This is a genomic window from Pontibacter toksunensis, from assembly GCF_042686245.1.
GTDB lineage: Bacteria > Bacteroidota > Bacteroidia > Cytophagales > Hymenobacteraceae > Pontibacter > Pontibacter toksunensis.
This window is the reverse complement of record NZ_JBHUOX010000008.1, coordinates 57,484-115,154: the sequence shown is the minus strand read 5'-3', so window position 1 is coordinate 115,154 and position 57,671 is coordinate 57,484. Positions and strand designations below refer to the sequence as shown.

General features: G+C 47.6%; 41 protein-coding genes (2 of these 41 only partly in view). 19 read left to right on the top strand and 22 right to left on the bottom strand.

Going from position 1 to position 57,671, the window contains the following annotated elements:
* From ACFS7Z_RS12405 to hpf, 4 genes are all read left to right on the top strand, one after another.
* A protein-coding gene (locus ACFS7Z_RS12405; RefSeq protein ID WP_377484952.1) for an acyl-CoA dehydrogenase crosses the window boundary here: on the top strand, window positions 1-398 show its 3' end. It extends 742 nt beyond the left edge of the window; the window shows 398 of its 1,140 coding nt (coding positions 743-1,140); its start codon lies beyond the left edge, outside the window; it ends in the stop codon at window positions 396-398.
* Between the two features lie 146 nt (window positions 399-544).
* On the top strand, window positions 545-739 hold the full coding sequence (rpsU, locus tag ACFS7Z_RS12400; protein ID WP_115565249.1) for a 30S ribosomal protein S21: 195 nt from the start codon (window positions 545-547) through the stop codon (window positions 737-739).
* A 71-nt stretch (window positions 740-810) separates the two neighbouring features.
* The gene (locus ACFS7Z_RS12395; RefSeq protein WP_377484950.1) at window positions 811-1,689 is read left to right on the top strand and encodes a tyrosine-type recombinase/integrase; all 879 of its coding nucleotides are present in this window, start codon (window positions 811-813) and stop codon (window positions 1,687-1,689) included.
* Between the two features lie 24 nt (window positions 1,690-1,713).
* Window positions 1,714-2,016 carry a ribosome hibernation-promoting factor, HPF/YfiA family gene (hpf, locus tag ACFS7Z_RS12390; protein ID WP_377484948.1) on the top strand — a complete coding sequence of 101 codons (303 nt, stop codon included), beginning with the start codon at window positions 1,714-1,716 and terminating at the stop codon, window positions 2,014-2,016.
* A gap of 125 nt (window positions 2,017-2,141) precedes the next feature.
* Here hpf and metK read toward each other — a convergent pair whose 3' ends face one another.
* A complete protein-coding gene (metK, locus tag ACFS7Z_RS12385; RefSeq protein WP_377484946.1) occupies window positions 2,142-3,446 on the bottom strand; it encodes a methionine adenosyltransferase in 1,305 nt (434 codons plus the stop codon).
* Between the two features lie 266 nt (window positions 3,447-3,712).
* Between metK and ACFS7Z_RS12380 the strand changes: the two genes are divergently transcribed.
* Together ACFS7Z_RS12380 and ACFS7Z_RS12375 are read left to right on the top strand one after the other, a co-directional pair.
* Entirely contained in the window at window positions 3,713-4,516 is an 804-nt protein-coding gene (locus tag ACFS7Z_RS12380) for a phosphatase PAP2 family protein (protein ID WP_377484944.1), read from the top strand.
* Between the two features lie 9 nt (window positions 4,517-4,525).
* Window positions 4,526-5,329: a phosphatase PAP2 family protein gene (locus ACFS7Z_RS12375; RefSeq protein ID WP_377484942.1), complete on the top strand. Its 804-nt coding sequence runs from the start codon at window positions 4,526-4,528 to the stop codon at window positions 5,327-5,329.
* A 293-nt stretch (window positions 5,330-5,622) separates the two neighbouring features.
* On the opposite strand, the gene ACFS7Z_RS12370 is transcribed toward ACFS7Z_RS12375, so the two are convergent.
* The 9 genes from ACFS7Z_RS12370 to ACFS7Z_RS12330 form a co-directional block, all read right to left on the bottom strand.
* Window positions 5,623-8,040: a prolyl oligopeptidase family serine peptidase gene (locus tag ACFS7Z_RS12370; protein ID WP_377484940.1), complete on the bottom strand. Its 2,418-nt coding sequence runs from the start codon at window positions 8,038-8,040 to the stop codon at window positions 5,623-5,625.
* A 107-nt stretch (window positions 8,041-8,147) separates the two neighbouring features.
* Complete coding sequence (locus ACFS7Z_RS12365) at window positions 8,148-9,827, bottom strand: amidase (protein WP_377484938.1); 1,680 nt, start codon at window positions 9,825-9,827, stop codon at window positions 8,148-8,150.
* An 85-nt stretch (window positions 9,828-9,912) separates the two neighbouring features.
* Entirely contained in the window at window positions 9,913-11,382 is a 1,470-nt protein-coding gene (locus tag ACFS7Z_RS12360) for a RagB/SusD family nutrient uptake outer membrane protein (protein ID WP_377484936.1), read from the bottom strand.
* 21 nt (window positions 11,383-11,403) lie between these two features.
* A complete protein-coding gene (locus tag ACFS7Z_RS12355) occupies window positions 11,404-14,397 on the bottom strand; it encodes a SusC/RagA family TonB-linked outer membrane protein (RefSeq protein WP_377484934.1) in 2,994 nt (997 codons plus the stop codon).
* A gap of 972 nt (window positions 14,398-15,369) precedes the next feature.
* Window positions 15,370-16,845 (bottom strand): RagB/SusD family nutrient uptake outer membrane protein, encoded by a 1,476-nt coding sequence (locus tag ACFS7Z_RS12350; RefSeq protein ID WP_377484932.1) that lies wholly within the window; start codon window positions 16,843-16,845, stop codon window positions 15,370-15,372.
* 20 nt (window positions 16,846-16,865) lie between these two features.
* Window positions 16,866-20,027 carry a SusC/RagA family TonB-linked outer membrane protein gene (locus ACFS7Z_RS12345; protein ID WP_377484930.1) on the bottom strand — a complete coding sequence of 1,054 codons (3,162 nt, stop codon included), beginning with the start codon at window positions 20,025-20,027 and terminating at the stop codon, window positions 16,866-16,868.
* A gap of 1,609 nt (window positions 20,028-21,636) precedes the next feature.
* A complete protein-coding gene (locus tag ACFS7Z_RS12340; protein WP_377484928.1) occupies window positions 21,637-23,037 on the bottom strand; it encodes a RagB/SusD family nutrient uptake outer membrane protein in 1,401 nt (466 codons plus the stop codon).
* A 30-nt stretch (window positions 23,038-23,067) separates the two neighbouring features.
* Window positions 23,068-26,085, bottom strand: a complete 3,018-nt coding sequence (locus ACFS7Z_RS12335; protein WP_377484926.1) for a SusC/RagA family TonB-linked outer membrane protein — start codon at window positions 26,083-26,085, stop codon at window positions 23,068-23,070.
* A gap of 814 nt (window positions 26,086-26,899) precedes the next feature.
* Complete coding sequence (locus ACFS7Z_RS12330; RefSeq protein WP_377484924.1) at window positions 26,900-27,721, bottom strand: MOSC domain-containing protein; 822 nt, start codon at window positions 27,719-27,721, stop codon at window positions 26,900-26,902.
* Between the two features lie 188 nt (window positions 27,722-27,909).
* On the opposite strand from ACFS7Z_RS12330, the gene ACFS7Z_RS12325 reads away from it, so the two are divergent.
* The gene (locus ACFS7Z_RS12325) at window positions 27,910-29,868 is read left to right on the top strand and encodes a M1 family aminopeptidase (RefSeq protein WP_377484922.1); all 1,959 of its coding nucleotides are present in this window, start codon (window positions 27,910-27,912) and stop codon (window positions 29,866-29,868) included.
* 175 nt (window positions 29,869-30,043) lie between these two features.
* Here ACFS7Z_RS12325 and ACFS7Z_RS12320 read toward each other — a convergent pair whose 3' ends face one another.
* Window positions 30,044-30,394: a TM2 domain-containing protein gene (locus ACFS7Z_RS12320; RefSeq protein ID WP_377484920.1), complete on the bottom strand. Its 351-nt coding sequence runs from the start codon at window positions 30,392-30,394 to the stop codon at window positions 30,044-30,046.
* A 4-nt stretch (window positions 30,395-30,398) separates the two neighbouring features.
* Window positions 30,399-30,698 (bottom strand): DUF2752 domain-containing protein, encoded by a 300-nt coding sequence (locus ACFS7Z_RS12315; RefSeq protein ID WP_377484918.1) that lies wholly within the window; start codon window positions 30,696-30,698, stop codon window positions 30,399-30,401.
* 108 nt (window positions 30,699-30,806) lie between these two features.
* On the opposite strand from ACFS7Z_RS12315, the gene ACFS7Z_RS12310 reads away from it, so the two are divergent.
* The 3 genes from ACFS7Z_RS12310 (at window position 30,807) to ACFS7Z_RS12300 (ending at window position 33,391) form a co-directional block, all read left to right on the top strand.
* Window positions 30,807-32,261: a PQQ-dependent sugar dehydrogenase gene (locus ACFS7Z_RS12310; protein WP_377484916.1), complete on the top strand. Its 1,455-nt coding sequence runs from the start codon at window positions 30,807-30,809 to the stop codon at window positions 32,259-32,261.
* A gap of 8 nt (window positions 32,262-32,269) precedes the next feature.
* Entirely contained in the window at window positions 32,270-32,629 is a 360-nt protein-coding gene (locus ACFS7Z_RS12305) for a c-type cytochrome (RefSeq protein WP_377484914.1), read from the top strand.
* Window positions 32,630-32,860: 231 nt separating this feature from the next.
* On the top strand, window positions 32,861-33,391 hold the full coding sequence (locus tag ACFS7Z_RS12300; RefSeq protein WP_377484912.1) for a dihydrofolate reductase family protein: 531 nt from the start codon (window positions 32,861-32,863) through the stop codon (window positions 33,389-33,391).
* Between the two features lie 176 nt (window positions 33,392-33,567).
* On the opposite strand, the gene ACFS7Z_RS12295 is transcribed toward ACFS7Z_RS12300, so the two are convergent.
* The 5 genes from ACFS7Z_RS12295 to ACFS7Z_RS12275 all read right to left on the bottom strand — a co-directional run bounded on the left by ACFS7Z_RS12295 (window position 33,568) and on the right by ACFS7Z_RS12275 (window position 38,692).
* A complete protein-coding gene (locus tag ACFS7Z_RS12295; RefSeq protein ID WP_377484910.1) occupies window positions 33,568-34,392 on the bottom strand; it encodes a hypothetical protein in 825 nt (274 codons plus the stop codon).
* 250 nt (window positions 34,393-34,642) lie between these two features.
* A complete protein-coding gene (locus ACFS7Z_RS12290) occupies window positions 34,643-35,515 on the bottom strand; it encodes an SMP-30/gluconolactonase/LRE family protein (RefSeq protein WP_377484908.1) in 873 nt (290 codons plus the stop codon).
* A 468-nt stretch (window positions 35,516-35,983) separates the two neighbouring features.
* On the bottom strand, window positions 35,984-36,217 hold the full coding sequence (locus ACFS7Z_RS12285) for a hypothetical protein (protein ID WP_377484906.1): 234 nt from the start codon (window positions 36,215-36,217) through the stop codon (window positions 35,984-35,986).
* Window positions 36,218-36,514: 297 nt separating this feature from the next.
* Window positions 36,515-37,780 carry a DEAD/DEAH box helicase gene (locus ACFS7Z_RS12280; protein WP_377484904.1) on the bottom strand — a complete coding sequence of 422 codons (1,266 nt, stop codon included), beginning with the start codon at window positions 37,778-37,780 and terminating at the stop codon, window positions 36,515-36,517.
* A 168-nt stretch (window positions 37,781-37,948) separates the two neighbouring features.
* Window positions 37,949-38,692 (bottom strand): hypothetical protein, encoded by a 744-nt coding sequence (locus ACFS7Z_RS12275; RefSeq protein WP_377484902.1) that lies wholly within the window; start codon window positions 38,690-38,692, stop codon window positions 37,949-37,951.
* Between the two features lie 305 nt (window positions 38,693-38,997).
* Between ACFS7Z_RS12275 and ACFS7Z_RS12270 the strand changes: the two genes are divergently transcribed.
* From ACFS7Z_RS12270 to ACFS7Z_RS12255, 4 genes are read left to right on the top strand one after another with little or no spacing between them, the layout of a single operon-like run.
* Window positions 38,998-39,696 (top strand): TetR/AcrR family transcriptional regulator, encoded by a 699-nt coding sequence (locus ACFS7Z_RS12270; protein ID WP_377484900.1) that lies wholly within the window; start codon window positions 38,998-39,000, stop codon window positions 39,694-39,696.
* 4 nt (window positions 39,697-39,700) lie between these two features.
* Window positions 39,701-41,440 (top strand): peptidase domain-containing ABC transporter, encoded by a 1,740-nt coding sequence (locus ACFS7Z_RS12265; RefSeq protein WP_377484898.1) that lies wholly within the window; start codon window positions 39,701-39,703, stop codon window positions 41,438-41,440.
* 6 nt (window positions 41,441-41,446) lie between these two features.
* Window positions 41,447-42,814, top strand: a complete 1,368-nt coding sequence (locus ACFS7Z_RS12260; protein ID WP_377484896.1) for an HlyD family secretion protein — start codon at window positions 41,447-41,449, stop codon at window positions 42,812-42,814.
* 8 nt (window positions 42,815-42,822) lie between these two features.
* Entirely contained in the window at window positions 42,823-44,286 is a 1,464-nt protein-coding gene (locus tag ACFS7Z_RS12255) for a TolC family protein (RefSeq protein ID WP_377484894.1), read from the top strand.
* A 98-nt stretch (window positions 44,287-44,384) separates the two neighbouring features.
* On the opposite strand, the gene ACFS7Z_RS12250 is transcribed toward ACFS7Z_RS12255, so the two are convergent.
* Window positions 44,385-45,200 (bottom strand): sulfite exporter TauE/SafE family protein, encoded by an 816-nt coding sequence (locus tag ACFS7Z_RS12250; protein ID WP_377484892.1) that lies wholly within the window; start codon window positions 45,198-45,200, stop codon window positions 44,385-44,387.
* 227 nt (window positions 45,201-45,427) lie between these two features.
* Here ACFS7Z_RS12250 and ACFS7Z_RS12245 point away from each other — a divergent pair, with 227 nt between their 5' ends.
* The 3 genes from ACFS7Z_RS12245 (at window position 45,428) to ACFS7Z_RS12235 (ending at window position 49,373) form a co-directional block, all read left to right on the top strand.
* Complete coding sequence (locus tag ACFS7Z_RS12245) at window positions 45,428-46,633, top strand: alpha/beta fold hydrolase (protein WP_377484890.1); 1,206 nt, start codon at window positions 45,428-45,430, stop codon at window positions 46,631-46,633.
* A 264-nt stretch (window positions 46,634-46,897) separates the two neighbouring features.
* Window positions 46,898-47,653: a hypothetical protein gene (locus ACFS7Z_RS12240; protein WP_377484888.1), complete on the top strand. Its 756-nt coding sequence runs from the start codon at window positions 46,898-46,900 to the stop codon at window positions 47,651-47,653.
* A gap of 22 nt (window positions 47,654-47,675) precedes the next feature.
* Window positions 47,676-49,373, top strand: a complete 1,698-nt coding sequence (locus tag ACFS7Z_RS12235) for an IPT/TIG domain-containing protein (RefSeq protein WP_377484886.1) — start codon at window positions 47,676-47,678, stop codon at window positions 49,371-49,373.
* A gap of 158 nt (window positions 49,374-49,531) precedes the next feature.
* On the opposite strand, the gene ACFS7Z_RS12230 is transcribed toward ACFS7Z_RS12235, so the two are convergent.
* Window positions 49,532-52,126: a lamin tail domain-containing protein gene (locus ACFS7Z_RS12230; protein ID WP_377484884.1), complete on the bottom strand. Its 2,595-nt coding sequence runs from the start codon at window positions 52,124-52,126 to the stop codon at window positions 49,532-49,534.
* Between the two features lie 63 nt (window positions 52,127-52,189).
* Complete coding sequence (locus tag ACFS7Z_RS12225) at window positions 52,190-53,296, bottom strand: polysaccharide deacetylase family protein (RefSeq protein ID WP_377484882.1); 1,107 nt, start codon at window positions 53,294-53,296, stop codon at window positions 52,190-52,192.
* Window positions 53,297-53,844: 548 nt separating this feature from the next.
* On the opposite strand from ACFS7Z_RS12225, the gene ACFS7Z_RS12220 reads away from it, so the two are divergent.
* Together ACFS7Z_RS12220 and ACFS7Z_RS12215 are read left to right on the top strand one after the other, a co-directional pair.
* Window positions 53,845-54,834 carry an aspartate-semialdehyde dehydrogenase gene (locus tag ACFS7Z_RS12220; RefSeq protein ID WP_377484880.1) on the top strand — a complete coding sequence of 330 codons (990 nt, stop codon included), beginning with the start codon at window positions 53,845-53,847 and terminating at the stop codon, window positions 54,832-54,834.
* Between the two features lie 318 nt (window positions 54,835-55,152).
* Window positions 55,153-55,536 carry a hypothetical protein gene (locus tag ACFS7Z_RS12215; protein ID WP_377484878.1) on the top strand — a complete coding sequence of 128 codons (384 nt, stop codon included), beginning with the start codon at window positions 55,153-55,155 and terminating at the stop codon, window positions 55,534-55,536.
* A gap of 120 nt (window positions 55,537-55,656) precedes the next feature.
* Here ACFS7Z_RS12215 and chrA read toward each other — a convergent pair whose 3' ends face one another.
* A complete protein-coding gene (gene chrA, locus ACFS7Z_RS12210) occupies window positions 55,657-57,003 on the bottom strand; it encodes a chromate efflux transporter (protein WP_377484876.1) in 1,347 nt (448 codons plus the stop codon).
* 230 nt (window positions 57,004-57,233) lie between these two features.
* Window positions 57,234-57,671, bottom strand: partial view of a hypothetical protein gene (locus ACFS7Z_RS12205; protein ID WP_377484874.1) — the 3' portion only. It continues 78 nt past the right edge of the window; the window shows 438 of its 516 coding nt (coding positions 79-516); its start codon lies off the right edge, out of view; its stop codon occupies window positions 57,234-57,236.

The window sequence follows — 57,671 nt, the reverse complement described above, 5'->3', positions numbered from 1 at the left end:
CTCTCTCCCTGGGAATAGCACAGGGTGCCTTTGATGCGGCACTGGCATATTCGCAGGAGCGCAACCAGTTCAACAAGCCGATTTCCAGCTTCCAGGGCATTGCTTTTAAACTGGCTGATATGGCCACTGAGATCGAGGCCGCCTCTCTGCTGACGTACCAGGCGGCAGATATGAAAAACCGTGGCCTGAACGTGAACAAGGAATCTGCCATGGCCAAGCTGTTTGCCTCGGAGGTTTCGGTGCGGGTGGCAAACGAAGCCGTTCAGATTTTTGGCGGATATGGCTTCACAAAGGACTATCCTGCCGAGAAGTATTACCGGGATGCGAAACTTTGCACCATAGGTGAGGGAACAAGTGAGATACAAAAGCTTGTTATATCCAGAGCGGTACTTAAATAACAGCGGTAAAGGCATTTATCCGGCCTTTTTTGGGTATTTAAAATAAAAATACAGGCTGAAGTGAAATATATTTAGCCAATCTGTTGATTTTTAGGTACAAGCTTAGTTAAATTTGCAACCCTAATTTAAAGAGAAAAGAAAGAAATATGATTATTATCAACGTAAAAGATAACGAGTCTGTAGACCGCGCATTAAAGAGGTTTAAGAAGAAATTCGAAAGAACTGGTGTTTTGAAAGAACTAAGATCAAGAGCTTATTTCGAGAAGCCATCAGTAGCCAGAAGAAAGCAGAAAGAAAGAGCGGTATACAAGCAGCAGCTTTTCGCCAACGATAACTACTAGTCTTTCTACCAAGATACATTATTTTTCCATACATTAGTATATCTGATTCACAACATCAGATATACTAATGTATGGATTTATTTTTCAAGTACCTCCAGTACGAGAAGAGGTACAGCTCGCATACCCTTACCTCCTACCACACCGATTTAGGTCAGTTCGCACAGTACCTCCGGCAGGTGTACGATATAGCAGATGCTGCCGAGGCTGACCATACCATCATCCGGTCCTGGATACTGACGCTGGTACAGAACAACATAAAGCCACGCTCCATTAACCGGAAAATTGCCTGCCTGCGTTCTTATTTCCGGTTTCTGCTCGCTCAACAGCGCATAGCTATTAACCCGATGCTGCGCATAAAAGCACCCAAGGCATCTAAAAAACTCCCTGCTTTTGTACTCGAAGAGCCTTTTAACACCCTGCTCGACTCCTTTACTTTTGAAGATAATTTCGAAGGCCAGCGCGAGCGTTTGATTCTGGAGTTCCTGTATGGCACCGGCATACGGCTGGCAGAGCTTCTTGGCGTGGAGCACGCTGATATAGACCACCGTAGCAAAGTGGTGCGTGTGCTGGGGAAGGGCAACAAAGAACGTATAGTACCCCTCAACGATTCTCTTCTGAACAGCATTGCTGCTTATGAAACGCAGAAGAAGCGGTATTTTGCTGATAACAATTCCGTAAAATTGCTCGTTACTAATAAAGCTCGTCCCCTTTATCCCAAATTCGTTTATCGCGTTGTTAAAAAATACATCAGCTTGATTACCACCTCCGAACATAACAGCCCGCACGTGTTGCGCCACTCTTTTGCGACGCACCTGCTGAACAAAGGAGCAGACCTCAATGCTATAAAAGATCTACTGGGGCATGCCAGCCTTGCGGCAACGCAGGTTTATACCCATAACTCAATTGAGAAGCTAAAATCGGTCTTCGAGAAAGCCCATCCAAAAGCGTAAGTTTAACTATTAATTAAAATGACTATGAAGCTACAAATGCATTCCATCAACTTCGATGCTAGTGAGCAGCTGAATTCTTTTATTCAGCAGAGGGTGAACAAACTGGAAACATTCTACGACAGAATAATAGACGGAGAGGTGTTTATGAAGGACAATGGCAGCCAGGGGGGCACAAATAACAAAGAGGTGGAAATCAGACTATTTGTGCCGGGAAGCACGCTCTTCTCACAGGAAAATGCGGCATCGTTTGAGGCCGCCGCTGATGCCGCCGTTGATGCGATGCGCCGCCAACTGAAGAGGCATAAAGAGAAGCAAGCGACACACTAACGAAAGCTTTACTTCCGAATGACGAATTATTAATTCCGGATTAGGAAATAACATAAAACCAGAACGGCCTGCTATACTTAGCAGGCCGTTCTGGTTTTATGAGTTTCTATCTGTTCTCTACAGATTTATAGACCGAATTCAGTTTTGATTTTATCTACGTGGTCCAGTTTCTCCCATGTAAAGGTTTCGAACTCTCTTGTTTCCTTATGCCCGTTCCTGCCTACTTCCACCTGCTTTATAGATGGCGTTCTGCCCATGTGGCCGTATGCCGCAGTTTCCGAGAAAATAGGGTTCTGCAGTCCAAAGCGCTGCACAATGGCATAAGGACGCATGTCGAACAGTCTGTTCACTTTCTCCGCAATTTCGCCGTCGCTCATCGTGTTGCCACTCGCGTCTTTTACATTGGTAGAGCCATAGGTGGTTACGTATAAGCCAACCGGCTTTGCCACACCAATAGCATAAGCTACCTGCACCAGCGCCTGATCGGCCACACCGGCCGCTACCAGGTTCTTCGCGATATGGCGTGCTGCATACGCCGCAGAACGGTCTACTTTAGATGAGTCTTTGCCTGAGAAAGCTCCACCACCGTGTGCGCCCTTGCCGCCATAAGTATCCACAATGATTTTACGGCCTGTTAGACCAGTGTCGCCGTGCGGGCCACCGATCACGAACTTCCCTGTTGGGTTAATGTGGTAGGTGATGTTGCTGTTGAACAACTCCTGAATACGCTCCGGCAACTGCTTCAGCACGCGTGGCATCAGGATATTCTCTACATCCTCTTTAATTCGCTGCACCATCTGCACCTCTGCCTCGTTCTTCGCATCGTTGCTCTCACCTGCAGCTTCCACGAACTCATCGTGCTGTGTAGAGATAACGATGGTATCAATTTTCTCCGGCACGTGGTTGTCGCTGTAGCGAATTGTAACTTGCGATTTGGCATCCGGGCGCAGGTACGTCATTTCACTACCTTCTTTGCGTATAGCAGCAAGCTCCTGAAGCAACAGGTGCGAAACGCTCAGCGCCAGGGGCATATAGTTATCTGTCTCGTTCGTGGCATAGCCAAACATCATTCCCTGGTCACCTGCCCCCTGATCTTCCGGGTTCGAACGCTCCACGCCCTGGTTGATGTCGGCTGACTGCTCATGAATCGCTGAAATCACACCGCAGGCTTCAGAATCAAATTTATACTCAGACTTGGTGTAACCAATGCGTTTGATCACCTCGCGGGCCACCTTCTGCACATCTACATAGGCTTCTGTTTTCACCTCACCGCTTAGCACAACCAGGCCAGTGGTTACCAATGTTTCGCAGGCCACTTTAGACTGTGGGTCCTGCTTCAGGAATTCATCTAATAACGCATCTGAAATCTGATCCGCCACTTTGTCCGGGTGGCCTTCTGACACGGATTCAGAAGTAAATAAATAAGGCATTTTATATGGGTTTAGGTACAAAGTATAAACCAGCTGCCTTTTCCGGCAGCGGCTACAAAGCTAAAACAATTCTGCAACAGTTAAAATATATAGGTAAAAGAGAAGAACGGGATAAGGTATAATAATAGCTGTTAAACTTTTACTTTAGAAAATCCTATACTCCATCAAATTATACCTACCCTGCCCCTAAAAGTAGCCACACCTGCCTCCTGAGGCCATAACTTTATCAAATATGCCCCGTTTGAAGAGCATAAACATATCACTATATGAAACCTGTATTCATTATTCTAACATTATTCACCTTCCTGACAGGAGAGGCCTTTTGCCAGGACAACTCACCCTACAAAACTAGCCTGAAAGTTGATGCTCCCATTATTGCGGCGGGTATGGGGCTCAGTTACTATGGCCTTACCCTGATGCAGGATAAAGAGGGACTCACGCAGGAAGAAATAAACACGCAGACCAAAGAGGATGTCAACAGGTTTGACCGCTTCTCCGCTGGCTGGGACTCAGAAACGGCAAACACGCATAGCGATTATCCTTTTTACGCGTCGTTTGTAGCGCCACTGGCACTATTGCTGAATGAGGACGTAAAGAGCAACGCCGGACAGGTATTCGTGCTGTATGTGGAGACGATGGCAATAACGGGGGCACTTTTTACCATGACGAATGGAAACCTTCCCCGCAACCGCCCGCTTACGTACAGCCCTGATGTATCGGACTCTGAGAAAATGAGAGCCAATTCTCAGAATGCTTTTTATGCCGGCCACACAGCTGCCTCTGCCAGTGCGGCTTTCTTCGCAGCAAAGATATTTCATGATTTCAACCCTGATTCTCCGGCCAGGCCATATGTATGGGCTGCCGCTGCTGCCGTACCGGCCACTGTGGGCTACCTGAGGCTAAGGGCAGGTAAGCACTTTCTGAGCGACAACATCCTGGGTTACACTCTTGGGGCTGCAGCGGGTATTCTGGTGCCACAGCTTCACAAAAAATCAAACAAAAGAGACATAAGCCTTATCCCGGTAACCGGCCGCGAGTACAGCGGAGCGCTCTTGACGTATACTTTCTAAGCACTTGAAATGAAGAGACTCTTGCTGTTGTGGCTGGTTTTGTACAGCCTCGGGGGGCAACTTGCGTGGAGCCAAACCGGCAACTCTCCGTACCACGTCAACTGGCTCCGCGATGGAGCCATAACAGCAGGTGCCGTTGGTGCATCAGTGATAGGCAGCTTGCTCATAACAAACAAAGAAAAGCTTACTGAAGCAGATCTGGCAGGTCTAAGCAACGAGGATGTAAACGGATTTGACCGCTTTGCAGCCGGCAATTACAGCGCCAATGCTGAACATACTAGCGACTACTTCTTCTATGGCTCATTTGCTACGCCGTTCCTCCTGCTACTGAATGATAATGTGCGGCAGGATGCGCCACAGGTGTTCATGCTCTATGGGCAGGCTATGTCTATAGCAGGCGGCATGTACAGCCTTACAGCAGGCCTGATAGACCGGAAGCGGCCAAGTGTATATGCCTCCGATGCGCCGCTGGATGCGCGGCTACATAAGTATGGGGAGAATTCTTTTTATGCCGGACATACCTCCGCCACTGCTGCTGCTACTTTCTTTGTAGCGAAGGTATTCCATGACCTTAACCCAGGCTCCCCGGCCCGCCCTTATATCTGGGCTGCCGCTGCAGCCGTACCAGCCACAGTAGGTTACTTGAGGCTAAGGGCGGGAAAACATTTCCTGAGCGATAACATTCTGGGGTATGCCATTGGGGCCAGCGTCGGCATTTTGGTACCCGAACTGCACAAGCGAGGCTCTAAGGTGTCCCTGTTGCCGGTAAGTTCTGCGGATCAGGATGGTGTAGCTTTAGTGTACACTTTCTAAGAAGCCACTCTGACTTATACCTACTAAGGGGAGTCAGCCTTTTTATTCCTGCCATTCCGCTTATTCGGATTTCATAATCTGTATGACAGCTGAAGAGGCTTTGTGTGCTCATCTTTTCATTTGTTCTATAGCCAGAGCGCTTTGTTGTTGGTGGAAAACACCAACAACAGCGGAACTGCAGACATGAAGTGTCATCAGTGGAATGGTGTGAGCAGTTACCTTGAGTAAAAGTACTTTAGCGAAGAAGGGGAAGCTGTTTGCAGCCTCCCCCTTCTTTTATGATAAATGTTCTTCTAAATCTTATCCCCCTCTTCCTTCTTCAGGTTCTCCTCAAAGAGTTTGTAGATTCGCTTATACTCGTCTGTCCAGCTGGAGGGCTCCACGAAGCCATGGTCCTCTACCGGGTATACTGCAAGCTCCCAGTTGTCCTTACCCAACTCAATCAGGCGCTGTGTCAGGCGCACCACATCCTGAAAATGCACATTGGTGTCTACCATACCGTGGCAAATCAACAACGCCCCTTTCAGGCCTTCGGCATAGTAGATGGGTGAGCTCTTGGCATAAGCGGTGCTATCGGTGTAAGGGGTGTTCAGAATATTGGAGGTATAGCCGTGGTTGTAGTGGGCCCAGTCTGTTACAGAGCGCAGGGCGGCACCGGCAGCAAATACATCAGGTTCGGTGAACATAGCCATCAGCGTGATGAAGCCACCGTAGGAGCCGCCATAGATTCCGATACGGTTTGGGTCCACATTGTACTTCTCCACCAGGTGTTTCGCTCCATCTATATGGTCACTCAGGTCTTTACCACCCATAAAGCGGTAGATGCCTGTGCGTACATCTCGGCCATAGCCAGCGCTGCCCCGGTAGTCGATGTCCAGCACAGTATAGCCCTGGTCAGCCAGGAAGTTATGGAACATATACTCCCGGAAGTAGCTGCTCCACCATTTATGGGCGTTCTGCAGGTAGCCGGCACCATGCACAAATACCACAGCAGGTCCGTTCTTCTCAGGGTTTTCCGGGCGGTACAGGCGGGCATACACATCGGCTCCATCCTCTGCTTTAAACGTGATTACCTCCGGCTCACGCCAATCGTATGATTTGAATTCTTCTGTCAGCGACTCCGTCACCTGCTTTGGCTTCGCGCTTTTTTTATTTTCCATCACATACAACTCCCAGGGCCTGTTGCTGGTAGAGGAGCGTATAGCCAGGTTCTTTTCATCCGGCGACAGCGTTACTTCCTGGGCTCCGGGCATTGAAATCAGCTGCACCATCTCTCCCCCCTGCAACGGCATGCGGTAAAAATGCTTCTCGCCCGGGTGTGCTTTATTCGCTGTGAAGTACCAGTTCTTCTTATCATCTGATATCCGCAGGTCCGACACTTCAAACTTTCCGCTTGTAAGTTCTTTTTTCTTGCCGCTGCTTACGTCAACAGTATATAGGTGCGAGTAGCCGCTTTCCTCCGACTGGAACCAAACCCGCTCGTTGTCTGGCATCCAGCCAATTTCGCCGGGGCCGTAGCCGATGCCGGGTCCGTTGATCCAGGCCTCATCGCGCTGGCGGTCCAGCACTGTTAGCTTACCTGTGGCAGGGTCTAACTTCAGAATCCAACGGTCTTTGTTGTCCTGCGAACGGGCCACCACCACTGCCTGTTTTCCATTATCAGACCAATAAGGACCGTAGATAACTGTTGGGCGTACCTCTGTTTTTTTAGCTTTCGTGTCAGTTGTGTCCTTTGCTGCGCTGGTATTTGTTTCTTTCTCCAGCAAATATGCGGGCTGCTCCGCAATCCCTGCCACATCTTTCATTGAAACTGCAAAAGCAGTATCGCGCTGTGTGTCGTACACAAAGAACTCATAAGTTGCCTGCGCATCGCCTACTTTCGTGCGGGTGTTAATATCTTCCGTATAGCCGGAGGAGGTAACGTAATTCGGAACGATGGCTGTCTTCGCGTTCTTCGGCCGGTTTACCAGCTGATACGTGATAAAGCGTTCGTCCGGGCTCAGGTTGATGCTATTGACAGCCTTATCGTCTATGTAGATCTCTTTCGGGCGGTTTGGAGCATCGCGTTTCTGTTTCTTCTGCTGTGCCTCCTTTTCCTCCTCGCGTTCCCGTACAATCTGCAGCAGCGACAGCTGTTGTTCTTTCAGCCAATCCCGTTGGGCATCTTTCCCCTCTCCTGCTGCCTTTCGTCCCTTTCTGAAATCGGTTAGCTGCACGGTTTGTCCGTTGGCCGCATGCCAGGCAAAAAGGTTATTGTCTTTTATGTAAACCACCTTTTGCTCGTTGTGGCTGAACGAGGGGCTACTCTCCCGCTCCACGGTATTTGTTATCTGCTGCGGCTTACCGGATTTTATATTGTATAAAAAAATATCGCCGTTCTTCTCATACACTTTCTTTGTTTCAGCGCGGTTATACTCGCCATAAGGAGAAGGTAAATTGCGGCGCTCCTGCGGGCTTACCTTTCGGATGTTCTTTCCATCAGCAGACACACTGTACAATGAATCTGATTTATTCCCGTCCGGATTCCAGCTGAAGTAGACTTTTTTACCGTCTTCTGACCAGAAGATGTTGCTCGGAGATGTTCCCATCCATTTCGGGTCGCGCATAATTTTCTCCACGCTGAGCTCCATCTTCCCGTCCTGCGCCTGTAAGGCACTGCCATATAGCATCAGGCAGGTCATCAGGGCTACGGCTTGTTTTCTGAATAACATGAATATGTCGATTTGTTGGTTAGTTTTTTGTGGAATTAAATTTAAGCGCTTTATAGCCTTTATGCAAAACCGCCACCTGATGCTTTAGGTTCAGGTGGCGGTTCTGGCTATGCTTTTGATTTCTTTTTCTTTCCGAAGTTCATGTCCGGATGCTTTTCCTCATAGTTCGTTAAGCCCTGGTATAAGTTTGCCAGGGCGAGCATATCCGCTTCGCCAAAGAGCTTACCCATAAACGTGATGGTGGTGGGCATACCATTTTTCTGGAAGCCGTTAGGCACCACCACACACGGATGCCCTGTCAGGTTCGTCACCACCAGGTTACTGCTGGCAAAGGAAGGGCTCAGGTACACGTCTACGTCCTTCAGTTTCTTCTGCATCTGCTGCACCAGCAACGTTCGCACACGCTGTGCCTGCAGATACTCGACAGCCGGCACAAACCTACCTGCCCTGAATATGTTTGGCCAGGCATTTTTATGCTGGGCCACCAACAGGCTGTCACGGCCACTGCGGGTAAGTTCGTCAAAAGCAGCCGCCCCTTCCACCGAAATAGTCAGGGTCAGCTCCCGTGCCGGCAAGTCTGGCAGTTCTATTGGCACCAGTTCTATTCCTGCCTCCCGAAGCACTGCTAGTGTTGCCTCGTCATTTTCTTTGAAGCCGTAGTTGCGCTCAAAGTCTTTCTTCAGGTACCCCACGCGCAGCTTCTTTGCATCTATTTTTGAGCTGTAGTTGAAAGGCGCATCATACACAGATAAGTCTTTCCCATCCGGCCCGTATATAGCGTTAAATACAATGGCGGCATCTTCTGCAGACCTTGTAATAGGGCCTATCTTATCCATCGACCAGCTTAATGCCATTGCCCCGTTGCGGCTCACGCGGCCGAAGGTAGGACGTAAGCCTGTGGTACCGCATGCAGTAGACGGTGAAACGATGGAACCCAAAGTTTCAGTGCCAATTGCGTAGGGCAGTAAGCCACCGGCCACAGCTGCAGCTGAACCGGCAGACGAGCCGCTGGATCCTTTCGTAATGTCCCAGGGAGAGCGCGTTTTACCGCCGTACCACACGTCACCCATTGCCAGCGCGCCTAAGGTTGTTTTCGCTACCAACACGCCACCAGCATCCTGTAGGCGCTGCACCACAGTAGCATCCTCATCTATTACCTGGTCTTTGTAGGGTGTGGCACCCCAGGTCGTTTTATACTTCTTCGTCGACAGCAGGTCTTTCACCCCAAACGGAATGCCGTGCAGCAGGCCTTTGTATTGGCCAGCTTTTATCTCCTTGTCTGCCTTCAGTGCCTGTTGCAGGGCCAGTTCTTCTGTGAGCGTTGTCACGCACTCCAGCGTTGGGCCATACTTCTTCAGCCGCGCGATATAAAACTTTGTCAGTTCCTCAGAAGTTATTTGCTGTGTACGCACCAGCTCTGCCAGCTGTGGAATAGAGTAGAACGCCAGCTCCTCCCGTTTTTTTGGCAGCTTTACGTTGGCAGGACGCGTCACATCAAACGCTACCTTCTGTTTCTCGAAAGTATACCCTACCGGTATTGGGTTGAACACCAGCGCCGGGGCCACATCGTTGGTTAGCGGCACCTTCCGGATCGCCTCATAACTCTCCTTAAACTCTTCCATCTCCGACAGGGTGGAGTCGAGTTGGGCATTTGTGAAGTGGAGCCCTATCAGCTTCTGTGCATCATGCAGCACATCTACTGTAATCTTATCATCTGCCAGCTTGGTTACGAACGCTCCCGAAATAAAACAGGCGGCACCTAACAAAGCAATTGCGTTCTTCTTCATTGTTGATTTTTATTACTGAGGTACAAAGATAAAGGGGTAGACATAAATGCCCACCCCTTTAGTTATTTAATTCCATTAACCTGTATTAGTATCCAGGATTTGGCACAAGAGATGGATTTATATCCAGTTCTCGCTGCGGGATTGGAAGAATGGTATAGTCTCCACCAAATACTGCTCTGGCAGCTCCTTGGCCAGTTGTAATCAACGGCATCCTGTTTCGTAGCAAGTCCATTCTGCGGAAGCCTTCAAATGCCAGTTCTAGCCTTCTCTCGTACAGTATGGCCGCTATCAGTTCTTCAACAGATGAGAAAGAAGCCACTGTATAAAGTGGCAGACCTGCACGGGTGCGCAGCTCATTTATCAAGTCAATTGCTTCCTGCGCTTCAGCTACTGAAGTAGCCTGACGCGCTATTGCTTCTGCCAAAGTCAGCACTACCTCTGTTACACGAATAACAGGCGCATTATCTGAGTTGTTCACTGCATCAGGGTACTTATTTGTAAAAGGATAAGTAACATCATCAGCAGCTACACCTGTCTCTGTTAAGGCAGTGTATCGTTTGTCTACAATAGCGCCGTCTACAGCCGTTCTTTCAAAAGCTGTTATAAGATCTTCTGAATAAGGTGCATCCCCTCTTCCTCCTTGTGCTGCAGGGCTATAATAAGATGCCAGACCACCACTACCGGTACGCCCGTTATCTATCGCTGAGTTCAAAATAGAGAAGATATTCTCCTCTGTGATTCCTGAAGTGTAGAAGCTATAATCAGTAGCCAAATCATATGCAGGTCCATCTAATACTAACCTGGCATACTCTTCTGCCTGTGCCCAGTTCTCCCTGTACAGGTACAGTCTTGACAGCAATGCCTGTGCGGCTGCAACGGTAGCCCTGCCGCGGCCCTCTCTGTCCTCACCAAACTCTGCAAAAGTGTTGAGGTTAGGAATTGCTTCCTTTAAATCCTCTTCGATCTGAGCATGAACTTCATTCAGAGTAGCTCTTTCTGGAAACGTAACTTCTTCAACAAATGGCTCTAGCACCAAAGGCACAGAAAGGTTGGTTCCCTGTTCTACCTGCCAGGGCTGAGAAAAGAAGTTGGATAATTGGAAGTACAACAGCGCTCTTATAAACTTTGCCTCTGCTATAACCTGTGCTCTCTCTTCTTCGGTAAAAGAAGGATCTTCAACGGTAGGGGTATTTGCAATCAAGCTATTGGCCCTTGTAATTGCCCTATAATGCACCTGCCATAAATCCCTCACTGTAGCATTAGTACCTACTGTAGAAAAACTTTTGATTTCCTGTAGGGTAGGGAAAGAGCCCACAAAGTTTACATTATCCGCCTGGAAATCTCCAATTACCTGAGATAAGCCTCCAAAAACTTCGAAGTTCTGCATAGTGCTGTACACGCCATTAAGCACAGCATACACGTTAGCCTCTGAAGCGTAGACATCTCCTGCTTGTACCTCCTGCTCTGGCCTTAGCTCATTCAGTTTATCCTCACAGGAAAAAGTTCCCAGCGCTAAGGAAAGTCCTAAAACGCTTAATATATGTTTTTTATTCATTTTAGTAAATTTAAACGCTTGTTAGAAAGTAAGATTAACACCAGCAGTTATTGTTCTTGGCTGCGGCAGGGCAAAGAAAGACTCCCCTGCAATTTGGTTATTTCCACCACTCGCAGATACTTCCGGGTCCGGACCTCTGAAGTTGTCAGCCGTTAACGTCCACAAGTTCTGACCTAAAAGGTAAACACGTGCAGTTGAGAAGACCCTTGTTTTGCTTAGCAATTCAGTTGGAACATTGTATCCTACGGAGAATGTCTTCAATCTTAGGTAAGAACCGTCCTGTAACTGGGATGTAGAAAGCCTGTTGAAGAAAGGCGCAGTAGGGCTAGAGAGGGCCGGGAAGAAGGCATCCTTGTTCTCAGGAGTCCAGTAATCTAACAGGTCTGTGCTCTTGTTGAAGGCACCACCTGGGTTTTCAGTAAAGCGCAAGCCATCAATAAGCACTTTGTTACCATAAGAGAAGTTAAAGAACGCATTCAGGTCAAACGCTTTATAACGGAAAGTATTTGTGAAGCCTCCTGTATAATCCGGAATGGCACTTCCTACAATCACAGCGTTAGAAGAAGCATACGTTGTAGTTATTTCACCGTCTTTTGTAAGCCACTGTGCATCTCCCGTCTCAGGGTTTATGCCAGCATATCTTACCAGGTAAAACGTGTTCAGGTCTTCACCAACAATAGCTCGTTGTGCTGTACTTCCGGCCAGAAAGTCTCTGCCTTCAGCATCTTTGTTGGCAGGCAAAGAAAGTATCTCATTGTCCAGGAAGCCCATGTTTAATGTAGTTGTCCACTGAAAATCATCTGTAGCGATGTTTCTGCTGGTAATCATCAGGTCAACGCCACGATTTCTCATTTCACCTATGTTTCTTGTAGCGCTGGCAAAACCTGTTGTATATGGGTATGGCTGATTTGCCAGCAAACTCACTGTCTCCTTGTTATAATAGCTCACTTCCAGGTCAAGGCGCTCGAACACGGTAGCATTCAAAGTCACATCAAACTGTGCTGTTTCCTCCCAACGTAAGTCAGAGTTAGCCACTGTAGTCGGAATCAAGCCTGCCTGTCCGTTATAGTCTGCACCGCCACCGCCAGAGAATAACCCGAGGTATGCGAAATTACCAATCTGGTCGTTACCAGCGGTTCCGTAACTTGATGTCAGTTTCAGGAAGTTCAGGAAGTTTGCGTTTTGCAGAAAGTTCTCTTCTGTCAGCACCCATCCTACGGACGCGGCATAGAAGGTACCGTATTTATAGTCTGCACCAAACCTGGAGGAACCGTCTCTACGAAGTGTTGCCTCAAACAAATACTTGCTGTTATAATCGTAGTTAACACGCCCGAAATAAGACTCCAAAGCCCACGCTGAACCTGAAGCAGATGTAGAGATTGGCGTACTCGCTGATGCAACGTTTGGAAGATCATCACTGGCAAAACCAGAGCCTTCAACAAAAATATCATCAAACCGGGATGTCTCATAGCTGTGCCCTAACAGGACACCAAATGTATGTCCACTTTCAGCAAGAAACTTATTGTAGTGTAGCGTATTAGTTACCAACCATTTGTTATCTGAAACATTAGAGCGATAACCATAACCTCCTGGTGACAGCAGATCCGGATTGCGGTACTTTGAATCTGTTTCAAGTAAGTCTATACCCCAATCCGTTTTAAACTTAAAATCCTTGAGGAAAGTAACCTGCGCATAAGCATTACCAGTGCTCCTCATCAGGTTAAAGTCGTTCTTTGTAAGTGCGTCCTGTGCAATAGAGTTAACAATAAAGCCTGTGTTCTGGAACTGGCCATCTGCGCCATAAGGTGTTACAAATGGGCTTTGTAGATAAGCTCCAGTCAGAGGCGCTGCAGTGCTGTTCTCCAGACCAACACGTCTCATGTCAGAGTTTGAGAGGCTGTAGTTAACACCTACCTCTATATTCTCAGTTACATCGTGCTTCAGGTTTAGTCTTCCGGATAGTTTCTCTAATTCATTACCAATAGTAAAGCCAGACTCATCAGAATAAGTACCGCCGATATAAAAGGTGGTCTTTTCGTTACCGCCTCTGGCCGAAACGTTGTAGGAACTTACTTTGCCTGTCTGAACTACACCCTCTACCCAATCATAGGTGTTGGTTAAGTCGTAGGTAGCAGGCTTGAAAGTTGCACTTTGTGCTGCACCATACGTGTTTCTGAAAGTAGCATATTCTTCCGCACTCATGTACTTCAGCAACTTCGTTGGCTGTGAAATACCTGTGAAATAATCAAAACTAACAACCGTTTTCTGGTTCTTAGATCCTGATTTGGTATTAATAAGCACCACACCATTGGCACCTCTGGAACCATAAATAGCTACGGCTGCAGCGTCCTTCAATACACTCATTGACTCAATATCATTCGGGTTGATGTTGAGCAAGGGGTTCAGACGTGCAGATCCACCTTGTAGTTGGGAATAGCTATCACTATTGTTAAGAGGGACACCATCTATAACATACAAAGGGTCGCCACCAGCTGTTATGGAGGCCGCACCTCTAATACGCACAGACGAAGCAGCACCCAGTACGCCAGATGAGTTTGTCATCTGAACACCGGCAGCCTGCCCCTGCAGCAACTGCTGCGGGCTAGTTAATGGCGTGTTTCTAAAAGATTCCGCATCAACTGTAGCAATAGACTGCGTACTCAACTTTTCAGTTGTAACACCATAACCCACAACCACCAATTCGCTTAGCTGCTTGTCATCTACTGAAAGGCCCACATTGATTGTGCTTGCGTTTCCTATGGCACGTTCAACATTGGCATAACCAATGTATCGGAAAACCAAGGTGTTTGATCCAGCCGGAACACTTACTGTATAAGCTCCGTCAGCACCGGTAGTAGCACCCACTGTGGTGCCTTTAACAACAACAGAAACTCCGGGCAATCCTGCTCCGGTAGCTTGGTCGGTGACTCTTCCCGACACAGTCGTGCTTTGTGCATACACCTGCTGCAGCAGGGCAAACACCAAAGCAAAACTTAAAAGTAGTACTCTTTTCATACTTAGGTTTTAAGGTGAGATAAAAAAATTTTGAGTATTGTTTGTATATTACAAGATAGCTCCAACATAGATAAGAGGAAAAAAATTATTTATTTTCCACAATTTTTATAAATAAACCACAAAATCGTATTATTTTTATCATGAAGGAGTATATGCCTGTATCTGTAATCTTCTTCCTTTCCTTATACTTGAGATCTAAACTAGATTATATCATATAAATCAATTATAAGTCGTAGAACAATAATAGACTCTCCTGTCTTTATTCAAAAACAAGTGGGAAACAGTATTGACTGTTTATTAACAACAGTTTTGACTTTTTGTTTTTTTTCGAACAGTAATAAGGAAACTTCAGGAAGAAAAATACAAAGCGTTTTTATCACTTCTTAAGTGCTCAAATACTGATAATACAAGCTGTTTATATGGAACAGGAGAGGCCGTCCGCCATTAACTTTCATTTTAAGCTTACATAGGAACAGACGCAAATAGTTTTTCATCTGAATACAGTCAATATATAATCAGGCCCAGTTTTCTAGTTTACTAACAGCGCTGTTACATTGGCATGGGCGTATATCATTACCTCTCTTTGGTTCCGAAGGAATATTTACCTGAATCAGAATAAACACTGGTGCCGGAGCAGCATCTCTTGGCATATGACGTATTGATTTTCTATCACGTCCTCCAACTCAAGTTAGCTCAAGCCTTTTTGTAAATATTACGGTTGAACCAATCTGTTCTTGTGCATCCTGCAGCACTTTTTTATCTACTTCGACCTTGTTATACATGTCCATTAAAAGCAGGCGGCACCTAACAAAGCAACGGCATTCTTCTTTATTTCTGATGTTAATTTATCTCAACTAAGGTGCAGGACTTCGCCTAAAGTTCAGACACTGTTATTCCTGAAGTGTCAAAAAATCAAAAAGCCGCCTTCTACATTCGAGAAGGCGGCTTTTTAGTTTATTTAGATAATCTTACTTACTCCGGATTCTGATCAGCAACAGTTAACGCATCATTTGCATCAATTTCAGCCTGTGGTATTCTGAACAAGAACTCAGGAGCATCAATTTCTCTCTGGAATACCTGAGCTAAGGCTGCATCATGGTTTCCTGCTCCTGATGGCCTGTTCAGATCCTGATTCAGGCGCTTCAGGTCTAATAAAGAGAAACCTTCACCCCAAAGCTCAATTCTTCTCTGAAGTAGTATTTCATTTATCAGTTCCTGTCCTGTAGCTGCTACAGGCTCAAAGCCTTCTACAACCCTTGCCTCAAGAAGCTCATTCAGTACTGCCTGCGCCTCTGCATTCTGTCCCAATCTTGCTAACGCTTCAGCTTCGATCAAGTACATCTCTGCTGCACGCATCAAAACATAATCCGCAGCCCAAGAGCCTGCCACTGGCAGATAGAACTTCTTTTGGTTATAGTCAACTGATGCGCCACTTCCGGTTCCAGTACCTGGAGTTACGAAAGTAGTCTTCCGAACATCACCCTCTGGAATCATGTCATACAGCTCTTTTGTAATCTTCTTCTGCAGACCCAGGCTTGCATAGCTTAACCTGGAAGCATCAAAGTGAGAAAAGAAAGAAGCAAAAATGGTAGATTGATCGTTTGGAATCTCCAGGCCCCAAATCCACTCTTCTGTATCAACACCAAAACCAGCCTGGAATTCCTCTGCAGACATAAGGCCAAAACCTTGTCTTGCCTGGTTTGCTTTGGCAGCTGCAGTAGTCCAGTCTTCCATTTGCAGCGCTACTCTTGCTCTTATTCCCTGCACCACATTTGTATTTACATGTGAAGTGTGCAGTCTATCCTGCCCTTCAAGCATAGCTTCAGCAGCATCTAAGTCTGAGATTATCTGAGCATAAACCTCCTGCACAGTTGCTCTTGGCTTACCTTCTGTAGTTGGTTCTGTGTAAATCGGCACACCAGGTGCATTTTCATTTCCAACATAAGTATGCTGCCACAGGTTAATTAAATAGAAGTAAGAGTAAGCTCTCAATGCTAACGCATTTCCTCTGATGTACTCTTTCTCTTCTTCTGTACCGCTTGCTGTCTCAAGACCAGCAATAATTCGGTTCGCGTTATTGATGGTTCTGTAGTAGTACTCCCAGGCTACATCAGATCTCGAGTTGTTCGCAGCTGAAGCCTGTGCTGTAAGATTGTACTCTGTGGTAAACCAACTATAACCTTGAGTGTGTATGACCATATCATTTCCCATCAGGTCCATGGTCAGGTCATAAGACTTTTGACCAAAGTGCCCGTGACTGCCAGCCATACTGGTCCACATTGACCTGATGGTACCATTAAGAGCAACTAACGCACCCTCCGTGGTCTGGAACACCGTTTCGATAGAAACATCAGCTGTTGGCGCAGTCTCCAGGTACTCTTTTTCGCAGCTCGTTAGCATCAATACTGCTAAGGCTAACGGGCTTATCTTCTTTAATATACTTTTCATGTTAGATTTTAATTACTTAATTAAAAGTTGGCATTAAGACCAAAAGTAACAGTACGGAAGATTGGGTAAGTATAATCTGACGTTCCGTCGAAGCTTCTTTGTGGATCCATTCCCTCGTTTTTCGTTAAAATTAAGGCATTATCCATGGCTGTGAAAGCTCTTAGAGAGCTCACTCCAATTTTGTTAGTCAAGGAAGCGGGGATTGTATAGCCGAAGTTGATGTTCTTAACAGTCAGATAAGAAGCGTCAAACAACCATCTGTTAGAAGCACCGTCCTGACCAGCAACACCAGTCTGTAGTCTTGGCACATTTGTGATGTCACCTGGCTGCTGCCATCTGTCAAGGATGTCAACGCTGAAGTGTGTTCCATAAGAACCCCTGTGCATCAGGTTAGCATAGTTTGAGTCGTAGAACTTACCACCAGTCTGGAAAGTAACTAACGCTGACAGGTCAAACCCTTTGTAACGGAGTGAATTAGAAACACCACCAATCAAATCAGGAATAGCTGAGCCATGGTAGTAGTAAGTTGCCTGGTTGATTACGTTGGTTGTTTGAAGCTCACCAGTAGGCTCGCCATCAGCACCCAACACATCCTTGTAATACAAAGCGTCACCAGTAGCTGGATCAACCCCGGCATACTCACGCAACCAGAAATCGTACACACTGTGGCCTACCATTAGCTTCTTGGTACCACGGATGATTTCGTCCTGAGGCAGCTTTGTGATTTTGTTTTCGTAGCTGGTCAGGTTTACATCAATTCTCCAGTCGAAATCAGTTGTTGTAATGGCATTATAGCCCAACTGCAATTCCCAACCGTAGTTCTTCATGGTACCAACGTTCTCCCATCTTGATTCAATACCAGTGGATAATGGCAGTGGAACATCAAACAACAGGTTGTCTGATGTTCTATCAAAGTACTCTACAGTACCATCTAATTTGTTGAATATTCTGAAATCAACACCAACGTTGAATGTTGCGTTTTTCTCCCACAACAGCTCTGGGTTTGGTAAAGTCTGTATCAGGGCACCCGGGCTGTTTACGTTGTTCCATCCAAGGCCATAAAGTCCCTGCCATGCATAATAGTTGGATGTACCATTGGCGTTCTGAACGTCTTCGTTTCCCTGCTCACCATAGCTGGCTCTAAGTTTTAACTCATCAACCCAAGTAACATTGCTCAGGAAGCTTTCCTGGCCAATGCGCCAGCCTGCACCTACTGACCAGAAGTTACCCCAACGTACATCCTCGTAGAATCTGGAAGAACCGTCTCTTCTGAAGCTACCTGAAAGTAGATACTTATCGTTCAGGGCATAGCTTACCTGCGAGAAGAAACCTTCCAGTTTGTGCTCGTTTGTGTAGGAAGTTGATGCGCCGGCTGTGGCTGCCGGTGCCAGTTCAGAAGTTCCCGGGAAAGGAAAACCTGTACGGGTAGCAGACATGAATCTTCTCTCATAAGAGTAGTTTTCATGACCAACTAATGCGTTGATAGTATGAGAACCCAATTCTTTGTTCCAGCTTAATACTTGGTTGAAAGTAAAAGAAACATCACGGGTATCAGATTTAGTAGATCTACCTGTTACGTTAGCGGCATCACCAAACTGTGAGTTTTGGAAACCAGTTCCCAAGGCATTATTGTAGTTACCACCAAGCGTAGTCTTGAATTTGAAATCTTCCAGGAAGTTAAACTCAACGTATGCGTTTGCAATTGCCTCACTTCTTCTTGTAGAGTTTTCGTCAAGGTCTAATGAACCTAACAGGTTTGAATTACCAGCATAAGGGCGGGTTCCCATTTGTGAAGGCACACCCCAATCCAGTACTCTTCCACCAGTGATAGGGTCTACTACAAAACCACCTTCTGCATTTCTCTCCCATACTGGATAGATAGGCCCCATGTATCTTGAGAAATAGAAAGGGTTGGAGGTAGCAGTACCAGTAGCGAAGTTACCGTCATAGTCAGATAGTGTAGCTGAGATATTAAGACCAGCTTTCAACCAGTCACCAGAACCAGTGTTCACGTTCACGCGACCATTGAAACGATCATACTCAGAGAACTTGGCAATACCTTCTTCATTGATGTAACCTAATGAGATATAGTAGTTGCTGGCACCTTCTCCACCAGATAAGTTCATGTTCAAGTCTGTTCTGGTTGCTTTCTGGAACAACTCGTCAGACCAGTTATCTTGATACAAGAGCCTTGCATTAGGGTTCAGCTTGCCTGTTGCAGGATCGATAACCTCATTATCAGCAACGTTATATGGGTTATAAACCAGTCCATTAGGACCTGCAATTGTGTTAGAAGCAGATATAGCAGCTTCTTCTGGTGTGAATTTAACACCAGTAGCCGGGTTTTTAGCAGCAAGACGAGCATTTCGTGTAGCTTCCCACATCAGTTCGTAATACTGATCAGCATTAACCCGCTCATATTCCGGGATACCACGCTCAGAAACACCTTTTCTTAAGTTAACAGCCAATCTTGGCTTGCCACCACTACCTTTTTTAGTAGTTATCATGATAACACCGTTTGCAGCACGGGCACCATATAATGCTGAAGCAGCAGCATCTTTCAGTACAGTAACAGACGCAATATCATCAGTTGAGATAGAAGATATAGTTCCATCAAAAGGAACGCCATCCACTACATATAAAGGAGAGCTGCTTGCATTTACAGAACCAATACCACGGATACGCACATTCGCACTTGATCCTGGCGCACCACCGCCGTTGCTTGTCTGGATACCAGGCGCAAGGCCTTCCAGCACACGCGTAACGGATGTTACCTGCTGTCTCTGGATCTCACGTGTAGTAATGGTAGACTCGGCTCCTGTAAAGGCTGTTTTTGCAACTGATCCGTAAGGAACCTGAACCACAACCTCGGATAGCATTTCGCTATCTACTGACAAACTAACACTGATGGTATTTCTGCCATCTATCGCAATCTCTTGCGCAGAATAGCCAATATACCTAAAGATTAATGTGTTTTTGTTAGCCGGAACGTTAACAGAATAAGCTCCGTCAGCACCAGTAGTAGCACCAACAGTGGTACCTTTCACAATTACAGAAACACCGGGCAGTCCCTCCCCTGTGGCTTCGTCGGTTACTCGCCCCGACACAGTTGTGCTTTGAGCATACACCTGCTGAAGCAGGGCAAACACCAAAGCAAAACTTAGTAGTAGTACTCTTTTCATACTAAAGTTTTAAGGTTAGATAAAAAATTGTTTGTTAGATATTGTTTGTAACACCCAATATAGGTAGAATAACACAAATGGAAAATAAAATAAAATAAATTAGATAGCCTTTTCACTTAGTTCATATTTAAATGCAACATTTTTCCAAAATAGATCTATATGCATAAGATTTTACATCACGCTTTGCATTTACTATTTATAAAGCTAAGGTAGCAACAGAAACCCCCTTACGTCAATAAACAGCTGATTATCAGTTGTAAAAATATCAAATTTGCAATTTTAGCTTGTGATATATAGCATATAAGCAACGATTAGACTCTCTGGCTCAAAGTTTTTTATCGACGAAAATAGTGCTACTCATTATTTAAATAATTAAAGGATACAACTTTATCAAGTATATGTTATTTCTTTTTCACCTACATTAAACTACACTTCTTAAAATCTTTATTAGAACCCTAACAAAGTCAAAGTTTAAACATTTTAATTATATTTTTTTAAGACAGCTGAGAAAATAGAAATCCCGTTTAGCTTATGTTATATTGATGACAGAAGGTTAACTTATTAGCTATCATGTTAAATCTGATGTATACTTTCATCTTTATGAGAGCCTGCTCAAAAATTCAGAAATAGTTTAAGCTCGTCTATTTAGATCGCTTTAGCTATATGTAGATTTTGAACACTTTACTTAGTAGCTACAGCTTTACTACAACACGACTTGTGACATTTGATTTTGTAAGTTGGTTTAGAATTTGAAACTACAGCGAAGCGGTTTTGCTGTGTGTATATAAGAGTCATGGAGGATTTCTAGCCTATGACCATCAGCTAACTTCTTCTTTTACCAGAAGGGTTCTTTTCACCTCTATCACTAAGAAATATGATTGGTGTTGACGCTTACTCCAATAGCACTAGCTTATTGTTATCGAAGTGTGCTATCCGGTTCTTCGAACTCACCTGCGGCAGAGGGAAGAAACAGCTGATAGAAGAAACAGCTGATACTAAATATACCCAACAGGGTATTTAGCAAATGACAGGCTGCTCTATCAGACGTTGTTCGCCTGCTTCAATCTTTCTTGAAGAAAGCTACAGCTCCTCCTTTTTATAGTTGTTCTAGCCTTCTGGCAACACACATGGTTTTGCTGTTGAAGAATTGCGTCTTCAGGCGCTTCCTGTGGATGGCTGTAAGTTGTTTGAAGGTAACAGTTGTGTATGCACTAGTTCTGCTAACTGAGGAACGGAGCAGAACGAGAGATTTCCCGCTTTGTTGATAGCTTCCTATTACTATGCTATATACCAATAGGGCTACTTTGGGCTCTCAAGATGAGAGAACAAACTACATAGGTAGAATGCGCAGAGATCCTGCAACATCTTTTCACTTCATCTTGCGGTTACTTTTATTCTTGCAGTGGAGCCTCATCGAATTTTGTGCTATCGTTTTTTCCCTCCCGTAAAATATGATAGCGATACTCCTGAGAAAATAAGCAGTACTTAACCAGGATGTTGTTCTTTCTCGATACTCTATCAGACTATCTATTCACCTAATTTGAGGTACAGGTAAAAAAAATAAAGGGTAGACACGATGTCTACCCTTTATTTTTTTTATGAGATTAAATTAATAACCGTCATTTTGTACAACGTTCGGATTTGCATCAATCTCCCCTTGTGGGATTGGCTGAATGCGTCGTGGATCGTCAACTGGAATCAACCTGGCAGAAGCCGGCTGCTGATCAGTACGTGCTATAGGCATGTTCAGGCGTGACAGGGTCCAGTAACGGTGTCCTTCGAAAGCTAATTCTTTGCGTCTCTCAACAAGAATGTCCTGGATCAGCTGCTCTCCGGTAGAAGTATATGGCGCAACCCCTCTTTCCACAACCAGCATGTTTAAGATTTCAAGTGCCTTGTCCTCTTCACCTGTTCTTGCATATGCCTCTGCCAATATCAATAGTACTTCAGAGTAACGGATTACTTTGATATCATCCTTATCAGAAGGGTTGGTACGGTTTGAATATTTATTGACGATGTAAGCAGGCTTAACGTTACCACGCTCTCCCACTAATATCACACCTAAGCGCACATCACCTTCTGTATAGGTATTATACAGATCAGTGGTTGCTAAGATGTCACCGTATCCTCCCTGGTCATAGATGTTAGCCAGCGCGTTCGAACCGTTGTTATCAATAGCATCTATTGAAACTTCAAAGATAGTCTCATCCATGTTAGAAACAGGAGTAGGGTTCTTCCAGTAGCTTACATAATTAGCTGCTGTAACAAGCTTGTAACCGCTGTTAGTAACAACATCTAAAGCTGCAGCTTTCGCATTTTCATAGTCTCCCATGAACAGGTAAGTACGTGCCTGCAATGCTCTTGCTGCATATTTGCTCATGTAAGACGCATCTTCAGCAGCTCCCGCTTCCATCAGATCATATGCTTTTGCATAATCCGCGATGATTTGCTCATAAACTTGCTGCACTGAACTACGTGCTGGCTCTGCATTTTGCTCGTACACGGTCACGATGGGTACACCTGGAGCACTTGGGTCCACAGTATATGGTGTTGCAAAGAATTTAACCAACTCATGATAAGCCAATGCTCTTACAGCATACGCCTCCCCTGTTAACTGATTTACTACATCAGCATCAGCATTTGGTAACTCTGCGTTGATAACTGTATTAGCTCTCAGGATTGTCTCATACAGGTTATTCCACATTTCAGTTGGCTCTGCACTGGAGGCAGTAAGGGTAAAGTTGTTCTGGTTGAGATATCGCCCGGAGTTGGTAGGAGCAATAAATGTGTTATCAGCCAGTAAGTCACCCAGTACAGGTATGTTTCTGCCAAAGGTCTCAAACGTACGCAGCGAAGCGTACACACCATTCATGGCCGCCTGCATCTCTTCTGTTGTAGTTATTGCACTACCAATCGGAACTGAGGCATAAGGCTCTTTTTCCAGGAAATCGTCCTCACATGAACTCAATAACATAGTTGCTGAGAGCAAAGACATATATATGAATTTCATTTTCATAATCTACTTAATTAACTCTTATAATTAGAAACTAACATTCAAACCAACAGTAACCGCCTTTGAAATCGGAACGTTCGCATTTTGAATACCATTAACACCTGCTTCCGGATCTATCGGAAGGTCTTCATCATAAACCTTTGTTAACAGGTTTGTACCGCGTACATAAACATTAGCTCTGGATAGTTTAATTTTCTCTACCCACTGAGTTGGCAGGTCATAACCAAGCTGCAGGTTTCTCAGGCGAATAAAGTCTCCACTATACAACAGTCTTGTTGAGAAGCTGCTTGAGCTGTTTGTTAGGTTATATTCATATCTCGGCACATCAGTAATGTCGCCTGGCTCCTGCCATCTGTCTAACACTTTGCTGTATTTGTTTGACAATGGATATGAACCATCAATCAGGTAGTATTCCCATGAATCTCTTACATAGTTACCAAAGTTGTAAACCACCAAGGCGTCTAATGTAAAGCCTTTGAAAGAGAAGGTATTGTTGAAGCCACCAAAGTACTTTGGAGATGCACTCTCATAAGGTACGCGAGCAGCTTGGCCATACACTTTTGTAGTCTCTGTTTTCTCAGCATCTCTCCACCACATCGGATCACCTGTATCAGGGTCAACACCAGCCCACTGGCGCACATAGAAAGTTCTGTAATCTAATCCCTCTCTAAGAATGAAAGAACCATCGATGATGTCTTCACCTTCAGGAAGCTGTGTGATTTCGTTTCTGTTGGAAGCAATGTTGAAGCTGGTTCTCCACTTGAACTCGCCATCAATCGGGTAACCTGTAACTGAAACTTCAAATCCTCTGTTCTTCATCTCTCCGATGTTTTCCAGGATAGTTGTGAAACCAGTAGTTCTGGAAATCGGACGGTTAAAGAGCAGGTCGCTTGTAGTTCTTATATAGTAATCTGCCGTTAATGATAAACGATCGCTCAGGAAGCCAAGGTCTACACCCACGTTGAACGGCTTGTTTAACTCCCACGTCAGCGCAGTATTACCTATGTTTGTGAAAGCACCACCAGGCTGCTGGTTGTAGTTGATGCCGTAGCCATACAATGGTCTCCAAGTATAGTTGCCGAAATTATCTGACAGAGCGGCGTTGCCATTCACACCATAAGAAGATCTAAGTTTCAGGGTCGACACTACATCCACATCCTGAAAGAAGTCTTCCTGATCAACATTCCAGGACGCACCTACTGACCAGAAATTACCGTATCTGTTGTCCGAACCGAATCTGGAAGAACCATCACGACGGAAGCTACCGCTCAACACATATCTGTCAGCGTAGGAAATGTTTGCTCTTGACAGAACAGAGGAGAAGGAGAAATCGTTACCCGTTGCTGCTGCATCCACAGGGCTTGCTGCTACTACTGTACCAGTCAAAGCTGTTGTAGGCGGGAAGTTGTTCGCGCTGCTTGTAATTCTGTACTCACTTGACTCTTGTGCCTCATAACCAACTGTTACATCAGCAGTTAACCTATCAACACCTGGTACTGTAAAGCGGTAGTTTAACAGGTTTGTAGCTGTCCAATTGAAGATACGGGTGTAATAGTCAAAGCCGTAACCACCGTAGTTTCTACCATCACCATGGAAAGGGTTCCAGTACATTCTCTCTTCCAGATTTATAAAGTCAACACCTACTTGAGAACTAAAACGCAGGCCTTTCGCAATGTTCCAGCCTGCTCCTACTGAACCGAGCAATTTAGTGTTCGACAAGTCTCTCTTGTCATTATCCACCAGGTAGAGTGGGTTATAGTTACCGGAGAAACCAAGTTCACCACTACGGTTGATGTTAGAAGTTCCGTCAGCATTGTATGGGTTCTGAGTCGGCAAAAGGAATCCAATAGCACCTACAGGGTTTGCAAAAGCACCACCGTTAGAAGGTGAGTTCTGGTCTATGTTTGAAGCATTAAAGGTCGAGAAGAAGTCAATCTTTTCGTTAACGGTGTGGTTCAGGTTTAAAGTACCTGAAATTCTGCGCAGTTCTGATCCAATCACAGGGGCTTCTTGGTTGAACAAACCGGCAGATACGAAGAATTTGGTTTTCTCATTACCACCAGAAGCCGATAAGTTGTAAGTTGACTGTGTTCCTCTTCTAGTAACCAGGTCTCTCCAATCTGTATCTACTTCAGAACCTGCCCCTAAAGATTCCAGGTAAGGGTCAATATCAGCTGGGCTTTCGCCAGCGTTCACAAGACCTTCTCTTGTAATCTCTAGCCACTGTTCTGCGTTAAGGAACTTACCGGCATCCGGCACCTTCGCAAGGTCTGTATAACCATGTTCAGTAGAGAAGTTGAACTTAGTTTTTCCGGCAACCCCTTTTTTGGTTGTGATCAGGATAACTCCATTCGCACCTCTTGAGCCATAAATAGATGTAGATGCTGCATCCTTTAAAACGGTCACGCTTTCAATGTCGTTAGGGTTCAATCCCGCCAACTGGTTTGAAGTGGTTGATAGTCTTGAAACGTCACCTGTATTGATAATAACCCCATCCACAACATATAATGGATCTGAACCGGCATTTATTGAACCGATACCTCTGATACGAATCTCCTGATTAGCGCCTGGCTGTCCTGAAGCACCAACTGATTGCAGACCAGCCACCTGGCCCTGCAATAACTGGTCAACAGAAACAACCGGACGATCTTCAAGATCTTCTGTACCTACCGTAGCCACAGAACCTGTCAGTTCTTTTGCAACCGTAGAGCCATAACCTGTGATTACCACCTCCTGCAACTGCTTTTGGTCTAATGCAAGAGTTACGTTGATAGTACTTCTGCCATCTATAGCAACCTCTTGGTTAGCGTAACCGATGTACCTGAAAACTAAAGTATTATTATTTGCTGGAACGTTAACTAAGTAACTTCCGTCAGCGGATGTTGTAGCACCAACAGTAGTGCCTTTCACAATTACAGAAACGCCGGGAAGTCCCTCCCCGGAGCTTTGGTCGGTTACCCGCCCCGACACAGTTGTGCTTTGTGCATACACCTGCTGCAGCAAGGCAAACACCAAAGCAAAACTTAGTAGTAGTACTCTTTTCATACTAGTTTTTTGAGTTAAAAATGTTTGTTAGTTGTTGTTTAGACATTCAAAGTTAAGTCTAAAATTTTAATTGTAAAACTAACCTACCTGGATAAGAGCCAATTGCAGGGATTTAAAAGAAGGTATCGAACGTAAATTATAGAAGTTTATCCCGAATATGAAATTATTAATACAGGACACAATCTCTTGCTAATCAACGCATTGAATAATATATTAAAAATGCGATAAATATTAATTTGCTATTTTGCTGTTAAACCACAGATTCATTCAGGATTGAAGGTTTATTAGGTTTCCCGAATTCGACATAAAGCATATTACATTTTACAAATCTGCTCTACTTTTAGCTATAAAAATATAAAGAACTCAGTTAACATACCCCTTGTGTTAAAGTATAGCAAAATAAGTATTGCTTTCTTCAGATAGTTATAGCTTTGTATCTTTCAGCTAGTTCTTTATATAATTTGTTTAGAATCAGGCACCAATAGGACTTGTGAAAAAGTCAGGAAAGGAAGTGCACTCATAAGCTTGGCTACAGGAAGAGAGAAGAGAATAACAAAATGCAGAACTGCAGAAGCCAAATTTGTCTAATGTTGCGGAGAGCAAAGCCAGGTATCCCATGCTCATCACAGTAAACTTGATTCTTGCTCATCTAATGCTACACATTTAGCTCGAAAGCCTTGTATTTTTATCCTTTAGAAAGAGCCAAGCATCTCATTTTCAAATGAACTTCAGTTGCCTTATCGGACCTGTACCTCCAAAAGCAGTAACATACCTACAGGTGGTAGTAGCCAGAATGTTGCCGAACATTTAGCCACTACTTCCGCGAAAGCACTTCCAGTTTATCGCCGACTTTAACAGAACCTGCTGCACTACCGGATAAAAGGTTCTGCCCGAAGATAATCTTGTGGCGGACTTGCCGGTATGTTGCCAGCGTGCGAAGGGGCTCTGCGCTTTTCCCGGCTGTTTCCTGGTTGATAGTAGTCACCACACAACGTGCTACAGGCTTTACAGCCTGAAAAGGAATTTCTCCTATCAGAAAGTCGCTCCAGGTATCCTCTTCAAAAGCTGCTCCACCCCGGAACACGAAGTTAGGCCTGAACTGATTTATAGGCACAGGCTGATCTAACCGGCTGTTGAGGTCATCCAATGAAGCCTGCCCGATAATGATAAAAGGATACCCATCTGAAAAACTTACCACCTCGCCATTCCGGGCGTACTCCGTATCTACGAGGCGCCGGGCCTGCTCCAACATACGCACCAACCGCGCCGGCATTCCGAGTGCTTCTGTGAACCAGGCACTAATCTCAGGACCCACCTCCTGCGCAGCCAGTGTGTCATCCCAAACAGTTACCTGAAGTTCAGGCGCTGCTGCATCTTTTATTCCAAAGGGAATGAACAGCGGCTCCATCTCCCCCTTCTTATGGCTCACCGACAAGCCCTCCTCCAGCAGCGACACCTGCAACAACGCCATCCGGGCATGCTGCCGCTGCGTCAGGAAGTTTCCCTTTTCATCTACCAGCATCCAGCGGCGGTCGTAGCGCAGGCCACGGTCTTCTACTGCTGCTGTGGGTACGCTTATGCCTCCTAAAGATTTGATAGGGTAAATGTAAATTTCAGATAAGTACAGGTCAGTCATTAAATTTAAGAATGAATGTAGCCCCCGACACAACACAATGCGGTGTAGCAGGAGCGCAATTTATGTTTTGCTTACCTACATTCAAAAAATCATTACTAATTACAAAGCACCCATCCAGAAGAAACCGTAACATCTTGTATTGTACTACTTTTAAGAATTCTTTCGTTCCTGCACTACAACCTCATATTATGTTTATCAGAAATCTGCTTCTTATACTCTCTGTCTGTCTCTGCTATCAAAGCGGGTGGGCACAAAGTATGAATTCCTGTGCCGAAAGCCGTCTGCACACCGTGCAGCGGCAGGCGGCAGCCACGCCTGAACACCAACGCCTGATGAACCAGTACGACATGACTTTTTACAGACTGGACCTGCAACTGGAACGAAACAGCACTTACATTGCCGGCAACGTTACCTTGGCTGCTAAGGTACAAGTGGCTCCACTCACAGCCTTCGCTTTCGAGCTTCACCCCAATTTCCAGATTGACTCTGTACTAATAAATAATGTAAGAGAAAGGGTGATAACACGAAACGCCGGTGATGTAGCAGTAGCACTATCCACTCCCATTAATGCAGGGGCCTCCGTTACCGCCATCATTCACTACAGAGGAACTGCTCCCTCTGGCGCCGGCGCTGCTATTGGCAACGGGTTCAGCACAGCCATTGAGCCCACCTGGGGCAACTCCGTTACCTGGAGCCTGAGTCAGCCTTATGCTGCTTACGAGTGGTGGCCAACCAAACAGGTCCTTACCGATAAAGCCGATTCCGTGCATGTGCTTGTTACTACCAGCGCAGAAAATAAGGTTGGTTCAAACGGGCTGCTGACACGCGTAGTAGACTTACCAAACAATAAGAAACGCTTTGAGTGGAACTCGCGTTACCCGATTGACTATTACCTGGTGTCTGTAGCGGTTTCTGACTACCAGGAGTACCAGATAAATGCAAACCCGAAAGGCGCTGCAGCACCTGTTCCTATTCTAAATTATGTATACGGAGGAGAAGCGCTTGCCTTTTATAAAGCAGAGATAGACCAGACTGCCCCCTTACTGGAACACTTCTCCGACCTGTTTACGCTTTACCCTTTCCACAAAGAAAAGTATGGGCACAGCATGGCACCGATGGGTGGCGGCATGGAGCACCAGACAATGACAACGCAAAGCACCTTCTTCTTCACCCTCACGGCTCATGAGCTGGCGCACCAGTGGTTTGGCGACCACGTTACCTGTGCCAGTTGGCAGGATATCTGGCTGAACGAAGGGTTTGCCTCTTATGCGGAATACCTGGCCCTGCAGCGCTTCAGCCCAGCAAATGCCGGCACCTGGATGCAGGATGCACACAACTTTGCCCTGCAGCGCCCTTCCGGGAGCCTTAAAGTCAGAGATACCACCAGCGTCAGCAGAATATTTGACTATCGCCTGACATACAAAAAAGGAGCTGCTGTGGTGCACATGCTGCGCTTTGAGGTAAATGACGATGCCTTGTTCTTTGAGGCCCTGCGGAACTACATGCGGCAATACGGCGGAGGCACAGCTTCTACCGCTGACCTGCAGCGGGTATTCGAGGAAACAACCAACATGGACCTGGATTACTTTTTTGATCAGTGGTACAGCGGTGAAGGATATCCCATCTTTAATATTGAATGGAATCAGGAGGGCAACAGGCTGCTGATAGTAAACCGCCAAAGCACCAGCAGTTCTTCCACCCTTTTCTTCAAAACTGACCTGCAGTACCTTATCCGGACAAGCACCGGCACCACCACCATTCGCGTGACTCAGGACGAGCCACTGGAGCAGCACCTGCTGGAGATACAAGGCACAGTAACAAGCATCGAGGTAGATCCTCAGAACTGGGTATTGAACACGACACTGCCGGCACGACAAAATGTTGTTTTAGAAGTGCCGCTACTGGAAGAAACTGTACTTTATCCTAACCCCACACCGGGCTTCGTACATATCGATAACTTACCCTTTGGGGCTACCTCTGCCATGGTATATAACTCCGTGGGGCAGGTAGTCTTGCGCCAACAACTAAAAGAAACGATGAATGTAAGGCTGAATGTTTCTGAACTGGCTGCAGGATACTACATTCTGCAGTTGAGCAACGGCAGCCAGCGCTACCGTAACCGCTTCATCAAAGTTGGCGGGAGGTAAACATCAGCAAGCCTGACGTGGAGTAACTAAATTGGAGTAGTATAACGTCTGGGATGAACAGCGGCATACTTTTATGATAACGCAGGCGCACCGTACGCCTGCGCTATAAGTTTAGCCACGTCTCCTGCCCCTGTCAATCCTTCAAAACGAACTTTTTCATTTCTTTCCTACTGTATCACGTGTACTGCATCATGTACAACACCCGTTGCGCTTCCTTTACATTGTATTCAAAGGTCAGTCGCTTGTAGTTGATGGCATCGATGATGGTACCTACAAAGCAGAGGCCACCGGTAAAGAAGTAGAGCAGGCCCATTCCAATCTGGCCGAGTAGAAACCGGTGCACACCGGCTACACCCACTAACCCGATGAGGGCTGTAATAAGGGTTAGTTGTGAATCTTTGCGACGGGAACGGTAAATATGCACAAACCGCTGTGCCTCCTGGTCCGACATGTCTTTCACCAGCGTCTGGATGTAGTTCATTTCCTCCGGGTCGAGCTCCGGCATCAGGTTCAGAATATTAGCCATAGTTTTATATTAGATTTTTCATGTCAGGTTGGCGGTAGGACCAGAGCAGCAGTTGCCCACAACGCCACAATAAGATCAGGACTGCTGGCAGCGCCAGCGGATGCGCCTCCCACGATGCCTGCCACTCACCCCGAAAAAGGTAGGCAATGCCATGCCCCAGGCCACAGCCCCAACACCCACTCTCCCATATCCAACTAAAGGGGCACAGGCTGAACAAGTGATTTCCGTCAGGCTCCATCAGCGCCAGCACCCCTATACCCAGCCCCCAAAACAAAATCTCAGACAGGCTGTTTTTCTGTTTCAATGCTGCCAGATACTGCTTTTGATGAAGGCTTGTTTTCAACTTCGGTAATGGTAAGACGTACTGAATGATTAAGTTATAATTTATACTAAATATTTTGATATCCCAAATATGAGGTCTTTTCGATACCTGCTCCCGCTGCTTTTTACCTTTTCTTTAAGCGGCTGCTTCAGACTGCTTTCCTCCGACGGAGGTGGCCAGGGAGACATCCGCATGAATGTTCGCCCTGTTGACCCAGCCGATATTGCCCTGCCTGCCGGGTACAAAGCTGAGGCAGTGGCCACAGGACTGACTTTTCCTACGGGAGTAACATTTGATGACCAGGGGCGGGCGTACGTTATAGAGGCAGGATATTCTTATGGCGAGGTATTCCTGGAGCCCCGGTTGCTGCGTGTGGAACCGGACGGCAGCCTCACTACCATCGCTATCGGCGCTAAGAATGGCCCATGGACAGGGGTTACTTTCCACAACGGCAGCTTTTATGTGTCGGAGGGCGGCGAACTGCTGGGCGGCAAAATCCTACGCATTTCTCCCGAGGGCAACATCACGACGCTGCTAGAGAATCTCCCCACCATGGGCGATCATCATACCAACGGTATTGTAGTCGGCTCAGACAACAAGTTATACTTCTCGCTGGGCACGGCTACCAACTCAGGCGTTGTTGGGCCGGACAACTATGATTTCGGCTGGCTGAAACGTTACCCGGATTTCCATGACATTCCTTGCCAGGACGTGGTGCTGGTAGGCAGAAACTACACCAGTGAGTTACCTCCCGAGCCTGAAAGGGAGAAACACACGACAGGCGCCTATTCCCCCTATGGCACCCCCACTACGGAGGGCCAGGTAATAGAAGGCCGGATTCCCTGCTCTGGCGCCGTGCTGCGCATACCCGTGGAAGGTGGTGCGCCGCCTGAACTGATAGCCTGGGGCTTCCGCAACCCTTTCGGACTGGCCTTTTCGCCTGCGGGTAAGCTGTATACAAGCGAAAACGCTTTCGACGTGCGTGGCAGCCGCCCCATTTGGGGCGTAAGTGATAACCTTTGGGAGGTGCAGGAGGGCATGTGGTACGGCTGGCCGGATTATGCCGGCGGAATGCTCATAAACGGAGAGCGCTTCGAAGCCCCGGACAAGAAGGCACCGCAACCCCTGCTCGCACAGCACCCCAACACCCCACCCAAGCCTATCGCTAAGTTGGGTGTACACTCCTCCTCCAACGGCCTTGACTTTTCCCGCAGTGATGCTTTTGGTTATAAGGGGCAGGCCTTTGTGGCACAGTTCGGTGACCAGGCACCGGATGTAGGTAAAGTGCTGGCTCCAGTGGGATATAAGATAGTGCGGGTGAATGTGGAGAATGGCGTGATTTCAGATTTCGCAGCTAACAGGGGGAAAATAGTGGCGCCTGCCTCCAAGCTTAAAACCGGTGGACTTGAACGGCCAATCAGTGTGAAGTTCTCGCCAGATGGAGAAAGCCTCTACATTGTAGACTTTGGCATCCTGTACATGGGCGGAAAAGAAATGAACCCGGAGGTAAAAACCGGGGTAGTCTGGAAAATCACAAAGAAGTAGCTTCACCTATGAAAAGACATTTTATACTCACTGCTGGTTTGTTCCTTTTACTCCTGCTTAGCAACTGCGGCACAGCCCGCAGAGGAGTCCCTATGTTTGACCCTGTAAATTTAGAAAATCAGGCATTGGCGCAGGGAGAGAAAGTATACATGTCGTACTGTCAGATGTGTCATCCGGGAGGTACGGCTGGCCTGGGTCCTGCCATCAACAACAAGCCCCTTCCTGGCTTCCTGATTAAATACCAGGTACGCCATGGCATTGGTATGATGCCAGCCTTTAAGGAAGATGCTATTTCAGATAAGGAACTCGACAACCTGGTAGCTTACCTGAGGGTGCTTCGCAAATCGAAGGACAAAGAATTGATGTAAAGGAAATAGCTAGTATACTTATGTAGTGCGAGTCTTGTATCGTTATAAACAAAGAGGCACCAGCAATTAGGTTGAGGCAGAAGCTTTGCGCGCCGTAAAGCTCTTGCCTGGCGAGTTGATTCCGGCAAGGGTAAACGGGCAGAATGTGCGCAGCATTGTACAAGTACCAGCGAGGCTCAGCATAGAGTGACATAGATTTTTATTCATTATCAGGCTATAACCAATAAGCACATGCGAAAGGTTGTTCTCTACATTGCCGCCAGTTTAGACGGCTTTATTGCCCGCTCCGACGGCAGTACAGAGTGGCTGCACGACGAGATATACACCATAAAGGGCGAAGACTTCGGCTATAGTGAGTTCCTGCAGTCCTTTGATACTACCCTCATGGGCCACAGCACCTATGAGGTGATTCTTGGCTTCGATATGCCGTTCCCTTACCCTGACAAAGCAAACTACGTCTTTAGCCGCTTTGCCGGGCATACCGATACAGAATTTGTAAAGTTCATCCATACTGACGCAACTGGGTTTGTACAGCAGTTGAAGCAACAACCCGGGAAGGACATCTGGCTTATTGGTGGCGGGCAATTGAACACGCTCCTGCTCAATCACGGCCTTATTGATGAGATCATCCTCACCTATATACCACGAGTATTGGGCGAAGGAATACCGCTTTTTGCACCTGGGGCACAGGAGACTAAGCTAAAAGTGAAGAGCAGCCAAAGCTACGAGAATGGCTTTATCCAGGTGAGGCTGGGGAAATAGATGCCTCTCTGTAGCTGCCAGGCCTGCTTTTTATCTTCATTCTGCACTTTATACTGGCAACGATTGCTGGTTTTAAACGACTACCAGCTTCAAACACATATAAACACGCAGGCCAGCTGAAGTTGCTGGCCTTCGTGTTTATGGTATAAATTCCTGTTTCTGACTTAAGCTTATTTTTAGAAGAAGGCAATGGCTTCTGTATTGTTATAAGCATCAATCACTTCAAGTAAATCTACTGTACGAACTGATGCTGTAGCCACGCCGGCACCTACCCCAACAGGCACCCCTACAATGAATGCAGTGGCAAGCGGAGGTGCAGCAATACCCACTATGGTAAAGCCCAGGCCGCCTAAAGCAATGTTTTTAATAAGCTCTTTTCTCTTTGCCTTGTGCTTATGCTCCCTTATAAGTTGCTCTGCTGTTTCGTTACCCGTCACCATAGCAGTTAACGCAGCTACAGCCTGGTCATGTTCATGCTTCTTTCCAAAGTCCAGAGACTGCAACTGCCCGCTACCGTTTCGGCTGATATGGGTGATATAGCTGGCACTGTTTTCAGCGTAATTGCTGTAGCCGTTAATTTTGCCTTTTATTACCGAGAAAAGCCACTGGTTTTGATAAGAAGTACCGGCAACAGTGTCTCCTGATGCTATGTCAACCCTATAAATGTATTGGGTGTCCGATGCTTTAACCGATCCGCCTCTGTAAGCCAGGATGTATGTGGAATCATCTTTAACATACTTGATATGCCCTGTAACTTCCTTCTCGGCACCGTCCTTATACAAAACCTTAAAAGTATAGACGCGATGAGACTTGAAAAGATTGGACTTTGTCTTTTTGTCTGAGTTGCTATTTCCTGACACGCCCGCCTGCCCAAACGACCTTACATTAAAATTGTTTAATTCTTTGTCTTTCTGTTGAGGAGATTGAGCCTGCGCTTTAAACCCAAAGCATAAACTAAAAAACAATCCTAACAACACCTTTCCTGCTGATATTCTTTCCATGATGCCAATATAAAGGTCTATATATATAGTATCCTAATAAGCAGCTTGCAATATTAGAAAATTTATAAAACTACTTTATTCTCTTCACTAGTCATCTGAAAAGCAATAGCTATACACGGAGAAAGAACCATCAAGTAAAGGCCGGAAAGTATGGCTTTTAAAATATATAATGACGCAACAAAGCTAGGTTCCATAAGAACGGGCAAGACTCCAGGCAGAGTGGCGGCAGAGTTTCCGTGAGCTAAAACTACTAAAGGTCTCCTGTATAAAAATTTACCGGCACACCCTGAACGCAAGGCTTGAAACAAAATATACCGCCGCTGTTAGGGTGTTGCTCTAGCTGCTCCGGCGTCAGCCACTCCCGGGCAGTCGTTATATAGAGGGTCTTCAGATTACTGCCGCCAAAGGCAAGAGAGGTAACGTTCAGGGCAGGTACTTCCACGCGCGCTAGCACTTCACCAGTAGCGGGGTCAGCACGTAAAATAGCGCTGCCTCCCCACAGCGCTATCCATAATTTGTCTTCAGCGTCGATGGTCATACCATCCGGTGAGCCTTCCATAGACGCAGGCATGCGAAACGCAATCCTGCCGTTGCTGATACGTCCGGTTCTCTCTTCATAGTCGAAAGCCTGCACCGCCAGGGTTGGTGTGTCTACATAATACATGGTCTTTTTGTCTGATGACCATGCAATGCCATTTGAAATGGTGATATTGTTTATAACCTGATGAAAGCTTTTGTCTTTGTCCATGCAATACAAGGCAGCTGCTCCTGCCTTGGTATCGTAGGCCATGGTGCCTACCCAGAACCTACCGACGGGGTCTGCTTTGCCATCGTTAAAGCGCACAAGCGCATCATTTACAGGCTGCATCACCAGAGTGAGTTTGCCGGTACCCGTGTTCATTTTATAGATGCTGTTTTGGACAGCCAGTAAAACACCGCCCCCTTTAACCGGCACTACCGTACCCACCTTTCCGACCACCGGATACCTAGTGTCCTTTTTTGTGGCTGGGTCATAGAAATGCAGTTCCGCCGCTTCTATATCCACCCAGTACAGCTTTTTTTCTGTCGGGTGCCAGATGGCACCCTCTCCCAGTTTGGCTTTGGCGTCGAGTACCAATTTCACAGATGTATTTTGGTGTAAACCAGAAGATTCTAACATAGCAGTATCAGTATTAAAGAGAAAACCTTCATCCGGAACAATAGGATGCAGGTAGGGCTTACGCAAAAATGCAGGCAAAGAATACTCTACGCTATGGTGTTTTCCTGAAGCGCTCATGCTGCTTCTGTTTTCTTTTCTTATATAGTTGCTAATATAGTTGCTAACCGGTTTTGCAGGCAACGCCCCGACTATACATGAACTTGCATGATGCTGTGTGCAGGCAGGCGCTATAATAGAAGAGAGAAAGTGTTGGAGAGCAGGAAGCTAAAAAGGTTGGTTTGTGTGGTTGATGCAACGGGTCTGCTGGCTTAACAATAGCGGCCACTTCAACTGGTATGAAGTGGCCGCTGTTTACAGAAGAAACGCTATCTTCTGTCTTTTAACTCTTTGGGTAAACTGTTGATGGTTTGTGGCTTTTGCAGGAGTCAAAGCTTACAAAGGCTTAGGTCTGTCGGAGAGGCTACAACTTGGATATATTTGTTCCTCCCTTTTTTGCTCTTCTTCCTTTTGATGCTTCTTTTCCAGCCTCTCTTCATCCAGCATCTCCTGATTAACAGCATCAGTGAAACCCCTGGTGAAGCCAAAGCTATCATCCACGGATCTTTGGCTATAGTTCCAGGTATCTGATATCCATCCCGGACCGGTATTTCTTCTGGGTCTTCTCATCACACACTCTCCTTTCTTTAAAACGTACAGAAACTTACTTGCAAAATTTATTTGGTTGATTTACAATATTTTATACGTTATTATTTATAAATAGTGCAGCAGCAAAAGAGAGTTAACCAAAATCAATAAGGAACGACAACAGGTTCAGAACGAACCAGGCACATTGTGAACTATAAGACAGGTGTATGGAGGATTTTGAAGGCAGAGGAAGCAGGCGCACTTTTCCACCAACCCTTAAACAGGAAGACCTGCACGAGTAGTATCCGTGCAGGTCTTCCTGTTTATGTTACAGCGCCACTACTTCTTCTTTTTTGCTTTTGCTTTTGCCTTTTTGGCTTTGGCGGCTTTTACTTTCTCATCAGACTCCTCTGCCTCCTTTAGCAGCGCTTTCCAGTCGTACTTGGCTTCGGCGCTGAAATCGATGGTGGCTTCATAGTCCTCTTTGTCCACTTCCAGCACTTTAATGTCTTTAGTAAGGTAAGTCTGAATCTCATCCAGGATTGGCTTTTCTTCAGGGGCACAAAAGCTTACCGCAATACCCTTGGCTGTGCCGCGGCCTGTGCGGCCTACGCGGTGCACGTAATTCTCCGGCTGCTCCGGCAGGTCATAGTTCACGACATAGTCAACGTTCGGGATATCGATGCCGCGTGCGCTCACATCGGTGGCAATCAGCAACTTGGTATCGCCCTTCCTGAACTTCTTCATGGCATCAAGGCGGTCTTTTTGCTCTTTGTCGCCGTGAATGGTCATAGAATCAATTTCCACGCGCTCCATAGCTTTCATCACACGCTCTGCCCGCACCTTGGTGCGCACAAACACCAGTATTTTCTTATCAGGGTTTTCCTTTACCACACGCTCCAGGAAAAAGCGCTTGTCATCCATGTCCACGTACATCACGGAGTGGTCTACGTTCTTCGCTACAGGGTCTTTCGGTGATATCTGTATGCGCACCGGCTTGTTCACCAGCGAGTAAGCCAGTTCCTTAATTTTTTCGTTGATAGTGGCCGAGAAGAACAGTGTCTGGCGCTGGCGCGGCAATTTTGTAATCAGCTGCCGTATGTCGTGTATAAAGCCGAGGTCCAGCATGTGGTCGGCCTCATCAAGAATCAGCACCTCCACGCGGTGCATCTGTATGTATCCCTGGCTCACGAGGTCAAACAAGCGGCCCGGCGTAGCTACCAGCACATCAATGCCTGCCTCCAGCTTCGCAATCTGCGGCCCCTGCTCTACCCCACCGAACACACAGAAGGTATTCACGCGGGTGCCTCTGCCAATCTCATTAAACACCCCTGTAATCTGGATAGCCAGTTCCCGTGTAGGCACCATCACAATGCACTTGATACCGTCGCCGCGCTTCCTGTTCTTGCTAAACTGTAGCCTGTCCAGCACCGGAATAGCAAAGGCCGCCGTTTTTCCCGTACCTGTCTGGGCAATGGCCAGCACGTCCTCACCCTTCATAATAGGCGGAATGGCCTTGTACTGGATGTCGGTGGGCTTCGTGAAATTGAGCTTGCTTAAGCTTTTCTTTATTTCATCAGAGATGCGGTAGTCTTCGAACTTCATGGGTATGTGATTTAATGGCTACTGCCCTTTCATACGGCAAAAGCGGAGTGCAAAGGTAACGCTTCTTTTTGGCATCTTCTGCCTGGGTATTCCGTTCCACTTTATCAACACCCTTACCTGCACAAGCCGGCAGCCCACCAAACGCCTTTATCTGTTCTTAATAGAGGCTTACTCTTTTATCACCAGCGCATTTTCCCCAAGCTCTTCCTTCATCACTAGGTTCAGATCATGTAGTGCCTGCACACAGTCGCCGGAGTAGGCGGAGCCGTGCATGGTGGCCAGGGTTGTGGGCTTCAGGTTTGCCAGATCTTTGAGCATACGCGCCGTTTTATGTGTGTAGGGCATGTAGTCGGCTAAAGGCGACTGCTGCATGTTTTGGAGCGCCGTCTGTACTTTTTCTATGATATCAGCAGATGTGATTGCGGCGCAGTTGCCGTTGTGATGGAAAAGATCGGAGCAGAGCAAGGTCTTGTTTTTTTCCTCGAACAGGACACCTGCATCCCAGCCGTGTGGCAGGTGTGGGGTCGGTACAAAGCGGTAGCTGTACTTGCCTGTCTGCAGCACCTCTGTTCTCGATAAGCCTCTTGCCGGCCGTATGGCAAAATCGCCCATGTTCACTACGGCTCCTACTTCGCTGCACACTGCCTGGGCATGCGGTGCTATAGCCAGCCAATCGTTCAGAGAGCCGCACTCGTCTACCTCAAAGTGGCTGAAGCCTATCCACCTGAGCTTTTCAGGAGAAATAACCTTTGCAACAGCTTCTTTGAGCATCGGAAACATACTACGCATGCCGGTGTGGTAAAGCATCGGCTCCTCGTCTTTTATCAGGAAGTGGTTGAACTGCATATCGAATGCGGGAATATACAGGCTGATTCGATAAAGGTCCGGGGCAATTTCATCGATAGTCGTCATGGCATTAAGATTAAAAACAAACTACAAAACGTTAAAATACAGTCAGTTAACGTTCTATTATTTACGTCATTTTATAAAAAGAAGCTTACCACTATTCGTGCTTCAGAAGAAAATTCAAAAGATATGTAATAGTTCTGAAAACAATTTTGATAGTATTACTATTAAACATGAAAGTTTTTGTAACTTTGCGCCGCCTTAATGGTTAAAGAACTAAAAAGACGGTTGCACCGGCTCCTGCACAGAACCGGATGCAACGTAAATAAATTAGCAGACTCAGTAGAATATAAAAGACATAAGAGGATAAAATGGCCACGAACATACACATCACCCTGGATCATAATTCCTACCTGCGCGAGCCGGAGAGTACTGAACTGGGCAGAAGAATCATCACAGAAAGCATTAGGATGATTGATGCACTAGGCTTTGAGCAGTTTACCTTCAAGAAACTGGGAGCAGAGATAGGTTCTACAGAAGCTTCTGTTTACCGCTACTTCGAGAACAAGCACAAGCTGCTGGTGTACCTCGTGTCGTGGTACTGGGCATGGGTAGACTATACCGTTACGTTCCAGACGCACAACATTCCAGACCCGCGCCAGCGCCTGAGCAGGGCGCTGGATGTCCTGACAAAGGCCGGGCAGGACGATGACCCGAGTGTAGCTTACATAGACGAGCGCATCCTGTACCGCATTGTAGTGGCGGAGTCGTCTAAAGTATACCATACAAAGGAGGTGGATGCCGAAAACAAGGAAGGCTATTTTCTGGAGATAAAGCGCCTTTGCCGCCGTCTGGCGCAGATGGTACTCGAAGTAAACCCGGCTTACCCTTACCCGCATGCCCTCATCAGCACCATAATGGATGCGGCACACCAGCAAATGTACTTTGCCAGGCACCTCCCGTCGCTCACGGAGGTAAAAAAAGCGCAGCACCCGGAAGAGGAAACAAAAAATTTTCTGGAGCACCTGCTGTTCTCAGCCATTGACAGTATAAAACAAAACAAGCAATAAAATCATGGCTAAGCCAAGCACTCAAAAGCATGCAACGCCCATGCAGCGTTTCCTGAACCTGCTTTCTATAGAGAAACGTGAAATTATTTACCTCTACGTGTATGCTGTAGCGGCAGGACTTATCAGTCTGGCGCTGCCATTGGGCATACAGAGTATTATCGGCTTTGTGTCCAGTGGGCAGATATCAGTTTCAGTAGTGGTACTGATTAGCCTGATCGTGCTGGCTTTGCTCATCGTAGGCGGTTTGCAGGTAATGCAGCTGTGGCTGGTAGAATACCTGCAGCAGCGCATCTTTGTGAGGCACGCCTTCGACTTTGCCTACCGTATACCACGCCTTCAGGCAGAGGCCCTGCAAAAATACTACCCGCCGGAACTGATGAACCGCTTCTTCGATGTGGTATCGCTTCAGAAGGGGCTGGCCAAAATACTGCTGGACTTTTCCACTGCTGTTATCCAGATCGTTTTTGGCCTGATCCTGCTATCGCTTTACCACCCTTACTTTATCTTTTTAGGGGTAATACTGGTGGTGGTACTCATCTTTATTATCTGGAGAACCGGCGACAAAGGTGTGGAGACAAGCATAAGGGAATCCAAGTACAAGTATAAGCTGGTGGCATGGCTGGAGGAGATGGCTCGTTCCCTGAGCACTTTTAAGCTGGTAGGCCATACCAACCTGCCAATGGAACGCACCGACGGCTATGTAAACAGCTACCTGAAAGTGCGGAAGGAGCATTTCAACGTCCTCATGACACAGTACCTCAGTTTTGTGGGCTTCAAGACCTTTATTACAGGCGGTCTGCTGGTGCTGGGCTGTATTCTGGTGGTGCAGCGGGAAATCAACATCGGCCAGTTCGTAGCCTCCGAGATCATCATCATCTTGATTATGACGGCAGTGGAAAAGATTATCATAAAGCTGGACACGGTGTATGATGTGCTGACAAGCCTGGACAAAATAGGGCACGTAACAGATTTGCCTATAGAAGAGGTGAAGGGCATCAAACTGGAGGATCTTCCGCTAAATGGTGGGCTGAGTATACAGGTACAGCACCTCCGTTACCGCTACCCTGACGCCAAGAAAATCACGCTTGAAGACATCAGCTTCAACGTAAAGCCTTCGCAACGCATTTGCCTGGCAGGCTACAATAACTCCGGCAAGAGCACACTTGTCAGCCTGTTGCTCGGCCTGTACCCGTCCTATGAAGGCGGCATCATCTACAGCGGCGTCTCGCTCCGTGACCTGCACATCGGCAACCTGCGCAGCCTGATAGGCGACAATATGTCGAAAGAGCAGGTTTTTGACGGAACATTGCTGGATAATATCACAATGGGTGGAAACCTGCCGCTGCAGGACGTGCTGTGGGCGATAGACCTGGCAGGGCTCAGTGAGTTTGTGCATGCGTTGCCGGAAGGGCTGCAGTCTTACCTGGTTGGCGGAAGCCAGCGTCTGCCGGGTAGTATTGCCCGCAAAATAGTGATGGCCCGCACCCTGGTAAGGCGCCCCAAGTTGCTTATCATTGACGACTTCTGGGTAGGCATGAGCAAAAGAGAAAAGATGCACCTCATGCGCACCCTCACCAGCGAGCAGTTTGACTGGACGATGATCATCGTATCGAATGACCTGGATGTGATGGAACTCTGCGACTGCACATTACTCCTACAGAACGGGAGATTGGTGGCCTCTGGCAGCTATGAACAGATTCGCCAGCACGAACTATTGAAAGAACTCACAGAAGTAACAGCTTAAAAAGCAATGGCAAAGATAGTAGAAGACAACAGCCAGACAGATTATATGCACCTGGAGGCGATGAAGCAGGTGCAGACGCCCCGACAGGGCCGCGTCTTAACCTACTGGATTGGCGGCATTTTCCTGGTGGTACTGCTGTGCCTCTTTTTACCCTGGACCCAGAACATAGATTCGCAGGGTGTTTTAACAGCACTTACGCCACAGGACAGGCCCCAGACGGTAGAGGCTGTTATAGCCGGGCGAATAGAGCAGTGGTACATTATGGAAGGCACTTTTGTAAACAAAGGCGATACCATTGCCAGCTTATCCGAGATAAAAGAAAAATACATGGACCCGAACCTGCTCGTGAACATCAATGAGCAACTAGAGGCAAAGCAGGGTTCTGCCGTGGCAACAAGGGAGAAAGCCCAGGCTATGCAGGAGCAGATACAGGCGCTTCGGGAGGGCCTGGTGTTCAGCCTTCAGAAAGCCCGTAACAAAGTGGAGCAGACACGCCTGAAACTGCAGAGCGATAGCATGGATGTGGTAGCGCAACGCACAGAGCTTCGGATTGCCGAAGACCAGTTTGCCCGGCAGGAGAACCTTTATAACCAGGGCCTGAAGTCGCTGACGGAGTTGGAGCAGCGCCGCCTGAAGCTACAGGAGTCTCAGGCAAAACTTTTATCCGTGATCAACAAGTACGACGCTTCACGTGCGGAGCTGCAGAATGCCCGCACAGAGCTGAATTCCCTACAAGCCGAGTATGCCGATAAAATTGCGAAGGCAGAGGCGGAGCTTAATGCCACCCGGTCTTATGTTTTAGGCACACAGGCTGAAGTAGCGAAACTGCAGAGTGAGTACAACAGCACGCAGGTCAGAAGCCAGTACTACCATATTCTGGCACCTCAGGCAGGCTATCTGGTCAGGACGCTGAAAGCAGGTATCGGCGAGACGGTAAAAGAGGGCGAAGCATTGGCAACCATCATGCCACACGACCCGCAGCTGGCAGCGGAGTTGTACGTGGATGCACTTGATCTTCCGCTGATAAAACCGGGAGATGATATGCGGCTGCAGTTTGAAGGCTGGCCGGCCCTGGTTTTCTCTGGTTGGCCGGGCGCCAGCTTTGGTACTTTTGGTGGCGAAGTGGCCGTGATAGACAACACGGGCACCAACGGAAAGTACCGCCTGCTGGTAGTGCCGGACCCGAAGCAGGAGGATTGGCCTGATGCCCTGCGTGTTGGCTCCGGCGTGCAGGGCTGGGCGATGCTGAACACCGTGCCTATCTGGTACGAGCTCTGGCGCCAGCTGAACAACTTCCCTGCAGACTATAATGGTGACACGAAAGCAGAGGCGAAAGTCAACAAAGCACAGGCTCAGGCGAGCTACGAAGAATAAGCGGAAGCATGACACTGAAGAATAGATATACAATGCTGTTGCTGGCGCTTGTGCTGCTTGTGTCCGGGATGCCTGCAGCACGGGCACAGGTACCGGCTGCTACCCAGCCACAGGCAAAGGACTCAGCCCAGGCACTCACGCTCCGCGACTTCCACCGCCTCATCCTGCAGCACCACCCGGTTGCCTCGCAGGCAGCCCTGCTTACGGAGCAGGCACGCCAGGAACTGCGGATGGCACGCGGCTCTTTTGACCCTGTTATCAGCAGTAAAGTATACCGCAAAGAATATAACGGCAAGGAGTACTATAACCTCTGGAGTAACACCCTGCGCATACCCACCTGGTTTGGGCCGGAGTTGGTAGCCGGATACGAGCAGACGCAGGGGCAGTACCTGAACCCGGAGGTCAGCACGCCTGACAGGGGCCTGAGCTATGCCGGAATCTCGGTCCCTCTGGGCCAGGGGCTGTTTATTGACGAACGGCGCGCTATTCTCAGGCAGGCAAGCCTGATGCAGGGAATAGCAGAGGCAGAGCGGGTCAAGCTCATCAACAAGCTCCTGCTGCAGGCTACCAAAGACTACTGGGACTGGCTCCTGTACTTCCGGGAAATGCAGCTGTACCAGGAGGCGCTGGAGCTGGCTTCGTTCCGGCTTCAGGGAGTGCGTATACGCGTGCAGGAAGGAGACCTCGCCGCCATCGACACCGTAGAGGCCCTCGTGGCGGTACAGGACCGTCTGGTCATGCTGCAGCAGGCCCAGCTGGCATACACTAACTCCAGGCTGATGGTGGCCACGCATCTCTGGGGACCAGACCAGGTACCGCTCGAGCTGCAGGAAACAACGATACCAGTCTTACTCGGCAGCGAACTTACTTCATTGCCACAGGACTCGGTGCAGCAGCTGTTGGTAATCGCAAAGGCAAACCACCCTGAGCTGCGTAAACTCTCCTTAAAAGGGCAGCAACTGGAAGTAGAGCAGCGCTTTGCTGCAAATAAACTGTTGCCCAAACTAAACGCAGAGTATAACGTGCTGCAAAGCGATTTTTACCTGGACTCCGATGTGCTGGAGCGCCAGCATTTGGGTGCGAACTATAAGCTAGGCGTGAGTTTTAGCATGCCTTTGTTTCTGCGGGAGGAACGTGGCAAGCTGCAGCTCACAAAAGCCAAGCAGCAGGCAAACAGCCTGGAGCTGATACAAACTGCGCGCGAAGTGGAGAACAACCTTTTAGCTGCCTTCAACGAGTGGCAGGCACTGGAAGAACAGATAAGGCTGCAGGAGCGCATGGTAGAGAATGCCGAAACGCTCCGCAACGGGGAAGTAATCCGCTTCCAGAACGGAGAAAGCTCCCTGTTCCTCGTGAACGCCCGCGAGGTAAAACTCATGGAAGCGCAGTTGAAGCTCTATGCCCTCCGGGCTAAGTATGCCAAAGCCAAGACAATGCTCTATTGGTCTGCAGGTGAGATTGTGGTGGATTAAGAGGGAAGCAATAGTTGACAGAAATAGCGGATAAAACAAAGGGAGGCGCAATGGGTTGCGCCTCCCTTTGTTTTTGTTGCAGCCGTTCTACTATCCCATCACCCTTTTCTGCTAAAACATTGCCCCACGGAAGCAGCCAGTCTGGCAAAGTCCTCCCCGCCGGCACCGTAGGTATCATAGCCAAATTTCAGGATGATGCCGGTCACCACTACCAGAAATAGCACCCGCACAAAAGCAGTACCGCGCGTAAGGGCTGTGCGCGTACCCAATTGGGAGCCGATAACGCTGCTAACGGCCATTGGGATGGCTACCTCATACAGGATATAACCTTTGTAGCCGAAATAAAGCAGCGCCGACAGGTTTGTAGCTACGTTCACGACTTTGGCTGCTGCTGATGCCGCCAGAAAGTTAAAGCCGAAGATGCCGATAAAGATGAATATCAGAAAACTGCCGGTGCCGGGACCAAAAAAGCCATCGTAAAAGCCAATGACCATCCCCATAACCAAGCCATACAGCTTTTCTTTCGCCAGCGTCAGTTTGGGCGCATGCAGGGCCCCAAAGTCTTTTTTGATAAGCGTGTACACCGCCACCAGCAACAGCAGGATGAGCGGCTTCAGCAGGCTGGCATCGAGATGGCTTAAGGCACGGGCACCTAGAAACGAGAACACAAAAGCCGCAATAGCCGCAGGCAGAATAGCAAGGTAATTGATTTTGACGCTGCGCACGTAACGGACCATTGCAGATGTGGTACCGGCAATAGAGGCCAGCTTACCTGTACCGAAGATGGTAGGCACCGGCACACCCGGCAAAAAGATGAAGAGCGCAGGCAGCTGTATCAGGCCTCCCCCTCCTACCACTGAATCAATAAAACCCGCCATAAAAGCAAAAAGACACAGGTATATAACTTCCTCCACCGGGCATTAAATAACAAAAGGTATACGATTGATAAAAGTGGCGCAAGATACATGACGCCAGTTTATTTACAGCTTCTCTCCTCACTATTTTGTGCAACATTGATGGATGGTAAGGTCGCTAATATATTCCTTACCAGATGGTACAATTATTGAACTCGCATTCCTACAGAAGATGTTTAGACATTATCTGCTGCTCATATTATCCTATAAGCATAAAGCAACAACCCGTGATAAAGAAAATTCTTACCTATACTATACTCTTGAGCTCCCTTCTCTCTCATACAGGCTGCGACAAGGAAGCGCTGGCATCTCCTGAGGGAGCAGTCGCAGAACCTGACAAGGAGTACTACCTTTCGTCGGAGCTACTAACGAGCGTACCAAAAAGTATGCTACAGTCTGTTGCCTCCTCACAGGGCTATGCTACCTATAGCACCCATATCAAGTATGGCGTGTCGGTATACAAGGTCATCTATAGCACCTCTTACCAGGGTCAGGACATCAAGGCCTCTGGTTTAATCTGTATACCGCAGGGCATCACCACGCCTGCCCCTATCCTAAGTGCACAGCATGGCACCATTTTCACAGATAGCGAAGCACCTACTCATTTCACAGGCCTTTCCGGGTTTGAGCTTTTTGCCGCCGCCGGCTATGTCACGCTCATCCCAGACTATATCGGATTCGGTGAGTCGAAGGACGTTTTCCATCCTTACTATGATCAGAAGCACTCGGCGCTAGCTGTAGTGGATATGATTAAAGCCGCAAAAGCCTTTGCCGAAGAGCAGGACATACAGGTAAACGACAAGCTGTTTTTGGCGGGCTATTCAGAAGGTGGATATGTTACCCTGGCAGCGCAGAAAGAGATAGAAACAAACCCTGCGCACGGTCTGAAAGTAACAGCTTCTGCCGCCGGTGCCGGTGGTTACGATTTAACAGCCATGTTGGCGAATGTTATGTCAGGACAGCCTTACACCTACCCGTCTTACCTGGCATATGTGCTGCAGTCATACATCTACACCAACAACTGGAACCGCCCGCTGACGGAGTTCTTCCAGGAGCCTTACGCCAGCAAGATGCCATTGCTTTTTAATGGCCAGAACAGTGGTGGTGCCATTAACCGAGGCTTAACCACTGAGCCGAAAAAACTTTTTGCACCCGCTTTTTTTGAAGGACTTAAAGATGTGGGTAAAGAGAGGGCACTAAAGCAGGCACTACAGGCAAACAGCTTCCTGGACTGGGTACCGCAGAGTCCTACCCGTCTCTACCATGGCACGGCAGACAACATCGTGCCTTTCGAGAACTCAAAGATCACCTACGACCGCTTTAAAGCCGGGGGAGCCACAAAAACAGAACTTATTCCGATTAAAGATGGCACCCACGGCAGCGCCTTTGTACCGATGCTACAAGACATGGTGCCCTGGATACAGTCGTTTTAAACCTTCGCGGATTTTATAAAGCAAGCAGCCTCACTGGTAACAACCGGTGAGGCTGCTTGCTTTATAGCTGAGCTGGTATGCTTTATTTAAAATTATTCCCCTGAATGCAGTACTTCTGCTAGCATAGAGGGCGCACCTAATGCTGCTTTTTCTATGGCAGGTACAAATACACCACTGTAATAATTTATAATTTATATATAATGACTATCTAATGTTATAAATTAGTTTCTATATTCGCGGCTCCAAAAATTTAAAACCTCTATTATGAAAACATTCTTACTGGCGCTGTCGGCTTGTACACTCGCCGCCTTCTCCTCCTATGGCCAGGCTAACCCGGTTGACACTGCTGCTGCGCCAACATTAAAGCCTCAGGCAAACCAGTTCGCTACAGAGCTGAACGTAAATCCTTTTAATGGCACCTTAAGCCTGAACAACTCCATTAATCAGCTTAAGTTCAGGTACTTCGCGGCACAGAATCTGGCCGTGAGGCTTGGAATGAACGGAAGCAGGGTAAGTAACGTGTCAGAGAACTCGAATCCTTATGGTACTAACTCTTACCGCTTCAAGGACGAACGAAGCAGCACTACCATTGGCATGAACCTGGGCGTGGAAAAGCACTTTACAGGTACCAAAAGGCTGTCTCCGTACTTGGGAGCTGACTTTGCCATAGTAAAAAAGTCCACTGAACAGGAAATCAATGAGGGGCAGGTAACCACAACTATCACGGGCGGGTGGCGCGAGTTCACTCCTTATCAGAATGGCTACTCTTACACCTATCATGAGCGTGGCTATACCACCTACGGTATTAACTTGGTAACGGGGTTCGATTTTTACATGGCAAAGAATTTCTTCTTTGGCTATGAGATGAACTTTGGCTTCAGCCAGAAAAGCATGGAGGAGTTAGAAGTGAAGCAGACCGGCTCATCCAACTCTCCTTCTGAAAACGGAAACATTAAAAATTCATCTTTCTCATTCGGGCCCAGCCTGATGAATGGAGTCAGGATAGGCTATGTATTCTAGGTCACGCATCAGCGGCACATCTATGAAAAGGCATCGCCTGCAGTTTCCCCTCCTGCTCCTTATACTTTCCTTTTTCCTGCTTCAGAGTTGCGAAGAGGAAGAAGAAGTACACCCGGAAATCCATACGATGGAAATGACGGCCCTTTCGCCGTCTACTGCTATGCTAAAGGGCAACATCATTGCCAAAGGAAAATTCGCTGTTTTAGACTATGGCTTTGTCTATGGTTATACCCCTGACCTGAGCGAAACTAACGGCACGAAAGCTTCTTTAGGGAAAGATGCGCAAATAGGCGTATACACCAAAGAAGTCTCGGTGTCTGATATTCCGAGTGGGTACTACTATGACCGAACGCTTTATGCCCGGGCTTACCTCAGAAACGAGAAAGGAACCGTATTCGGGCAAGTAGCCTCTGTGATGCTCCCGTCGCCGAGCGTGCAAAACATTGTACCGAACAGCGGGAAAGCCGGAGACAGGGTTACCATCAACGGCACTTTCTTTGCCAGCAATGCAAGCGAAGTAGAAGTTACCTTTGGTGGCGTTACCGCTCGGGTAGTAGAAGTGGCTCCTTCTAAAATAGTAGTGGAGGTGCCTGCCGGCATTACAGCCAGCAACTACTACAGCTACAACCAGGTGCAGGTAGTGCTCCGGATGGCAAACCAAAGCCACAACGTCACCAACGATTTCCGGATAAGCCCGACAGTAAGCGATTTCTCCCCTAAGTCTGGCACGTTGGGTACAGTTATCACCATTTCAGGAGAGAACCTGCCCAGCTCCTATTATTATTACGGCAGTAGCATCAGTGTATTGCTGGGTCAGACAGCGGCATCTATTTCCAGCTATAGCTCAGCCGGCATCCAGGTGGTTGTGCCGAACAGCATGAGTACTGAAAGGGTTGCTATTTCGGTGATAATAGACGGGGTTACAACCGTTTTACCTGGTCAGTTTACTGTAACGCCGCATACTGTGACTTCTATCTCTCCGGCTTCAGGCTTACCTGGTAGCTCCTTCTCCATTTTCGGAAGCAGCTTTCCCTACAACTCTTATTACTACAACAGCGATGTTACAGTTAAGATAGGGGAGACACCGGCAGCGGTATCTTATTCATCTTCTCGCCAGTTGACGGTAAGTGTTCCGCAAAATTTGCAGGCAGGCAGCTACAGCGTAAAGGTCACAGCCGGGCCGCATACGGTTGAGGCGCCACAGCAATACCAGGTGCTGGCGCCCGCAGTCACTAGCTTTACTCCTACCTCTGGTGGTATCGGTAGAGAAGTGGAAATCAGCGGTACTTTCGTTTCCGGTGCCTATTACACTGTATACTTTGGAACTGTCCAGACAAGCGCCTACAGCAGCACAGCCAATGCTATTCGGGTTTATGTACCGGCAGGAGTTGACGCAGGTAGCGTAAAGATTAAGGTACAGCATGGTGATACGATGTTGGAAGCACCAGGTAATTTTACAGTTCTTGCACCGACAATTACCTCTTTCTCTCCGACCTCTGGTGTGGCGGGGTCAGAGGTGACCATAACAGGCGCTGGTTTTACGCCCAATGCCTACTACACAACCGTTCGGTTTGGCACTGTCACAACGCCCATACTGAGCGTTACTGAAAACACTATTCGTGTTGTGGTACCGTCAGGCGTTACAGGCGCTGTTAAAATAAATGTGATTCATAACGGGCAAACCCTTATCAGCAGCAGCAACTTTACTGTAACAAATTAGCAGCAGGTTAAATAGCTTTATGGCTTTGAAAGCGGCTACTCTTAAAATGGTAGCCGCTTTTTGTCTTAAGCTTTTCCTAATAAGAATTACACATCCAATGGTGGATTTATAAATCAGCTTAAACAACAATAAGAGATTAGGTAGCTAGCACTTCTCTTTTACAATTTCCCTCCCACCACTACCTTCTCCTTGTACTCTTGCTTCTGTCCGTTCAGGTCGAAGAGTTCGATGTAGAACAGGTAGTAACCAATGGCTGCTTTGGTACCGTCTGTTCTCAGACCATCCCATTGGAAAAAACCATCCGCAGCCAGCAACTCGTTGCGGGCCAGCTTCCGTATTTCACGACCTTGTGCGTCGAAAATGGTGATGTTGGCTACAAAGCCATTCTGGTTGGTGGTATAGTTGATGGTGGTGAAATCTTCGTAGCCGTCGCCGTTCGGAGAGAAAACTTTTGGCTCCACCCGAAACAGCTGTTGCACTGCCGCCGCCTCCTGCGACTGCGAGTTGCGGTAACCGGGCGTGGCATAACCTACAGTGCTGGCAGCGGAATGGAAGTTGCTTTCTACTGATGGCCCGTTCAGCCGAATCCGCTCCAGCGACACGCCGTTCAGGTCATCTATCAGCTCAAAATGCATGTTATCGGTATAGGAAAAGCGGTCAGCTATCTTCTCATCAGGTTGCAGCACTACTACGGTACCGGCTTCGTCAGGGTAGCTGGGCAGGTTGCTCATTCTAAGAAAGGTTTCCTGTCGGGCAGCAGGATAATTCATTTTTATATTATCGGGGTTGGAAGTGAGCACCACGTACTGCCCCGGTGCCAGCACATAGTTGGAAGCTGTAATGCTTCGGTTGTTCGCAACACTATCATTATTAATGTTGGCGAGCTGCCAGTGCTGCAGGTTCAGGTATTTTCCGCTACGGTTCACCAACTCCACAAAGTCTACTCCGCCTGACCGGGGGTTAAACATAACTTCGTTAATCACCACATCGCCGGGCTCCGGAGCAGAAGGCAGGGCAAAAGAATAACTCAAGGGCTGGGGACTGAGGTTGCCGGAGCAGTCGCTGATGCGGGTGGCGGTTATTGTATACTGCTGGCTCTCCTGCAGGGGGGCAGCTAAAACAAGGGTAACCTCTGTAAAAAGCGGCCCCTGCACCTCTACACTGGCAACAGGTATACTAGGGCTGAGACTGTAATTGGCTGCCATAGCTGCCTGTGCACTATCGAGCCGCTCACTGAAGCGCAGCAATAGCTGGTTAGGAGCAAAGGCTGTAACATCTGCCAAGGCAGGAGGTGCATTGTCAGGGTTGGAGGCAGCCACAGAATTTGCCTGTGCAGGCGTACCGCCAAGGGGATCGACAGCGGCGGTCCAGTTTTCGATACCACCGCAGGGGTTGGTCACATCAACCATTTCGAGGCTCCAGCCACCTTCCTTTTTGCTGATATTCTTGTACCAGGCATCAGAATAATCAACTGCATAAATGAGCCGGCCATTGGGCTGGAGCAGTTGCAGTAGTTCACCGCCGTTGTTCAGCCCCGGAAAGTTACTGATGCCAATCACCTTTCCATAAGCTGAGAAATTTGCTACCTGCGCATTCGGCACTACTACCGCATACTCTCCCGGAAGCAACTGCACATTAGGGAAAGTAGCCGTAGACGTAGCATCAGAATAACGGATACCTTGCAGACTAAGCACTTTGTCAGTGGGGTTATACAGTTCGATGTATTCCTGAGAAGGCAGCCCCACGGCAGGTGACTCATCAGCCATGATTTCTGTGATGAGCAGCTCGTTGTAACCAGGTAGTACGGCTGGCGGCACAAAGGAAAAACTAACTTCAGTGGAAGCTGACATCCTGTTACTGTACAGGTCTGAGAGGCTACTTATTTTCAGCAGGTTGTCACCACCGCTGAAGTTCTGGCTGAAAACCAGACGAACTGTACCAGCTTCAAACAACTCCGCTATAAGGGGTTTTATATTTCCGTTCAGGGTGTAATTCGCCTCCTCCTGTGCTGCCGCTGGCTGCAGTGGCTCGTTGAAATACAGCGTTAGCCCCTGCGCATTTACCGTTTTCAGTTCCTCCAGCATAGGTGGCTGGGTATCGGTAATGGTGAGGTCATCGAAGAAGAACTTCTGGCTGTTAGCAGACGAGTAGCGCAGCAGCAGGCCAAACCACTTGGAGCGCTTGTAGGTGGCATCGGTGGCAGTGCCCTGGCTCACGTAACTTTGCCCGGAGCCGGAGAGGTCTATCGCTAGTTCCCACTCATTGGACACGCTTCTCGTCACGCGCACCCGCACCACGTTGTCTGTACTGCTGCCGATGGTGTGGTCTTCGCCGTTAATGAGGATAGCAACTGCCTTGCCTGCGTCTTTGCGAAAAAGGCTTACCTCATCCGGCGTGCCGCCGATACGCACAAAGTAGCCACTGGTGCTGCTGCTCTGCAGGTCTTCAGAATCAGAAACCAGGAAAAAATCGGCATAGTTACCGGCCGATGTCGCCAGTTTCAGGTGTGCCCAGAACTCCCATGTAGTGCCTGCTACAGCCTGGGAGGGTGTAGCCAACTGCAGTACGGTGCCGGTTACAGGGGGGCCATTGCTTTGCAACTGCCCTTGCTGGTTTACCAGAAAGCTGCTTTCATCGCCGGTCCAGGTTGGGCTTTGGGTGAAATTGCCATCTGAGAAATTCTCTTGTAGCTGCGCCTGTGAAAAGAACGGAAATAGGATTAGTAGAAGCAGAAGGAGTAAACGGTGTTGCATAGGCTACCGCGCTGAAGTGGCTTTAGATGTTTGTATTGGACACTGACGTATGGGGAGACGAGCTTACTTTCCGGCAGCCAGCTTTTCCCGCCGCTCTTTTACCTCGCGCCAGGTAGTTAAAATGATACCTTCTTTCCGCAAAGTCTCCCGAAGTGCCGGATCCAGCATCGCCAGCAGATCTCCCTGCCGGGTAGCACCGGAATCTGATATTTTCTCAAAGACTTCGGTAGGGTGTGTGCAGTGCATGATGACCATCGTCAGCCCGGGCTTCATCTTCCGCAACGCTTCTGCATACTTTTCTGTCTTCATTTTCTGCAGGTTTTCCGGAGTAGCGGTTACACCGGCAGGCAGTTTCCAGCCATAAGAGGTGTTGTGCAAATCGTCCAGCACAGGTAAGCCGGCATTCCATATCATCTGCCCAACAGCCTTTGTCTGGGCCAGAACGGGAGGAGTAGGCAGCGCCTGCCCCTCTGTGTACTTGCCTTCCCTTATGAGTTGGGCCTTGGCCTCTTCTGTGTATTGTTCCGCCAGAAAGTAATTGTGCCCTCCCGGGAACATAACGGGTATTTTTTCTTCTACACCCAGCTTAATATAGCGCTCCATAAATTCCGGCGTGGCGAAAAGTGTGCCCATGTGCGAGTCGAGGTGCGTTGGTTCAAAACCCATTGCCCGGGCGCGCTCCAGTTGCGCCCTTATCTCCTTTTCTACTTCATCAGGAGAAGCGTTTTCTACCACCTGCCCCACTGCAGGCCATAAAGCACCTTCCGGATCGACCAGGCCTGGGGCGGCAGGCTTTCCAACCAGCGGTCCCCAACGGTAGTCTCGCCACTCCGACGTGAGAGTCAGGTGGAGGCCAGCGTCTACTGCAGGATGCTCCTTCAGGTAGTGCACGAAAGCAGGCACCCAAGGGCAGGGCATCATCACACTCACAGAATTGGCAATACCATCTTCCAGCGCCCGTATGGTGCCGAGGTTGGAGTCATAAGACATGCCCGCATCATCAATGTGCAGAATCACGACCCGGTCGCCTTTGTTCCAGCCCAGCTTTTCCGCATATGTCTGCGCTGCCGGTGCAACTGGCCGGCTTGTTGGCCTTTTGCCTTGCGCAAAGGTGTTGGCAAACGCAGGAAAGAAGATACAGAGCAGGAGCAGCGGTGAAAGGATCTTCATTGGTCTTACTTTATGAGATAAGAATTGCACTTTAACAGCTTCGTTAACTTTAAAATGCTGATTTTAGTTATAAAAATAACCTTATAGTTGTAGATTTTGCAGCTTGGGCACATTTTACTGCACTTCTTGTGCATTGCCACAGTGCCGGAGTGTTTTTTCAGCAGGAACAGCGTGCTGCGGAGCAGGACATTTCCTGCATCTCATCTGTTAAAGGCAGCCTGAGTTACTTTTTTGTCCTGTTTATCACAAAAAACGTCGGAAGTAGCAGATGCATAGTGAGTAAAGTTATTTCTGTTTGCATATTTTTGGATAAAACTTACTTACTTTGCGAATAATATAATTTATCAAGCAGCTTATTAGCAAGGCGGCAGAACCTGTAGGGCAGCAGCAACATTTTGCTGACCTTTGGCAGGAGCAGGTGGTTTATAAAGATATTTAAAACTGTTTTGCTGGGTGCGCATTGTTGCTGAACTTGTGCCTGTTATGATACAGGCACAGCAGATGCATGATGAATCAGACACTTATTATTTATTTATACCTTAAAAACAATGAAAGTAGCAGTTGTAGGCGCCACAGGATTGGTTGGCGGTGAAATTTTGAAAGTGCTGGAAGAAAGAAATTTTCCGGTAGATGAATTGTTGTTGGTTGCTTCAGAAAGGTCTGTTGGAAAACAGATGGAGTTTAAGGGTAAACAGATAAAGGTTATCGGGATGCAGGACGCGATTGCGGCTGCCCCGCAAATTGCTATTTTCTCTGCCGGTGGCGGCACCTCTACAGAATGGGCTCCTAAATTTGCAGCAGCGGGTATCACCGTTGTAGACAACTCCTCCGCCTGGCGCATGGACCCTACCAAGAAACTGGTAGTGCCTGAAATAAATGCAGACGAACTGACACAGGACGATAAAATTATCGCGAACCCAAACTGCTCTACCATCCAGATGGTAGTGGCACTGAACAAGCTGCACGAAGAACTGAAGGCGAAGCGTATTGTGGTGAGCACCTACCAGTCGGTTACTGGCACGGGCAAGGCGGCAGTAGACCAGCTGATGAACGAGCGTGCCGGCAAGGATGGCGAAAAAGCATACCCGTACCAGATTGACCTGAATGTGCTGCCGCACATCGATGTGTTTCAGGACAACGGTTATACCAAAGAGGAAATGAAAATGATCCTCGAGACGAAGAAGATCATGGGCGATGACTCTATTCGTGTAACGGCTACAGCGGTGCGCATCCCGGTAATGGGCGGCCACTCGGAGTCAGTGAACGTGGAGTTTGAGAAAGACTTCTCGCTGGATGACATCTACCGCATCTTGAACGAAACAGAAGGCGTGGTGGTGGTAGATGACGTAAAAAACCTGCAGTACCCGATGCCGAAAGACGCACATGGCAAAGACGAGGTGCTGGTAGGCCGTGTTCGTTTAGACGAAACGCAGCCGCGCACCGTGAACATGTGGATTGTGGCCGATAACCTGCGCAAAGGTGCTGCGACTAATGCGGTGCAGATTGCAGAGTACCTGATGAAGCGCGAGCTGGTGTAAATTTTATTTTTGCGACACACGTAGCCTGTGTCCCGTAGCACGAAAAAGATAGATGTTCACTGGATTTTCTCTTCCGGTGCGCAGCAAATGGGAACTTATTAGTTCCCATTTGCTATTTATGCAGTTTAAGAACCTGGTTCAGCTCTTTTTAGATGAAGTGACGCCGAATAGCACCGAATAATCGTTTTTGAGATTAACATCTTATAATCCAAAAAAATTTACATCTAAAAATAAGGTGGAAAATTAATTTATCTATAAATTAACCCTTTGGTTTAAAAAGAAGAACATTTCTGTTGCCTCAATTTCTTATCACCTTATATGATGAATACAATATCCCGCATTTTATTGTCTGCTGCTGTTATAGGTTTTGTTTCTTGTTCTGGGAAAGAGCAGGAGACCACTACCACGCCAGCTACTGCTACGGTGCCTCAGGCAACACAAACTTCAGCACAGGCAACAAATGCCGCAGCGCAAGGCGCAACAGCGGCTTTAAACCCGGCACATGGCCAGCCAAACCACCGCTGCGACATTCCGGTAGGAACACCGTTAAATGCTCCTGCGCAGCCTAATCTGAATGTGCAGCCTACCATTGCACCGCCTACGCCATCTATAAAAGGGGCAGTAGCAGCCGGCGTAAATCCTCCGCACGGCGAGCTAGGCCATGATTGCTCTATTGCTGTAGGAGCACCGCTGAATCAGTAAATTCGGCAGGTAGTATAGCTTAAATTATAAACGGTTACACGCATCGAGCTACTTTTATGTAGCCAAATGCGTATAACCGTTTATAATTATCACGCAATCATCTATATTACTCATGTTTTCTCATGGGCGGTAGTACCCAAGCAGGTACATGACTAAGCCAGCCAGTGCACTTACTATAATCCAGGGTATCATACCAACTTTAAACCTGTACATGGCAACCAGTGAAACGATAATCCAGCCAAGGCTGAAATAGCCTACGTCCAGCATACCACTACCTTCCCGTATCACCACAGCTTGCCCGAAATAGACCGTCAGGTTTAGAACAACTCCTACAACAGCGGCGGTAACAACGCTTAAAACCGCTTTTACACGCGCATTGCCTTTTGTCCTTTCTACTATGGGTGCCCCTACCAGAATAAACAGGAAGCAAGGCAGGAAAGTATAAAATGTAGTCGCGAACAAACCCATCGTACCCATAAGCAGCGAACCGCTGAAATGATTGTATCCTGCCATAAAGCCAACAAAAGCCAGCACCATAATTAGAGGCCCTGGTGTGGTTTCGCCTAAAGCCAGTCCGTCTATCATCTGGTAGCTACTGAGCCAGTTCAGTTTTTCTACTGCTACCTGTGCCACGTAAGGTAAAACAGCATAGGCGCCGCCAAAGGTGACTAAAGCCGCCTTCGTAAAAAAGAGCGACAGGTTCGACCAAAAGCTGTAGTCCTGAAGGGGCAGGTAGTATAAAGCGAACGGAGCAATCCAAAGCAGCAGCGCTATTGCGAACTGTGTGGTTACTTTCTTCCAGCTAAAGCCGGTATCGGGCAGCACTGTGGAAGCATTTATATAGTAGCCAGTTTCATTTTCTAGTTCCTTCTGTTCCGTGGTACGCTGTTGAAGCACGTCTGGAAAAAACCTCAAAAGGGCAACTGCTAATACTATGGCACCAAGTATGATGAAGGGGAACGGGACATTCAGAAAGTAAATCAGCACAAAGCTCAGCAGCGCCAGCACATAGTGCAGCCAGTTGACCAATGCTTTCTTACTGATTTTAAATAAAGCCAGCGCTACGATGGCCACTACAGCAGGCTTCAGGCCATAGAACAGCGCAGCCACCCAGGGAATACTGCCATACGTGACATAGACAATGCTTAGCCCAAGCAGGATGAACACTGAAGGCAGCACAAACAGAATTCCTGCTGTTAAGCCGCCTCTCACACCATGCAGCAGCCACCCGATGTAGGTTGCCAGCTGCTGCGCTTCGGGGCCCGGAAGTAGCATACAATAATTGAGCGCGTGCAGGAACCTGGAATCAGATATCCATTTCTTTTGCTCTACCACAAATTCATGCATAATCCCAATCTGGCCTGCCGGTCCGCCGAAGCTTATGAACCCCAGTTTCAGCCAGAAGAAGAAAGCTTCCCTGAAGCCCGGTTTAGAAATAGCCTGAACAGTGGTAGGCTCAGCTTGCATATATAAAAGATTAGCAGGTAAGGGACCGGGAACAGCAAAAAGACGAAGGCCTGGCGTAGCCTACACAACAGACGAGAAGCGTAAATAGCATACGCCTGCAACTCTCCGTTGTTGCTCCGCAAGCATCTAAATACTTTACGTCAGAAGCAGAAATCACCTATACACGTACGCATTGGACTCTACCCGAAAGCCGTCGGCCGCGACAGAAAGCATCTTTGCTACTCTGGAGATTACAGGGCTGCTGTAGCCTCTCCTTTGGGGCAACCGGTTTCTATCATTTCACTTAAGTTACCGGCACATTCTACTGGTATGAAAGGATAAATTGTCTCGCCATCATCGCAATATTTAAAGGTAGCAAATTGTGTGCGGGCACGGGGATACACCCACCTGTCTACATTACAGCCATACACCATTAAAGGGAATTCCATGTAGTTATAGTCTGTAAAAGAAACTACTTGGCCGTCCTTCACAAAAAGAAGCCTTCTGTTCAGCTGCGGAACAGTAGAACCCTCCCATTTAAAACCAACTGCATCGCTGATAGCACGCTTGTCTTCTCCTGCCTGGAAGAAGTATAATGTATCCCACTCAAAATCTGTAATGCTTTCCAGGTCTACTAAGTTGTAGCCATTCTCCCCCATTTTCTCTTCCTCAACGGCAGTTTGCAATTT

Coding starts and splice junctions, on each gene's coding strand:
- ACFS7Z_RS12240 (WP_377484888.1), top strand. CDS start 46,898: ATGAAAACATTCTTACTGGCGCTGTCGGCTTGTACACTCGCCGCCTTC.
- ACFS7Z_RS12360 (WP_377484936.1), bottom strand. CDS start 11,382: ATGAATAAAAAACATATATTAAGCGTTTTAGGACTTTCCTTAGCGCTG.
- hpf (WP_377484948.1), top strand. CDS start 1,714: ATGAAGCTACAAATGCATTCCATCAACTTCGATGCTAGTGAGCAGCTG.
- ACFS7Z_RS12265 (WP_377484898.1), top strand. CDS start 39,701: ATGGCTAAGCCAAGCACTCAAAAGCATGCAACGCCCATGCAGCGTTTC.
- chrA (WP_377484876.1), bottom strand. CDS start 57,003: ATGCAAGCTGAGCCTACCACTGTTCAGGCTATTTCTAAACCGGGCTTC.
- ACFS7Z_RS12375 (WP_377484942.1), top strand. CDS start 4,526: ATGAAGAGACTCTTGCTGTTGTGGCTGGTTTTGTACAGCCTCGGGGGG.
- ACFS7Z_RS12275 (WP_377484902.1), bottom strand. CDS start 38,692: ATGACGACTATCGATGAAATTGCCCCGGACCTTTATCGAATCAGCCTG.
- ACFS7Z_RS12320 (WP_377484920.1), bottom strand. CDS start 30,394: ATGGCTAATATTCTGAACCTGATGCCGGAGCTCGACCCGGAGGAAATG.
- ACFS7Z_RS12335 (WP_377484926.1), bottom strand. CDS start 26,085: ATGAAAAGAGTACTACTACTAAGTTTTGCTTTGGTGTTTGCCTTGCTG.
- ACFS7Z_RS12255 (WP_377484894.1), top strand. CDS start 42,823: ATGACACTGAAGAATAGATATACAATGCTGTTGCTGGCGCTTGTGCTG.
- ACFS7Z_RS12380 (WP_377484944.1), top strand. CDS start 3,713: ATGAAACCTGTATTCATTATTCTAACATTATTCACCTTCCTGACAGGA.
- ACFS7Z_RS12270 (WP_377484900.1), top strand. CDS start 38,998: ATGGCCACGAACATACACATCACCCTGGATCATAATTCCTACCTGCGC.
- ACFS7Z_RS12225 (WP_377484882.1), bottom strand. CDS start 53,296: ATGAAGATCCTTTCACCGCTGCTCCTGCTCTGTATCTTCTTTCCTGCG.
- ACFS7Z_RS12345 (WP_377484930.1), bottom strand. CDS start 20,027: ATGAAAAGAGTACTACTACTAAGTTTTGCTTTGGTGTTTGCCCTGCTT.
- rpsU (WP_115565249.1), top strand. CDS start 545: ATGATTATTATCAACGTAAAAGATAACGAGTCTGTAGACCGCGCATTA.
- ACFS7Z_RS12325 (WP_377484922.1), top strand. CDS start 27,910: ATGTTTATCAGAAATCTGCTTCTTATACTCTCTGTCTGTCTCTGCTAT.
- ACFS7Z_RS12260 (WP_377484896.1), top strand. CDS start 41,447: ATGGCAAAGATAGTAGAAGACAACAGCCAGACAGATTATATGCACCTG.
- ACFS7Z_RS12330 (WP_377484924.1), bottom strand. CDS start 27,721: ATGACTGACCTGTACTTATCTGAAATTTACATTTACCCTATCAAATCT.
- ACFS7Z_RS12280 (WP_377484904.1), bottom strand. CDS start 37,780: ATGAAGTTCGAAGACTACCGCATCTCTGATGAAATAAAGAAAAGCTTA.
- ACFS7Z_RS12340 (WP_377484928.1), bottom strand. CDS start 23,037: ATGAAATTCATATATATGTCTTTGCTCTCAGCAACTATGTTATTGAGT.
- ACFS7Z_RS12355 (WP_377484934.1), bottom strand. CDS start 14,397: ATGAAAAGAGTACTACTTTTAAGTTTTGCTTTGGTGTTTGCCCTGCTG.
- ACFS7Z_RS12230 (WP_377484884.1), bottom strand. CDS start 52,126: ATGCAACACCGTTTACTCCTTCTGCTTCTACTAATCCTATTTCCGTTC.
- ACFS7Z_RS12305 (WP_377484914.1), top strand. CDS start 32,270: ATGAAAAGACATTTTATACTCACTGCTGGTTTGTTCCTTTTACTCCTG.
- ACFS7Z_RS12215 (WP_377484878.1), top strand. CDS start 55,153: ATGATGAATACAATATCCCGCATTTTATTGTCTGCTGCTGTTATAGGT.
- ACFS7Z_RS12295 (WP_377484910.1), bottom strand. CDS start 34,392: ATGGAAAGAATATCAGCAGGAAAGGTGTTGTTAGGATTGTTTTTTAGT.
- ACFS7Z_RS12370 (WP_377484940.1), bottom strand. CDS start 8,040: ATGTTATTCAGAAAACAAGCCGTAGCCCTGATGACCTGCCTGATGCTA.
- metK (WP_377484946.1), bottom strand. CDS start 3,446: ATGCCTTATTTATTTACTTCTGAATCCGTGTCAGAAGGCCACCCGGAC.
- ACFS7Z_RS12310 (WP_377484916.1), top strand. CDS start 30,807: ATGAGGTCTTTTCGATACCTGCTCCCGCTGCTTTTTACCTTTTCTTTA.
- ACFS7Z_RS12285 (WP_377484906.1), bottom strand. CDS start 36,217: ATGAGAAGACCCAGAAGAAATACCGGTCCGGGATGGATATCAGATACC.
- ACFS7Z_RS12350 (WP_377484932.1), bottom strand. CDS start 16,845: ATGAAAAGTATATTAAAGAAGATAAGCCCGTTAGCCTTAGCAGTATTG.
- ACFS7Z_RS12365 (WP_377484938.1), bottom strand. CDS start 9,827: ATGAAGAAGAACGCAATTGCTTTGTTAGGTGCCGCCTGTTTTATTTCG.
- ACFS7Z_RS12395 (WP_377484950.1), top strand. CDS start 811: ATGGATTTATTTTTCAAGTACCTCCAGTACGAGAAGAGGTACAGCTCG.
- ACFS7Z_RS12235 (WP_377484886.1), top strand. CDS start 47,676: ATGAAAAGGCATCGCCTGCAGTTTCCCCTCCTGCTCCTTATACTTTCC.
- ACFS7Z_RS12300 (WP_377484912.1), top strand. CDS start 32,861: ATGCGAAAGGTTGTTCTCTACATTGCCGCCAGTTTAGACGGCTTTATT.
- ACFS7Z_RS12220 (WP_377484880.1), top strand. CDS start 53,845: ATGAAAGTAGCAGTTGTAGGCGCCACAGGATTGGTTGGCGGTGAAATT.